General features: G+C 59.2%; 59 protein-coding genes and 4 pseudogenes. 56 read left to right on the top strand and 7 right to left on the bottom strand.

What is annotated here, in order from left to right:
- Nucleotides 1–28 precede the first annotated feature (28 nt).
- From B7D75_RS28960 to B7D75_RS29090, 28 genes are all read left to right on the top strand, one after another.
- On the top strand, nucleotides 29–673 hold the full coding sequence (locus B7D75_RS28960) for an AAA family ATPase (protein ID WP_033952083.1): 645 nt from the start codon (nucleotides 29–31) through the stop codon (nucleotides 671–673).
- Entirely contained in the window at nucleotides 666–995 is a 330-nt protein-coding gene (locus B7D75_RS28965) for a ribbon-helix-helix domain-containing protein (RefSeq protein WP_199861117.1), read from the top strand. The genes B7D75_RS28960 and B7D75_RS28965 overlap by 8 nt, the downstream gene beginning before the upstream one ends.
- Nucleotides 996–1,201: 206 nt before the next feature.
- Nucleotides 1,202–1,465, top strand: coding sequence for a hypothetical protein (locus B7D75_RS28970; RefSeq protein WP_033952081.1), 264 nt, complete (start codon nucleotides 1,202–1,204; stop codon nucleotides 1,463–1,465).
- A 1,953-nt stretch (nucleotides 1,466–3,418) separates the two neighbouring features.
- Nucleotides 3,419–4,933, top strand: coding sequence for a cell division protein ZapB (locus B7D75_RS28975; protein WP_107114694.1), 1,515 nt, complete (start codon nucleotides 3,419–3,421; stop codon nucleotides 4,931–4,933).
- 1,193 nt (nucleotides 4,934–6,126) lie between these two features.
- Nucleotides 6,127–6,513 (top strand): hypothetical protein, encoded by a 387-nt coding sequence (locus tag B7D75_RS29450; RefSeq protein WP_033949800.1) that lies wholly within the window; start codon nucleotides 6,127–6,129, stop codon nucleotides 6,511–6,513.
- A gap of 21 nt (nucleotides 6,514–6,534) precedes the next feature.
- Entirely contained in the window at nucleotides 6,535–6,762 is a 228-nt protein-coding gene (locus B7D75_RS28995; RefSeq protein WP_033949799.1) for a hypothetical protein, read from the top strand.
- 113 nt (nucleotides 6,763–6,875) lie between these two features.
- Entirely contained in the window at nucleotides 6,876–7,166 is a 291-nt protein-coding gene (locus tag B7D75_RS29000; RefSeq protein ID WP_033949796.1) for a TrfB-related DNA-binding protein, read from the top strand.
- 20 nt (nucleotides 7,167–7,186) lie between these two features.
- A complete protein-coding gene (locus B7D75_RS29005; RefSeq protein ID WP_042165496.1) occupies nucleotides 7,187–7,531 on the top strand; it encodes a hypothetical protein in 345 nt (114 codons plus the stop codon).
- Between the two features lie 233 nt (nucleotides 7,532–7,764).
- Complete coding sequence (locus B7D75_RS29010; protein ID WP_033870625.1) at nucleotides 7,765–8,022, top strand: PapB/FocB family fimbrial expression transcriptional regulator; 258 nt, start codon at nucleotides 7,765–7,767, stop codon at nucleotides 8,020–8,022.
- 76 nt (nucleotides 8,023–8,098) lie between these two features.
- Nucleotides 8,099–8,320, top strand: a complete 222-nt coding sequence (locus B7D75_RS29015) for a hypothetical protein (protein WP_058130760.1) — start codon at nucleotides 8,099–8,101, stop codon at nucleotides 8,318–8,320.
- A gap of 76 nt (nucleotides 8,321–8,396) precedes the next feature.
- The gene (locus tag B7D75_RS29455; RefSeq protein WP_073655361.1) at nucleotides 8,397–8,582 is read left to right on the top strand and encodes a hypothetical protein; all 186 of its coding nucleotides are present in this window, start codon (nucleotides 8,397–8,399) and stop codon (nucleotides 8,580–8,582) included.
- Between the two features lie 15 nt (nucleotides 8,583–8,597).
- Entirely contained in the window at nucleotides 8,598–9,080 is a 483-nt protein-coding gene (locus B7D75_RS29020) for a hypothetical protein (RefSeq protein WP_042165505.1), read from the top strand.
- 377 nt (nucleotides 9,081–9,457) lie between these two features.
- A complete protein-coding gene (locus B7D75_RS29025) occupies nucleotides 9,458–9,646 on the top strand; it encodes a hypothetical protein (protein ID WP_033949781.1) in 189 nt (62 codons plus the stop codon).
- Between the two features lie 28 nt (nucleotides 9,647–9,674).
- Nucleotides 9,675–9,869, top strand: a complete 195-nt coding sequence (locus tag B7D75_RS29460) for a hypothetical protein (RefSeq protein ID WP_033949778.1) — start codon at nucleotides 9,675–9,677, stop codon at nucleotides 9,867–9,869.
- 166 nt (nucleotides 9,870–10,035) lie between these two features.
- A complete protein-coding gene (locus tag B7D75_RS29030) occupies nucleotides 10,036–11,091 on the top strand; it encodes a DNA-binding protein (protein ID WP_162600471.1) in 1,056 nt (351 codons plus the stop codon).
- A gap of 92 nt (nucleotides 11,092–11,183) precedes the next feature.
- Nucleotides 11,184–11,393 carry a HEAT repeat domain-containing protein gene (locus tag B7D75_RS29035; RefSeq protein ID WP_107114697.1) on the top strand — a complete coding sequence of 70 codons (210 nt, stop codon included), beginning with the start codon at nucleotides 11,184–11,186 and terminating at the stop codon, nucleotides 11,391–11,393.
- A 31-nt stretch (nucleotides 11,394–11,424) separates the two neighbouring features.
- Nucleotides 11,425–11,664, top strand: coding sequence for a hypothetical protein (locus B7D75_RS29040; protein WP_033981010.1), 240 nt, complete (start codon nucleotides 11,425–11,427; stop codon nucleotides 11,662–11,664).
- 51 nt (nucleotides 11,665–11,715) lie between these two features.
- Nucleotides 11,716–11,970, top strand: coding sequence for a hypothetical protein (locus tag B7D75_RS29045; RefSeq protein ID WP_033981009.1), 255 nt, complete (start codon nucleotides 11,716–11,718; stop codon nucleotides 11,968–11,970).
- 40 nt (nucleotides 11,971–12,010) lie between these two features.
- Nucleotides 12,011–12,250, top strand: coding sequence for a hypothetical protein (locus B7D75_RS29050; RefSeq protein ID WP_033981006.1), 240 nt, complete (start codon nucleotides 12,011–12,013; stop codon nucleotides 12,248–12,250).
- Between the two features lie 257 nt (nucleotides 12,251–12,507).
- Nucleotides 12,508–12,750 (top strand): hypothetical protein, encoded by a 243-nt coding sequence (locus tag B7D75_RS29055; protein WP_003142927.1) that lies wholly within the window; start codon nucleotides 12,508–12,510, stop codon nucleotides 12,748–12,750.
- A gap of 32 nt (nucleotides 12,751–12,782) precedes the next feature.
- Nucleotides 12,783–13,316 (top strand): hypothetical protein, encoded by a 534-nt coding sequence (locus B7D75_RS29060; protein ID WP_033949763.1) that lies wholly within the window; start codon nucleotides 12,783–12,785, stop codon nucleotides 13,314–13,316.
- A gap of 101 nt (nucleotides 13,317–13,417) precedes the next feature.
- The gene (locus B7D75_RS29065; RefSeq protein ID WP_107114698.1) at nucleotides 13,418–14,092 is read left to right on the top strand and encodes an SOS response-associated peptidase; all 675 of its coding nucleotides are present in this window, start codon (nucleotides 13,418–13,420) and stop codon (nucleotides 14,090–14,092) included.
- A 109-nt stretch (nucleotides 14,093–14,201) separates the two neighbouring features.
- Nucleotides 14,202–14,366: a hypothetical protein gene (locus B7D75_RS29650; protein WP_012613788.1), complete on the top strand. Its 165-nt coding sequence runs from the start codon at nucleotides 14,202–14,204 to the stop codon at nucleotides 14,364–14,366.
- On the top strand, nucleotides 14,363–14,782 hold the full coding sequence (gene acrF3, locus B7D75_RS29070; protein ID WP_107114699.1) for an anti-CRISPR protein AcrF3: 420 nt from the start codon (nucleotides 14,363–14,365) through the stop codon (nucleotides 14,780–14,782). The genes B7D75_RS29650 and acrF3 overlap by 4 nt, the downstream gene beginning before the upstream one ends.
- A complete protein-coding gene (gene acrF / locus B7D75_RS29075; protein WP_107114700.1) occupies nucleotides 14,779–15,018 on the top strand; it encodes an anti-CRISPR protein in 240 nt (79 codons plus the stop codon). Before acrF3 ends, acrF begins: the two co-directional genes overlap by 4 nt.
- Nucleotides 15,015–15,218 (top strand): helix-turn-helix domain-containing protein, encoded by a 204-nt coding sequence (locus B7D75_RS29080; protein ID WP_044727395.1) that lies wholly within the window; start codon nucleotides 15,015–15,017, stop codon nucleotides 15,216–15,218. Before acrF ends, B7D75_RS29080 begins: the two co-directional genes overlap by 4 nt.
- Before the next feature lie 223 nt (nucleotides 15,219–15,441).
- Nucleotides 15,442–15,720: a type II toxin-antitoxin system RelE/ParE family toxin gene (locus B7D75_RS29085; protein WP_003142937.1), complete on the top strand. Its 279-nt coding sequence runs from the start codon at nucleotides 15,442–15,444 to the stop codon at nucleotides 15,718–15,720.
- A gap of 10 nt (nucleotides 15,721–15,730) precedes the next feature.
- A complete protein-coding gene (locus tag B7D75_RS29090; protein ID WP_034018021.1) occupies nucleotides 15,731–16,027 on the top strand; it encodes a HigA family addiction module antitoxin in 297 nt (98 codons plus the stop codon).
- A 60-nt stretch (nucleotides 16,028–16,087) separates the two neighbouring features.
- On the opposite strand, the gene B7D75_RS29095 is transcribed toward B7D75_RS29090, so the two are convergent.
- The 5 genes from B7D75_RS29095 to B7D75_RS29115 all read right to left on the bottom strand — a co-directional run bounded on the left by B7D75_RS29095 (nucleotide 16,088) and on the right by B7D75_RS29115 (nucleotide 18,697).
- Complete coding sequence (locus B7D75_RS29095; protein WP_033949742.1) at nucleotides 16,088–16,450, bottom strand: histone-like nucleoid-structuring protein, MvaT/MvaU family; 363 nt, start codon at nucleotides 16,448–16,450, stop codon at nucleotides 16,088–16,090.
- A gap of 4 nt (nucleotides 16,451–16,454) precedes the next feature.
- The gene (locus B7D75_RS29100; RefSeq protein WP_033949740.1) at nucleotides 16,455–16,997 is read right to left on the bottom strand and encodes a hypothetical protein; all 543 of its coding nucleotides are present in this window, start codon (nucleotides 16,995–16,997) and stop codon (nucleotides 16,455–16,457) included.
- Between the two features lie 39 nt (nucleotides 16,998–17,036).
- Nucleotides 17,037–17,447 (bottom strand): hypothetical protein, encoded by a 411-nt coding sequence (locus B7D75_RS29105; protein WP_003142942.1) that lies wholly within the window; start codon nucleotides 17,445–17,447, stop codon nucleotides 17,037–17,039.
- 44 nt (nucleotides 17,448–17,491) lie between these two features.
- The gene (locus B7D75_RS29880) at nucleotides 17,492–17,779 is read right to left on the bottom strand and encodes a hypothetical protein (protein ID WP_071577158.1); all 288 of its coding nucleotides are present in this window, start codon (nucleotides 17,777–17,779) and stop codon (nucleotides 17,492–17,494) included.
- Between the two features lie 102 nt (nucleotides 17,780–17,881).
- Entirely contained in the window at nucleotides 17,882–18,697 is an 816-nt protein-coding gene (locus tag B7D75_RS29115; protein WP_033946079.1) for a LuxR C-terminal-related transcriptional regulator, read from the bottom strand.
- A gap of 131 nt (nucleotides 18,698–18,828) precedes the next feature.
- On the opposite strand from B7D75_RS29115, the gene B7D75_RS29120 reads away from it, so the two are divergent.
- A complete protein-coding gene (locus B7D75_RS29120; protein WP_107114701.1) occupies nucleotides 18,829–19,932 on the top strand; it encodes a polyamine ABC transporter substrate-binding protein in 1,104 nt (367 codons plus the stop codon).
- A 27-nt stretch (nucleotides 19,933–19,959) separates the two neighbouring features.
- Here the strand turns inward: B7D75_RS29120 and B7D75_RS29125 are convergent, their stop codons facing one another.
- The gene (locus tag B7D75_RS29125; protein ID WP_107114702.1) at nucleotides 19,960–20,307 is read right to left on the bottom strand and encodes a helix-turn-helix domain-containing protein; all 348 of its coding nucleotides are present in this window, start codon (nucleotides 20,305–20,307) and stop codon (nucleotides 19,960–19,962) included.
- Between the two features lie 267 nt (nucleotides 20,308–20,574).
- Between B7D75_RS29125 and B7D75_RS29130 the strand changes: the two genes are divergently transcribed.
- The 22 genes and pseudogenes from B7D75_RS29130 (at nucleotide 20,575) to B7D75_RS29235 (ending at nucleotide 41,414) form a co-directional block, all read left to right on the top strand.
- Nucleotides 20,575–21,081 (top strand): transcription termination/antitermination NusG family protein, encoded by a 507-nt coding sequence (locus tag B7D75_RS29130; protein WP_031667928.1) that lies wholly within the window; start codon nucleotides 20,575–20,577, stop codon nucleotides 21,079–21,081.
- 90 nt (nucleotides 21,082–21,171) lie between these two features.
- Entirely contained in the window at nucleotides 21,172–21,384 is a 213-nt protein-coding gene (locus B7D75_RS29135; RefSeq protein ID WP_033949730.1) for a hypothetical protein, read from the top strand.
- A complete protein-coding gene (locus tag B7D75_RS29140) occupies nucleotides 21,385–22,092 on the top strand; it encodes a lytic transglycosylase domain-containing protein (protein ID WP_107114703.1) in 708 nt (235 codons plus the stop codon).
- Nucleotides 22,073–22,411, top strand: coding sequence for a type IV secretion system protein VirB2 (locus B7D75_RS29145; RefSeq protein ID WP_087937204.1), 339 nt, complete (start codon nucleotides 22,073–22,075; stop codon nucleotides 22,409–22,411). The genes B7D75_RS29140 and B7D75_RS29145 overlap by 20 nt, the downstream gene beginning before the upstream one ends.
- A gap of 10 nt (nucleotides 22,412–22,421) precedes the next feature.
- A complete protein-coding gene (locus B7D75_RS29150; RefSeq protein ID WP_107114704.1) occupies nucleotides 22,422–22,820 on the top strand; it encodes a VirB3 family type IV secretion system protein in 399 nt (132 codons plus the stop codon).
- Complete coding sequence (locus tag B7D75_RS29155) at nucleotides 22,747–25,209, top strand: VirB4 family type IV secretion system protein (RefSeq protein ID WP_407692174.1); 2,463 nt, start codon at nucleotides 22,747–22,749, stop codon at nucleotides 25,207–25,209. The genes B7D75_RS29150 and B7D75_RS29155 overlap by 74 nt, the downstream gene beginning before the upstream one ends.
- 2 nt (nucleotides 25,210–25,211) lie before the next feature.
- Complete coding sequence (locus B7D75_RS29160; RefSeq protein WP_033951589.1) at nucleotides 25,212–25,439, top strand: hypothetical protein; 228 nt, start codon at nucleotides 25,212–25,214, stop codon at nucleotides 25,437–25,439.
- A 23-nt stretch (nucleotides 25,440–25,462) separates the two neighbouring features.
- A pseudogene (gene virB5, locus B7D75_RS29165) lies at nucleotides 25,463–26,130 on the top strand (P-type DNA transfer protein VirB5).
- Between the two features lie 9 nt (nucleotides 26,131–26,139).
- Nucleotides 26,140–26,484 (top strand): hypothetical protein, encoded by a 345-nt coding sequence (locus tag B7D75_RS29465; RefSeq protein ID WP_162600472.1) that lies wholly within the window; start codon nucleotides 26,140–26,142, stop codon nucleotides 26,482–26,484.
- A gap of 2 nt (nucleotides 26,485–26,486) precedes the next feature.
- Nucleotides 26,487–27,452, top strand: coding sequence for a type IV secretion system protein (locus tag B7D75_RS29170; protein WP_023131928.1), 966 nt, complete (start codon nucleotides 26,487–26,489; stop codon nucleotides 27,450–27,452).
- Nucleotides 27,453–27,971: 519 nt separating this feature from the next.
- Complete coding sequence (locus B7D75_RS29180) at nucleotides 27,972–28,598, top strand: virB8 family protein (RefSeq protein WP_239481380.1); 627 nt, start codon at nucleotides 27,972–27,974, stop codon at nucleotides 28,596–28,598.
- Entirely contained in the window at nucleotides 28,595–29,404 is an 810-nt protein-coding gene (locus B7D75_RS29185) for a TrbG/VirB9 family P-type conjugative transfer protein (protein WP_107114705.1), read from the top strand. Before B7D75_RS29180 ends, B7D75_RS29185 begins: the two co-directional genes overlap by 4 nt.
- A 75-nt stretch (nucleotides 29,405–29,479) precedes the next feature.
- Nucleotides 29,480–30,826, top strand: coding sequence for a TrbI/VirB10 family protein (locus B7D75_RS29190; protein WP_107114706.1), 1,347 nt, complete (start codon nucleotides 29,480–29,482; stop codon nucleotides 30,824–30,826).
- A gap of 9 nt (nucleotides 30,827–30,835) precedes the next feature.
- Nucleotides 30,836–31,870 (top strand): P-type DNA transfer ATPase VirB11, encoded by a 1,035-nt coding sequence (gene virB11 / locus B7D75_RS29195; protein ID WP_033949712.1) that lies wholly within the window; start codon nucleotides 30,836–30,838, stop codon nucleotides 31,868–31,870.
- A 2-nt stretch (nucleotides 31,871–31,872) separates the two neighbouring features.
- Nucleotides 31,873–32,217: a hypothetical protein gene (locus tag B7D75_RS29200; RefSeq protein WP_033949710.1), complete on the top strand. Its 345-nt coding sequence runs from the start codon at nucleotides 31,873–31,875 to the stop codon at nucleotides 32,215–32,217.
- 66 nt (nucleotides 32,218–32,283) lie between these two features.
- Nucleotides 32,284–32,919, top strand: a complete 636-nt coding sequence (locus B7D75_RS29205; protein ID WP_107114707.1) for a DUF6012 family protein — start codon at nucleotides 32,284–32,286, stop codon at nucleotides 32,917–32,919.
- A pseudogene (locus tag B7D75_RS29210) lies at nucleotides 32,912–34,470 on the top strand (type IV secretory system conjugative DNA transfer family protein). Before B7D75_RS29205 ends, B7D75_RS29210 begins: the two are co-directional and overlap by 8 nt.
- A 66-nt stretch (nucleotides 34,471–34,536) precedes the next feature.
- A complete protein-coding gene (locus B7D75_RS29975; RefSeq protein WP_162600473.1) occupies nucleotides 34,537–36,912 on the top strand; it encodes a YadA-like family protein in 2,376 nt (791 codons plus the stop codon).
- A gap of 2 nt (nucleotides 36,913–36,914) precedes the next feature.
- Nucleotides 36,915–37,247 (top strand): TrbM/KikA/MpfK family conjugal transfer protein, encoded by a 333-nt coding sequence (locus B7D75_RS29220; RefSeq protein ID WP_107114709.1) that lies wholly within the window; start codon nucleotides 36,915–36,917, stop codon nucleotides 37,245–37,247.
- Between the two features lie 111 nt (nucleotides 37,248–37,358).
- Nucleotides 37,359–39,547: pseudogene (locus B7D75_RS29225) on the top strand (DNA topoisomerase).
- 499 nt (nucleotides 39,548–40,046) lie between these two features.
- Nucleotides 40,047–40,409, top strand: a pseudogene (gene ssb / locus B7D75_RS29230) (single-stranded DNA-binding protein); the annotation flags it as partial.
- Nucleotides 40,410–40,658: 249 nt separating this feature from the next.
- Nucleotides 40,659–41,414 (top strand): nucleotide-binding protein, encoded by a 756-nt coding sequence (locus B7D75_RS29235; RefSeq protein ID WP_033951574.1) that lies wholly within the window; start codon nucleotides 40,659–40,661, stop codon nucleotides 41,412–41,414.
- A 491-nt stretch (nucleotides 41,415–41,905) separates the two neighbouring features.
- Here the strand turns inward: B7D75_RS29235 and B7D75_RS29470 are convergent, their stop codons facing one another.
- Nucleotides 41,906–42,307, bottom strand: coding sequence for a hypothetical protein (locus B7D75_RS29470; protein ID WP_162600474.1), 402 nt, complete (start codon nucleotides 42,305–42,307; stop codon nucleotides 41,906–41,908).
- A 308-nt stretch (nucleotides 42,308–42,615) separates the two neighbouring features.
- Here B7D75_RS29470 and B7D75_RS29240 point away from each other — a divergent pair, with 308 nt between their 5' ends.
- The 5 genes from B7D75_RS29240 (at nucleotide 42,616) to B7D75_RS29265 (ending at nucleotide 46,747) form a co-directional block, all read left to right on the top strand.
- Nucleotides 42,616–42,972: a plasmid mobilization protein gene (locus B7D75_RS29240; protein WP_033949811.1), complete on the top strand. Its 357-nt coding sequence runs from the start codon at nucleotides 42,616–42,618 to the stop codon at nucleotides 42,970–42,972.
- Entirely contained in the window at nucleotides 42,956–43,936 is a 981-nt protein-coding gene (locus B7D75_RS29475) for a hypothetical protein (RefSeq protein WP_162600475.1), read from the top strand. Before B7D75_RS29240 ends, B7D75_RS29475 begins: the two co-directional genes overlap by 17 nt.
- 15 nt (nucleotides 43,937–43,951) lie before the next feature.
- On the top strand, nucleotides 43,952–44,356 hold the full coding sequence (locus B7D75_RS29250) for a hypothetical protein (protein WP_109301428.1): 405 nt from the start codon (nucleotides 43,952–43,954) through the stop codon (nucleotides 44,354–44,356).
- 361 nt (nucleotides 44,357–44,717) lie between these two features.
- Complete coding sequence (locus B7D75_RS29255) at nucleotides 44,718–45,065, top strand: hypothetical protein (protein WP_107114692.1); 348 nt, start codon at nucleotides 44,718–44,720, stop codon at nucleotides 45,063–45,065.
- Complete coding sequence (locus B7D75_RS29265; protein ID WP_162600476.1) at nucleotides 45,053–46,747, top strand: LPD7 domain-containing protein; 1,695 nt, start codon at nucleotides 45,053–45,055, stop codon at nucleotides 46,745–46,747. Before B7D75_RS29255 ends, B7D75_RS29265 begins: the two co-directional genes overlap by 13 nt.
- Nucleotides 46,748–46,804: the final 57 nt, after the last annotated feature.

Below are 46,804 nucleotides of genomic sequence, written 5' to 3' on the forward strand. Positions count from 1 at the left end.
CAACCTTACACGCTTACATGGAGGCGTCATGATCGTCATTGTCGGTGGCAACAAAGGCGGATCGGGGAAGACTACGACCGTTCTGAATCTTGCTGTGGCTCTTGCCCGCCGGGAAGGCAAAGAGGTTTGCTTGGTCGATGCGGATCCTCAGCGCTCAAGTGCAAAGTGGCACGCAGAGCGTGAGGAGTCGCAGATTCTGCCGGCGATCACTCTGGTAGAGAAGCGCGAGAACATCGCAAGCACGCTCAAAACTTTGGACGCAAAATTCGACTATGTGTTAGTTGACGTAGCGGGCCGTAACTCGATTGAACTTATCTCAGGTGCAACCGTTGCGGACGTCATCATCGCTCCCCATCAGTGCAGCCAGCTAGACCTCGACACCATGGAGGAACTCCAGGAGCAGTTTGAGCGGGTGCGAGTGCTTAATCCCGAACTTCGCGTGCTTGCCTACCACAGCATGGCGAGCACCAATCCAGCCGTCAAAGAGACGGAACGAAAGGAGTTTTTAAACTACCTGCAGGAGTTCCCATCGATCGAGAGTCTTGAGGCTGTGGGCTTCTACAGGAAGGCGTACCGGGATGCGATCTCGAATGGTCAATCGGTACTGGAGGGCGACAACGCTCAGGCCGCTGCTGAAATCGCACAACTCGCCAAGGAGGTGTTCGGTGGCTAAACCGCGTAGCCAAACTGCCGCTGCTAAGAAAGCCGGTGTTGAGCAGCCGGCTATCGCAGACAGCATGAACACCAAACCTGCTAAGCAGACCCCTGCCCCCGCCGAAATCGAGGCTCTGGCGCGAGAGCTGGCGGGGCGCCCATATGGTTCGAAGCAGCCGGCTAAGCAGAAGGCGAAGCCTGTCACCATCAGTTTGCCGCCTTCAATGATTGAGCAACTGGAGGATGCTGCGCTTAGGAATAAGCGGGAGAAAGGAGACCTCAAGACTGTGTCTGCTATCGTGCGCGACGCTCTCGAGGCCAAAGGATATATTTCTTCGTAATTCACTATTACCAATTGCCAATCCATAATTATGAATTGGCAATTGGTTCTTCCAGGCAGGCCGCAATGGCCGAGTTTTGAAGGTTGTAAGCTCTCTTTTGTCTTGCGTGGTTGATTCAAACCATGTTTCTGAGTAGCACTTATTTGCGTTTTTCTGAAAAGCCGCATAGTCTTTCGCCAATTTGCCGGCGGTAGGCAGGTGCTTTCATGCCAAAAGACATATCGGAAATGCGCATTCTCTTTGAGCGGGGATCCGTCAAAGAGGCTGTTGTCGTGCCTGCTCCTGAATCATTTGGCAGTGGCTGGGTCCTGGGCGCCGTGTACTTCAACGGTGATCTGGAACTGGTGAGCCACGCCAGAAATCACGAAAAACTCAAGATATACAAGACGTTGGAAGCCGTTCATGCAGATATGCAGCGAGTGGGTTTCCCGGAAGCGAGGTTGAAACTAGCGAAAGAAGATCACGCTTAGACGACAAAGCCCCGGTTTGGCGACCGGGGCTTTGGAAAACAACCTTCTTGGCTGGGGAGCCGGAGAAGGGGGATTGGATCGAGGAATCCATATTGGGGAACCGTCATTATGGACGGCGCCACGGACCCGTGCAAGCACGGGAAAGTGCCGGCCATCGGCTCCCCTGCTGCTTGCTGCTTCAATGGGGAGAACGGAATCAGTGGCACGACCATATGTTCAGCGAACAAATCATGGTGGCAACTTCTGTGGCCACCAGCCAGACGCACCGAGGCTGGACCTCATCCGTCCAACCACCGACAAAAACAGACCTGGAATCCTGCGGCAGCTCCAGGAACGAGTTCGCCGTTACTACAGATCCCCCACCGTCATCCCGGATCTCCGCAATGCCAACCGTAGCCGTAAAGGTCGGCAGCAACGCAGCGAGCGCCGGGAAGCCTGCCTGTTGCTCCTAACCTCGATCATCGAACACACGGATCTCGTATCGCTGCGTTGTGGCGTTCCTACGTCCGGCGGCTTCTTGTCGTTGACGCTTGACTACCTCACACAGTGGACCGGATTGCATCCCCGCCGAGCTGAGCGCGCTATGGCTGATCTGAAGCGTGCGAATCTGCTCACGGTCAGTCAGCCACGACAACTGAACGAAGATGGCTCCTGGCGTGGGCTTGCTGCTGTGAAGGCTGTTAGCAAGCATCTTTTCGCTGCGTTCGGCCTCGGCCGTCGTTTGGGCTATGAACGCGATCGAGCATCGAAACGGCTTGCGAAGAAAATCGCTGTCCGTGGGGAACACTCACTGGTTGGGCACGTAATGTCGCCCTGCTGGTCGGCGGATTAGGCAAGAAGCCAGGCCGTGCATTCCGCTCCCCGGCCGCTGCTGGGCCAACAGGGGTGTCGCATGGAATGGACTCTGCGACCTACGCATCTGCACGGATGCAACTGCTCATCGACCTGATGACTAGGCACCCGGGCATGCCTAGGGACGATCTGTACGCAGAAGCTGAGCGGATCCTCCAAGAACGATTAACCAAGTCCATTCGCGCCTAGGCCGGCCCCGGCAGGCCGCCCCTCGCCCTTACGCCGCAGCCGATCATTTTTTGATCACTCAAACCTTCCCTCCCCTCCTTTTTCTCTCCCCCCGCAGCTCTGCTACAGGCTTTTACAGCCCTCTGTCGAACATAGAAATAGTTAAGTGTCGGGACTAAGGAAATTAAGTGTCGGTCATTAACCAGATGGTTTAAAAGAGACAGAAGAAGGTGCTGCTAAGCAGCACCAATGATGCCTCGGCAAGCCGAGATACTGTTTATGCAGGGGAAACCCCTGCAAGAGCAAAGAATGCTCCCCATCGTCGCGCTAAAGCGCGAGGGGCCCCACCAGATTCCAGTCCTCTGCACACAACGCAAGAGCTAGCGCCCTTCCAGTCGCTGCAAGCCGACAAAGCCTTTACCTCACTGAAATCCGGTGCAACGGCTTTTCGCTCCTTCAGCGCGCTGCCTACGGCCGTCGCTACGCTCCGATGCTGAACAGGTGATGGGGTGGACGAGGCCTAGAATCTGCCTTCAGGGCCCCCTTCTATCTCTCTGGTGACTGAAACGATCGAGTGGAGAGGGCATGGACGGGGGTGAGCTTACGACTCATCCGCGGGATCCTAGATGCCTTCCCACGGTGGACAAATCCACAACACTAGGTCATCTGCGCCGCCGGCGCCGATGGGCATCTACTGGAAGTCCTCGAGGTTGAGGTGCCTCACCAGCTGCACTCCGGCCGTACCGGGCGGATCCATGCCACCAGGCCGGCGCCGATGGTCATCTCCTGGAGGTGATTGAGGCCGATATGCTCATCAGGGGTGGCGCTACCCACCAACACATAATTGTTAATTATGAATTCATATTTATTGACTTCAATTGCGTTTGTGCATAGCATTCTTGTGAATTCATAATTATTAATTGTGAGGTGTGTATGAACAAGCCCCGCAAGAAGAAAGGCCAGCACCTGGAGCGGGAAGAGGACCCCGAGTTCCTGGCCCTAGTCGCCGGCCTGCCGGATGATGTCGAGGCCATGCATGCACGGGCAGGCGTGGTGCGGGCCATCTACAACGATGCGGTCATCGCCGCGGACGACTCTGCGCGCCGGTGCGCCGCCCTTGAGCATGACGCGATTGTGTTCAAGCTCAATGGCTGCACGTTCTTTGGGTGTCGTGGAGACGACTCCAGGCCAGGTCGGGTACTCGATGCGATGTTCGCCGCCGAGCCTGGCCAGGTTCCCCATTGGGGGCAGGGTGGCGAATTCTTGGTTGAGGTTGATGGCGTGCGGGTGTTGGTCAAATACGACTGCGAGGGGCTGCGCTCGGCGCCCGGTTTCGATGCGACGGCTGTTGACTTCGACAAGCCGTTTATCAGTTCTACCGGCTACCGTAGTGTCTATATGACTGTCGGTGATCACCTGGGACGCAGCCTTGAGCAGGCGGTACGCGCCGAGATTTCCGCTCAGATCGAAGCCAAAGGCTTGAGGCCGATCACGAAAGAAGACTTGCGCTGGATCAAGAAGCGCCCGCAGTGGCTGGCCGAAGCGCTGGACGGCGTGACGCGTGACGGCCAACTGGTGATGTTCGGTGACTCACCCGCCCCGAGAAGGCCGCTGAGCGGCGCCGAACGGCAGAAACGCCGCCGCGAAAAACTCAAGAAGTTGCGCGAACTGGAAGGGCTCAAACCGTATAACTTGGATCTCGTCGAGCGGCGTCACCTGCTGGAGGCGTGCGATTTCTGGTTTGCCTTCCGTGGTTGTGCCCTGGATCTGTCCGAGGCGCCGAAGGTGGCGGCGTTGTATGAGCGTCTTTTCGCTGATCTACCTGAGTTTGACGCGGCTGCAATAGGGCGTAGCCAGGATGCGAAGGTGCTGAGAGATCAGTGGCAAGAAGAACTGCGCCGGCGGCTTGCCGACTTCAAGGAACAGTATGCCTTGGCCCAGCATTTCCGCGCCGAAGCCGAGCGTTTGCGTGACGGCGCGGAGTCGCCTGCCCCGCTGGTGCTGGCTGACCTGCATTACCTTTGGCAGGCGGTCGACGCCTTGGAGACTTTGCGCATTGATCAGGGGATGCTTGATAACGTCGAAATTCGCGAGCGCCTGGGGCGGGTGTTCGGCTCCACGCCCTGGTTCGCCCGGGACGGTCTTGGCCAGCTGGGTCATAGCCCCGACGTATACATTGTACTGGACTACCAGAAGAAGGAGGCTGCCCGCGCTTTTGACACGGCAGCGCAACTGCGCCGCCAGTTGGATGAGCTAAAAGCGCAGCGGGCGAAGCTGGCAGAGCGGCTTCGCGGACTGGAGCGCGAGAACGCCCAGATTGTCGCTGAACGTGGTAAGGCGTTCCGGGCGGTTGAAGTATTACAAGCCCGGTTGAAGCTTCATGGGATCGACGGTGACTATCATGAATCCGATGAGGACCGTCGGAGGGTCACAGGAATTGCCGATTAGCGATAAGACTTCATATTTACGAATTCATAATTCGTAAATATGAAATATTAACGTCTTGCTGCGTCACGTAATGCCCTCTTACAACAGCCGCTGACGTTCGGCTGCCATAACGCCCTTCAGTAGGTGAAGGGCGCAAAGTTCGCCGCCCACGGTCTCGCGCCATGACTGGTGGATACTGCTATACAGGCCATCTATCTCTGCGATGACGCGGCGGTATCTGGCGACTTCGAGAGTCAGCCGGCGCACGTCGGGGTCAGGGTAGGCTTCCCATATCCGCCGCAGCTCAGCAAGCGTGATGGGCTTGAACGGTGGTAGGGAGGAGGGCATGGCATTACCTTTGTATGTACGAATGTACAGTATTTTGGCACTGCCACACCTACTCGAATAGGGCAATTCGTCACTTCGGGGACAGATGTTTGCCGAAGACGTGTGTTGCTATCCTTCATCGCGATTAATGGCGCCCAGGATCACCAAGGGGTTCAAAGGATTACGGATTCACGCCGTGTTGGAGGGAACATGAAGAGACTCACGCTCGATGATGTGATTTGCCCTGTCTGTTGCGTGTTGCTGCCCTTGGACAACGACGGTTGCCCTGAATGTGGTCATCAGGATCAGCTGCAGGGTCGAATCCCCCGATTCGTGCCTATTCCGATCGATTGCACTACCCAGGCATGAGGGCGCTCATCGGCCGCCTGCAGGAGCAGGCTGAGGTCGCCTCCCAGGAGGTGACAGAGGAGGTGCTCAGGCGGGAATGCGTCGACCTGGTGAAGGCTGGGAATGTAGTAGCTGCCGTGCGCCGCTATCGTCACGCCACCGGTTGCGGCTTGCCTCAGGCCAGGCGACAACTCGGCCTCACCTGGCCCTCGCTGCTAGACGTTGATCCTGCGGATCCTGACTTCCTTGTCGACCGTCCAGGGGTGATTAAGTAGGCCAATTCGTCACTTCAGAGACCGCACTTGGATATCCGCGGGCGCTGAAGACCTGGCACCTTCGGTCCCCGAAGTGACGAATCGGGACTTTCTTTTAATGAACCCTGTATAAATAAATAGTTTATAAAGGGTTGATTTTCTCCGGTGCTAATCGCACACTTCTCTTGCACTTGGCGCCCGGCTCGGCCGGGCCCTTCAACCCCCTCGGAAACAGCGGCTGCAACCGCTCCGAAGGGCTCTGCGATGCGAACGGAGATATGTCCCATGAGTGAGTCAAACCTTGTGCTGAGCTGTCGTCACCTGTCGACCCTGCTGCGCTATGTCTACCCTAGCGATCGACTTACCTGTGCGCTTGAACTTCAGCAGATCCAGCAGGATGGCCAACTCCTGCGCGAAGAAAACATCCGCTCTGTGCGGTTCCGCTCCAGGGGCCTGGACTATGACGAAGGGCACTGCATCCCATTCGTCTTCGACGGCCAGGCCGAGTCGGTTTCTGCGCTGGAACTGCTGAAGCTTGCCGATACGTACCATCGGAATTCATGTGATGCACCGGGCTACTACAAGTCGCGGGCCTACGAACTGCTGTCCCGGATCCGCGAGGCGGCTATCGAGGATCTACCTGGTTTCAAGGAAGCCCCAGGCTGGGTGTAGAGCGGGGCAGGGGAGGAGGTGATGAGCTGGGTTGAGCAAGCGGCACCGATTGTCCACGAGGTCATTCGACGTGTCGGTCGATCAGACCTGAAGGCGTTGCGCCGGGAGTTCAGGAAAGCCTATCCGTTCGGTCCTCGGACGAATGCTCCTTACAAGGCCTGGCTGTCGGAGATTCGCCGGCAGCTGGGTCACCCCCTGAACCTGCCAAAGTGTGACCCGGAGGATCCGCAGATGGAGTTTGAGTTTTGACCGTGACGTGCCCGATAAAGGCGAGGCCCACAAACGCTGCAACGCTTGTGGGCCCCTGTTTTGCTCTGCGAACTGAGCGACGTCAGTATAACAGCCGTGGAGCGAATGGAACGATGCCAGAACGTTACACCCTGGAGCACTGGGAGAAGTGCCTGCCGGCGATGAAACGCCTACACCCCGACACCCTGGCGATCGCCCGGAGCGTGTACGTGGATGGCGTGAAGCCGGTCGAAGTCGCGCGGCAAACTGGACGCAGCGCGCAGAACGTCAACTCAGCGCTGAAGCGTGTAGAACCGTACTTGCAGAAAGGCGCCGCAGGCCTTGTTTTCGTCGGTGTCTGGTTACCGCCAGAGCTGGCTGAACAAGTCAAGCAAATGGCAGCACAGTATGAGCAAAACGACTGATCCCGAGGAGGTTTTCCCCCATGGATGATTCATCTTCCAAACCCTTTTTCATCACTTTGTTGGCCGGGGGCGCTCTTCTACTGGCTGGAATCGCTATAGGCGTGGTCGGCACGACAGCGGCTGTAAAAAGTGAATGGCTTGTGCTTGGCCGGTCGAGCGCTGAGAGCCAGTCCATTTCAGCTCCGAAGCTGGAGTATGAAGAGAACCAGGGGGTGGATTCGATCCTCTGCATTGACGGCCGTGCGTACAAAGTGCGCCTCGGCACTCAGGAACTCATGCACAGGCTGGAGGAGCTTCCACGTACTCAAAGCATTAGGCAATACCAGCTCAAACCCATCCCCTGCGCAGCTCTTCATAAATCGTGAGTCTGAACGATGAACGTAGGATTCTACAGCGATCGTGGCCAGCTGCTGGACGAGTCCAGGATCTCATGCAGCCGTGCGGAGTATCACCTTGAGGACCTGGCCCGCGAGGCTCAGGACTTGGCGAATGAGTGCCGTTGCTCAGTTGTGGCGTGGATCCGCAACGAAGACGGCGAACCGATGTACCGCCTCGGTATCGAGGCGGATCCACGAACAGATACAGGACACGTAGCCCCATGAAACCTGGAACCGCCAAAGACTCCTTTCTAACCCCAGGAGAAGTCGACCCGCGGCATTTTGAACTGCTCTTGGAAGGCACTTCTATCCGAGCGCAGCCGTTGATCGATGCGCTTCGCGAACACCTGGTCAATGGCGTAAAGGCCAGTGAGGCCTGGACGAAGTATGGAGTGAACATGAGCCAGTTCTCGCGGCGCCTAGCGGTGCTGCGAAAAGAAAGTCAGCGTGCAGCCGAGTTAAGTAGATTTTACCTTTAATGGTAAATTTAGGTTGTTAAGTTTTACCTTAAAAGGTAAAATATCCTCATTGAAACAAACCAATGAGGAGTTGCACATGGCCGCTTATACCGTCACCTGGACCATTGATGTTGAAGTCGATGGGGATCATAAGGACGCTGCGCAGTTCGTTGCCGACAGCTATTTCCAGGAGCACATTGCCGCAGGAGAGCAGGACAGCGCTTGCAGCTTTGTCGTCGTAGCCGAAACGGATCAGCACCAGGTCGATATCGACCTCGCCGATAGTCTTTCGGACCTTGACGGTGATGACACCGAGTGACCCTCTCGCCCAGCTTACGCTGGGCGAACCGTCCTGCGGTACGGGGCAAGCAACGGAACAATATTAGGAAAATAGGATGAACAAAGAATCGAAGCCTGTGGCGGCAGAAGCAGAGACACCGCCTCGCAAACACCCTTTCCAACAGATGCTGCCAGAACTGGCGGTCTGGTGCCTCCTCGCCTTCGGCGTCGTGGGCAGCCTGCTGCTTTGGATGCACATCATATGGGTGCACATCATTCCTCGCGCTGTAGGAGCGAACTGAAAGGAATCCGCACCGATGGCCAAGAAAGAAGAAGGTGGCGCCGAGTTCGTCGCGCGCGATTATGTGTATACAGGCCGCCGCCTGCTGAAGAGCGGCAAAATGGGTGCCGAAGTGATTGTGGTCGTCAACGGCGCCCTGGGCGAACGCATGCTGTTTGAATACCGTGCCCTGAAGGGCAAAGCGGTTGGCGGTATCTACCGGGGCGCGAGCTTTTCAGATGAACAGGTGCGCAAGCTGGGCGAAGCCACCTACCAAGGCCAATGGTCGGACGATCTGGCCCGTATCGACTGGCGTTCACGCGACGAAGCCGCCGAAGCCGAGCAGCGTACCGACAAGCTGGAGGCCGACGCCAAGCGCTTCCACGAAATCGAAGAGCTGCTGTTGCCGTTGCGCAAGCTGTACGCCAGCTATTCGCAGCGCCATGACTACGGCGGAAAGGAAGCACTAGAAGCCGCCGTGTTGCGTGCCTTGCGCCGTCGGCCGGCAAAGACTGCGTGACCGTCACGAATCGAAAGGAACCCGCCCTGCCACTCCGAGGGGCACCCACCGAACAGCCGGCACTGCCGGCGGGAGCCATGTGATGACTACTCCTTCAGCCGTGACGGGCGCCGGTCTTCGACTGACTGAGCGTGTTGACCAGGCGCTCCAACAGTATCGTTTGGGGCTGATCACCGCTCAGGAGCGACAAGCTCAGATCGATAAGGCGTTCGCCATCTATCGCGCCGGCGTGAACGCGACGACGCCCAGGGCGAGCCGCCGGCGCCGACGTAACCGCCCGTGTGTTTCCTCGCATAACGGATAGAGGTAGAAGGGAACCCGCCCCGCGTTCGAGGGCACCCACCCAAGCGCCGGCGTTGCCGGCAGGATCTGACCCCATGGAACGAGAACTGAGCTTCAATGAGTGGCTGGACGAGGGCGAGCGGCGCGAGGCGTTGCGCGACATTTACCACGAGGACCAGATAGGCCCTGGAAGTGATTTCACCGAATGGGCCAGGATCATCTACCGGATTCGTAAGGAGCCCGCCGAGCGTACCAAGTGCCCGCGCCGCTGGCCGTATGTGTGACCGTCACGCCCTGAAAGGAACTCACCCCATGACGCTGATAGACCCCCGCAAGCTGCCACCGCTCACTGCCGATTGGTACGGCATGGGTCGGGAGGCATTCATTGCTGGCCTGGCTCTGGATATGTGTCCGCGCAGCGAAGGAGAGGCTGCCTCGCGGTCCTGGGTTGAGGGCTGGCATGCGGCCGAGGGGGACAACCTCAACCTGGGTGAAGAAGGGCCGTGACGCATCACGGCGGCGCCTACCAAACCGAAGAAACCGGCTGATGGCCGGTTTTTTTGTGCCTGTTAACGGGCTGGGGCGGGGATCCCGTTCGTCGGACGGCAGTATCATAATAATAATAATTAAATTATTATTCTTATTATTGAAAATACCTCGACCAGGGGGATATATGACGGAACAAATCAGCAACGAAACGGAAATACGGGCGCGTATCTTCAAAGAAGCTGACCGTCTCTATGACGAGCTGGGCCGTGAGCGCTTCCCGCCGGTGCCGGATGTGCGCCGGGCGGCGCGGGCGGATATGAACACGGTCACGCGGGTCATGAAGGAATGGCGGCAGTTGCAGACCGCGAAGCCCGAGCTTGTGCAGGTTGAGTTGCCCCCGGCCTTGCATCAGGCCGCCTTGGGCTTGGGCGCGGCCCTCTGGACCGAGGCGCTGGAGCTGGCCAATGCCAATCTGCGCAAAGCCGAGGCAGACTGGGCGCAAGAGCGCGAGGATATGGAGAGCACCCGGGTCGAGCTTTCCCAGTTGTACGAGGAACAGCAGGGCGAGCTGGAGCGGCTTCAGCAGGAGAAGGAAGGTGTCCAGCGCCGCCTAGAGGAACAGGACGCCCTGCTGGCCGAACTGCGGCATGAGCTGGGACATGAAACCACGCGGGCGGACACGGCCGAGGCCCGTACCGAGGAAATCACCCAGCGGGTGGAGGACCTGAAGGGCGAGCTTCAGCGGGCCCGGGACGAGGCAACCGACTTGCGTAATGAGCTGTCGGCGGCTCGTCAGAGTCACCAGGCCGAACTGGAGCAGGTGAAGGCGGTGGCGGCCGAAGCGATCGACCGCGCGAAGGCGGAGTTGGCCGAGGCGAAGGGGAGGACAGACGCCCAACTGGAAGGGATTGCGGCTCGCGCCGAGGATCTCCAGCAGCGCCTGGATGCGGCACAGAAAGAGGTGTTCCGGCTTCAGGCTGCCGACGAACTGGCTCAGGAGCAGCGCAAGCGCGCCGCAGCCGAAGCGAACACCCAGGCGCAGCGTTTTACCAAGGTGCAGGCCGAGCGGGACGAGGCTCGGAAGCAGGCTCAAGACGCTGGGCTTCGAGCAGCACGCGTCGAGGGTGAGCTTGAAAGTCTGCGGGAAAGCAATGCCCAGCTGCTGGCCCACGTTGGGGCATCCGCGGCGAAGTCGCCGGCAAAAGGCAGGAGCAAGCCCAACAAGCCAGAAGGCCAGTAGATGGGTCAGTGACTGACCGGCTTGAACCGTCCGCCCCTCTATTGCACGTAGGGGCGCAACATCACGCAACACGTACAGATCGAGGAAACCGCATGGAGAAGAACGACGCAGTGGACACCCTGATTGCCGCGATGACCGATAGTCGCCTTCCGGTGCCGGTCAGGATCGGTGCCGCGCGAGGCCTGGCGCATATTGGCAGTGCCCAGGTGCGTGCCGAACTGGTGAAGGTGATGACGAACCAACTATCCCCTATGGATCTGCGGGCCGCCGCTGCTGAAGCGCTGGGGCAGGCCTCGGCCTGATAACGCCTACCGATCGAAAGGAACCCACCCCATGACGCTGATAACCCCCCGCAAGCTGCCGCCGCTGACTGACGAGCAGGTGCGCGCCGGCGCGCGGCCTGGCGAAACCTGGGCCGAGGCGCGGCGCCGATTGGAGGCGCTGAACGTGGCGTGCCCGGCGCCCCAGGTGGATGAACACCCAGGAGCTGACTACACGCTGGCGGGTCCGGTTGACGAGTGCGAGGGGCTGGATGGCAGGCCCATCGAATGGGAGCCCGGGGAGCTGGGGTAGCCCGGTTTGCCCAACGGATAGAAAGGAACCTGCCCAAACATGAGTACGACCATGACCCAACTGGAACAAGCCCTGATCGCCCAGGCCCGCGCGGCCCAGGCGCGGACGGCCCGATATCTGTGGCAAACCACGGCCGGCCAGACTCCCGACGATGACCGGGAAGAATTCCTGATGCAGCACGGGGCCCTGACCGCTCTGCTGTCCCTGGCGCATGAGAAGGCCAGCGGCCTGACGCCGGAGGCGGTGGAGCAGCTGTGTCAGATCGAGGCGGCCGATGCGCAGGCCAACCGGGCCACGCGCGGCTGACTGCGCATTGCGCATAACGGATAGAAAGGAACCCGCCCCTATGTGCCCGAGTGATATCCCGCAAGCCGCCCCGGCCGCCCGGCCTAGGAACCCAGCGATTGGCTGCGCCCGGCACTTCGTCTGCGCCGGCTGCGGCAAGACCGCCAAGACGACCAAGGCGCGGCCGTCGAAGGTGCTGTGCTGGCGGTGCCGCGACAATTTCGCGCGCGCAGCCCGCGAGCAGGAGGCGGCCGAAGCACTGGCCGCCCAGGCGCCGGTGAAGCCCGCGAACTTCTCATAACGGGCAGATTGTTAAATCACCCCCCTCGCTAAGCCAGGTCCTGGTCGCCAGATGCTTAACCCCCGGCGACCACACCCCCTTACACTGGCCTACCAGAACCCCCTACACTGGCGGCCGCGCGAACCTACCCCCGTTCACCCCCTGGAGTTCCCCATGACCGACCTCGAGGATTCCCCCCACGACGGCCAGCGGCTCGACGCGATCCGCCGCGCCCTCGGCCTGGCCGCCGGCGTCACGCCGAAGGAGGTACGTCGCTGATGCGCGAGTCGATCACCGAAGACGCCCTGCAGGCGCTGATCGCCGCCGGCGGCGCCCGCGATACCCTGGTCACCCGCGGCCCGGGCGGGGAGGGCTGGCAGCTGCTGGTGCGCTACGCCGGCGGTGGCCACCACTACCCGTTACGCTCACGCCGCGAACCGCTGCGCGTGTTCGCCTCGCTCACCCAGCTGGAGCGCTACGCCACCAAGATCGGCCTGCGCGAATTCCGCGTCGAGCTGTAGTCCTACCCCGCAACCCAAGGAGATCGCCCCCAATGGACGGCTACGAACACCCCACCCGCAACGCCACCCCGCACCAGGTCTACCGCCTGTCCTGGCTGGCCTACGTCGGCCCGGTCCTGCTGTTCCTGGTCCTGTGCGCCGGCGCGCTGGCCCTCGGCTGGTGGACGCTGCACAAGGCGCCGAGCGAACAGGCCTACCAGCTCGGCCTGGCGGCCAGTGCCGGCGTCCTGCTCATCGCCCTGGCACTGTTCGTCTACAAGCTCCTCTACCTGCGCAGCGTCCACCTCTACACCGACGACGTGGGCGTCTGGCTCTACCAGGGCATCCTGCCCTGGCGCCGTGGCTACCGCGGGGTAAAGTGGCGCGACATCGAGGACGCGATGTACTTCACCGGCTTCATCAGCTGGGCCCTGCGCTCCTACACCGTGCGCATCGGCCACCGCTTCACCAAGACCAGCGAGATCCTGGTCAGCCACCTGGCCCGGGGCAACAAGGCGGTCGAGCACATCAACCAGCTGCACCAGGCCCTGCTACGCGCCGAGCCGGCAGTCGACGAGCGGACGTGACGGTCACGCCGGCGAGCCACGCAAGCACAAGCCCCGCATGAGCGGGGCTTTTTGTTCATCATCTACCCTTACCCAGTGCCCATCTACCACCGGAGTGAGCGATGTGTGGCAGGCTTTCGCAGTACACAGGGCTTCATGAGTTCGTCGACGCACTGTCGATGCCCAACGCGCTGGTCAACCTCGTCGGCGAGCAGCCCGAGCGCTACAACGTCGCGCCATCGACGGCCGTGACGACGCTACGGCTCGAAGGCGATGCCCTGGTCGCCCAGGCCATTCGCTGGGGCTGGAGGCCGTTCTGGGCCCGTGATCGCGCGGCGCCGATCAACGCCAGGGTCGAGAAAGTGGCGCATGGACGCTTCTTCAGCGCCGCGTGGCGCCATCGCGCGCTTTGCCCCGTTTCAGGCTGGTTCGAGTGGGTGGCCGAGGGCGGGCCGCGGAAACAGCCGTATCACATCCAGCACGCCGACGGCTCACCGATCCTCTGCGCCGCCATCGGCCAGTTCCCGGGCCTCGATGATGAGCCGGCCGAACAGCATGGATTCGTGATCATCACCGCGGACTCTGCCGGCGGCATGGTCGATATTCACGACCGGAGACCGGTCGTGCTCCCACCCGACCTGGCCCGCGAGTGGCTTGACCCGGCGACGCCGCCAGAGCGCGCGGAACAAATCGTGCTGCACCAGGGCGAACCAGCCGAGGCGTTCACCTGGTACGCGGTCAGCCGCGACGTCGGCAACGTGCGCAACCAGGGCGCCTACCTGATCGAGCCTGCGTAGTAGAAAACCCGACAAAAGGAACAATGTTCCTATTTACATAGAGGAACATTGTTCCTATTATGTGAGCCATGCCGGCCACAACGGCGAGGCGCCAAGAAGGATCGAAGCCATGAGCACCCAACATACCTACGAAGAAATCGCTGAAGACTTCCGTCTCTGGGGCGAGTACATGGACCCCAACGCAGAAATGACCGAAGAGGAATTCCAGGCCCTCTCCACCGATGAGAAGGTCGCTATGCAGGTCGAAGCATTTGGCATGGAAGGTGAGCAATGAGCAGCACCATTTCAGATCGCATCGTCGCCCGCTCGGTTATTGATGCGGCTCGATTCATCCAGTCCTGGGAGGATGCGGACCCCGACAACCTGACTGAAAGCCAGGTTCTAGCCGCTTCTGGTTTCGCCGCCAGGCTCCATGAGGGGCTCCAGGCTACCGTCCTGCAACGGCTGGTGGACGAGTTCAATCATGAAGAGTATCGCGAGTTCAAGGCGTGGGAAGAGGCGCTGCTCAACGCAGATGGGCGGGTCGCGAGCAGCCCGTTTGCCGATTGGGGATGGTGGTATCGCATCGCCAACGTGATGCTGGCCACTGCCTCGCAGAACGTAGGTGTCACCTGGGGAAGCCGCGTCCATGGGCGTTTAATGGCTATTTTTCAGGACAAGTTCAAGCAGCGGTATGAGGAACAGGCATGAGCCGACCAACAGTCGTTACTGTGACGGAGACCTCCAGGAATCCGGGAAGCTACGAGGTCAACGTAGAGCGGGATGGCAAAATGGTCGCCGGCCGGACCCGCGCGGGAAGCGATCCCGGCGCAGCTGCGGCGAAGGCCATGCAAATGGCCATGGAGTGGGGGAATCCGAACTACGTCATTCTCGGTAGCAACAAGGTTCTTGCGTTCATACCGGAACAACTGCGGGTGAAAATGTGAAACCTGATGCCTCTAAACACAATCCAGACCCGCGCTACCTGCGCGGGCTGTACGAGCGAGCCGGCCTGAAGCAGGAAGAAGCTGCCAGGCGGATCGGAATCACCGCCCGCGCGCTGAGGAATTACGTCAGCGAAACCGCCGGCAGAGAGGCGCCGTATCCCGTTCAGTTCGCGCTTGAGTGCCTGGCCAGCGAGAGCTAGCCAGCAGGTAGCGCAGGCAGGGCGCTCCCCGCGCCCCGGGCGCCTCGCTCACCCAGCTCAAGCGCTATGCCACCAAGATTGGCCTACGCCTATCTATGCCCCAGGGTAGGGCCGCCACCGTGTCGGCGGGCATTACTTCCAGGAGTGCAGCATCGGGGGCATTGTAAACAGTCTATTAACGAGTTATGCTTAACTCCCGTTAACAGGTTGTTTACACTTAACGATGATTATCTCCTTCCGACACAAGGGTCTGGAAGTCTTCTTCAAGACGGGCAAGACCAAAGGGATCCAGGCGGCACACGCCCCGCGCCTACGCCGCCAACTGCTCGCCCTGAGCGAAGCGAACAATCCCGGCGACATGAATCAGGTCGGCTGGAGACTCCACTCCCTGAAGGGGGATCTTGCCGGGTACTGGTCCGTCCGCGTTTCCGGCAATTGGCGGCTGACATTCCGCTTCGTTGGCGAGGATGTTGAGCTGGTCGACTACCAGGACTACCACTGAGGGTCTACATATGGGTATGCACAACCCGCCGCATCCTGCGGAAATCCTGCGCGAGGACGTGCTCCCCGAGCTGGATATCACTATCACGGACTTCGCCAAGGCCCTGGGCTATTCGCGGGTCCAACTGTCGAAGGTGCTCAATGGGCACGCCTCGATCACGTCGGACCTGGCTGTGCGCCTTGAGCGTGCCGGCATCGGCCAGGCCCGCCACTGGTTGGCCATGCAGGCGGCCTATGAGCTATGGCATGCAGAGCAGCGCGCTCAGCCGAAGGTGCCGCGTCTGTACGATGCCCACATTGCGGCGTGACCGTCACGCCGGCATAAAAAAGCCCCGCTTCGGCGGGGCTTTTCCGTTGGGGCCGGTCTATCAGGCCTGCAACCAGGCATTGACGGTATCGGCGCCGTACTGCTCTTTCCAGGCCTTCAGCACCCGGTGATTGCCGCCCTTGGTTTCCACCACCTCGCCGGTTTCCGGGTTGCGGTAGACCTTCACCGACCGCGGCCGGCGGATCGAGGAGGCCTGGCCGGCAGGCCGGTTCGCGACGGCGCTGGGATCGAGGATCTCGATGATGTTGCGCAGGCTCATGCCGTACTTCTTCATGAGCTTTTCCAGTTCATCGCGGAACTCCAGCTCCTTTTTCAGGCTGCTGTCGGCCTTGAGCTTCTCCAGCAGCTGCATTTGTTCCTGGAGTTTGCGTTCCGCTTCCCGGAAGGCGGCGAGCTTGGACATTGTTCTATTCCTTTGTTGGGATTTTATAGCCCACTCGGTTCAGTAGTTCCCGCGCACTATCGACCGAGAGAGGTTCACGGTTCTGGTCATCCAGTTCAGTGTAAAAACGGGCACAGCCCCCCAGGACATGGCCGCTCCAGTAGGAATAGGTCTTTTCGCCCGTAATCCATTGCAGGATGCGTCCGGTTGTCGTGTCGCTAGGAGTGCAATTGTAGGGGTTTCCTTTGGCGATGTAATCGTCGAAGTCAAGGTGGATCGGCAGTTTCATGCCTTCAAGCGTGGTAGACAAGTCGAGGATGACGTAAAAATTGATATAGTCCAGCCGTATCCCTCGTAGGTCATTCTCTAGAATTCGATTGAGAACAATGTTTCGACCTTCGTCCGTATTATACAGACTTGTACCCATGTAATCGTTCTGTCTGTCGGACTGTACGACGACTATATTGGCGACTGGAAAAGACTTTTCAGGGCTAAGAAAAATTCCGTATTGCGCAGACGATGGCGCACTACTCACGCCAGGGAAGTAGATATTTTTAAGTTGTCCCATGTGTTCCTCCTAAAGTCAGGAAACGTCTGTACGAATGGATCACCCCATGAAAGCGAAGACCTGGATTATTTCCTGCGGAGCCCTGCCGGTCATCACTAGGAATTTCCGCCACACCCCGTAAGGGATGGTTCTCGCACCGCTTTTATACTCCCGGATACGTCGGTCACTGGTCAGGCCAAGCAGCGCCGCCAACTTGGCGTCGGTATTGTAATCAGAAAAGTGTGCCTGGAAGTGACGGAAGTAGGCGCAGATAACATCCGGGTGCGGGGCTTCCCAGCCTTCATGCTCGCGCAACAGGTGCGCCCGGCTGTAGGCCTGTTCGTCGACCTCAGACTGCGACGGGAGGCGCGGAGCGTCGAGGTTGGCCCTCAGTTGTTTGATTCCATCCTGCGTGGCCTGCTCGAAGATGGCGCGCTGCTGCTCAGATATGCTCGGTAACTCGATTCTCATGCTTTGCTCCGCTAGTTGAGAGTAGGGGGCCTTTCGGCCCCGTCTCACCGTGGTGACAGCTCGATCTGGCGAACGTCTGAAACACGGATGTTGACTAGGCTCAGCGTTCCGGTTGCTATCGTCTTCCAGTAACCGACCTGGTGGATATGGACCAGGGCGTAAAAGAGATAGTCGGGGAGGAGTATGTCTATTCGGTTTACCCGGATTCCGATATGTTCTGGATTGAACTCTCGAACCGGCTCACCGCATCGCTCCGCTGAGCCCCGCCGAACTAACCAGAAATGCGCCTCGGGGTAGTTCGTTCGGATTGTCGCAACATCTGAAAGTCTCATCTCGTTCCCCGGTGGCAACGACTAGCCCCCTCGGGGTGAGTGGCTTTCTGCGTGCCACCAACAAGACTTATATTAGGCGCATTGCGCCTATATGTAAATGTTTTATGTTTGAGAAACTATGTTTCCGACAGACGGCATATCTTTCAGGAGCAAGGCAAATAGTTCGGAGTGAGAACTTACGTTCAACTTGGCGTAGACGTGACGCCGGTGAACTTTGGTTGTCGATACGGATATTGCGAGCTTGTCAGCTATTTCCTTATTTGACTTACCCTCTAGCATCAGATTCAAGACCTGGGATTCACGCCCTGTCAGTGGTGCGACAAGAGCGTTCAGCACAGAGCTGTCGACTCTGAGCGATGGGCTACTGTCGTCTTGTAGGCTTTCCTCGAAGTGGAGCCGCTTGCTCATGAGGGAAAGCACCCAAGGGCGAATGATCTCAAGAAACGCAATGTTCTCGGCGGTATACTTCGCCTCGCTTCCCAGCGACAGGCAAAGCGTGCGGCGCTCATCAATAGGGATGTTATATTGCATTTCATCGCATACCACATGCGTCTCGAAGTACTCTATGTAGTATCGACTCTTATTAAATGCGGGCGTCACGATATCTCGAAGATAGATCGTCCGAGGGCCGGGTGCAGAGCGTGAGGCGGCATAGAACGGATCGATGCGATAGTAACCGGTTATGTATTTGCCAATTAAATGGTTGGGCTTCCTTTCGTCTTTTTCCTCTTCTTCCTCCTCGGCGTAGAAAAGTATCACTGGTGTGGAGTCACTAAATACCAGAGAAACCCAGTTATCGACCTGCACGAACTCCCGTACCGTTTCCACCAGTACCAACCAAAAGTCTGGCTGGTCCAGGTGGTCGAGCAGGTTCCCAAGCGAGCGCTGCCAAGCTATGTCCTTCAAGCTGATTTCCATTTCACTACTCCCAGGGGACTAGGTAATCCGGTCAATAGAAATGACCTTCCAGTGAGAATAATATCGGCAGTGAATGAGGGAAAAATCTAGCGATACCTATTAATTCTAGCAGTTTAACTAATGGGGTATTTATGAAAGGGATTGCTGCACTTGCCTTGTCTATCGCCTTCACCGCCGGCTCTGCCGGCGTGTCGGCTGATCAACGTCAGGAGAGGAGTGTTCACTTCTATAACTGGATCGATTTCATCGCCCCAGGCGTGACCGGCGATTTTCAGAAAGAGACGGGCGTGAAAGTCATTTCCGGCACTTTCGATAGTGGTGAGTTCGCACAAGGCAAGCTCTTGGCCGGGCGGTCCGGTTACGATGTAGTGGTGATCACGTCCAACCTGCTGCCCAACCTGATCAAGGCGGGGGTGCTCCAGGAGCTGGAGCACCAGGACTTGAAAGAGTGGTCCAACCTGGACCCCCAGGTGATGAAGAACCTCAGTGCCACGGATCCCGGGAACCGATACGCGGTTCCCTACCTGTGGGGCACCACGGGCATAGCCTACGATGCAGAAAAGGTGCGCCAGTACCTGGGCGCTGATGCGCCGACCAACTCATGGGATCTGATTTTCAAGGAAGAGAACATTTCGAAGCTCTCGAAGTGTGGGGTGGCGATGCTCGACTCTTCCACTGAGATTCTTTCTATCGCATTGAACTACCTTGGGCTCCCCTACAACAGCCAGAATCCTGCCGACTATGAGAAAGCACAAGCACTGATTCTGAAAGTGCGTCCTTATATTCGATACTTCGACTCGTCTAAGCTGACAGCCGACCTCACCAACGGAAATATTTGTGTTTCTGTGGGGTGGCAGGGTACGGCCTATCTTGCAAGAAACGCCAATAAGAGCGGAAAAGTCCACCGGGAGATTGGATATAGCATTCCTAAAGAGGGCTCCCTTGTTTGGATAGAGAATATGGTGCTACTCAAAGATGCGCCGCATCCCGAAGAGGGAAGGAAGTTTATAAACTTCATGATCAAGCCTGACGTGATAGCGAAGTCTTCGAGCTATATCGGCTATCCAAATGGGAACAGGGAGTCCTTCCAGTACGTGGAAAAAACAGTCAGGGAAGATCCCGCTGTGTATTTCGACGATGAAACCATGAAGCGGCTGTTCCCCCTGGAAACTCTGCCACTGAAGGCCGAGCGGGTCAGAACGCGGGTGTGGAACCGGATCAAGAGCGGGCTGTAGAGCATCCAGATCGGCCGCTTGGCTGGCCTAGGATTTTTTCCTGTCCAAGAGGAAAGAGTCGGCCAGGCGGTTGAGCTGTTCCAGGGCAGTGGTGGATTCGATTTTGAGCGCTTTCTCGGCCAGATCCCGGCGGAGGGCGATGAGGCGCTCCCTGTCGAGGTCCTGGTCAACGGGAAGCAGTTCGCCTGGGGTTACGTTCAGGGCGCGGGCGATCTTGAGGAGCTGCTCCACGCTCGGGGTGTTGATGCCGCGCTCATATCGGCTGATTAGGACCGTCTCACAGTCGATTCTGTAGGCAAGGTCCGCCTGAGTGAGGGAGCGAGCCTTTCTGAGCGCTTGAAGACGGGCACCGATGGACTTTCGGAGGTTGTCCATGATCTCTCCAGAAAATCCAAGGTTTTCATGTGGTTGTCTCCTCATAAAAGCACAATGTTATCTATTAGGTAAAAAGTGTTTACTTTTGAGGAAAATTCTCTACCATTCCCACTAGCAAAACTCTCTTGCATCGAGAGTTCGAGCGAATGTAACCTTTAGAAACACTGTATGCATGTACAGTGTTTCGGCTCCAGAATGCCGTACCAGATTCGACCCCCAGACGGGTCGGGTTTTGGAGGAGCGTGCCCGAAAAGGGAGGATTTTAGAGTGCGCAATTGGTACCTGATGACCCATAACCGCAATGCGCTGGAGTGGGTTACGAGCAAGGTGGAGGCTCTGGATGTTGAGCTGTACGCACCGACGCGAACGGAGCTTCGTCGCAGGGTAGATCGCCCCTCCCAACGAAAGACGACGCGACAGCTCTTCCCCGGCTATCTGTTCCTTCGCTTCGACCCTGAAGTGGTCCACACAACGACGATCACGGATATAGCCGGTGTGCAAGGGTTCGTTCGGTTTGGTGGTGCGCCTTATGTGATTTCGGACTCAGTGATTGAAACATTGAAGGAAACACTGCTGCTTCGCACAGATAAGGGGCTCGATGTAGTCGAGTACAGAAATCTGCCATCCGAGTTCGAAAAGTCGCTCCGACTAATTGTGCTGATGCAAGATGATGAGCGCCGTAAGGTTGCTTTTTATGCGTTGCTTCAGCAGCAAGATTTGTGGCGACGCTTGGAAAGTAAGAAGCAGTCACGCCTTTGTAGTGCAATCGCCTAGCTCTCATCGGCGTTTCCAATAAACCCATCGCAGAACCGGTCGTTAGGCATAACAGCCTTTCGGCTGGTTTTGCTATTTCAAGGAGAGTCTATGGCAATTCCAAAAGTGAGAACCGGAAAGAAGACGGTAAACGTCTATGTTGGCAATGAGCGATTTGAAACGCTTCTGCAACTCGCAATCGATGTAAGCCAGGAAAGTCGGGTGCAGATCACCCCCTCGCAATTTGTGCAATGGATGATCGATCGACTCTCGAAGCAGGCTGCGCAAGAAATGCTGCAAGAGCTGATTAAAAAGGAGATTTAAATGCTTACTACCAGTGCCTTCATGGCGCTGGCCCTGCAATGTGCTCCTGCTGTCCATCCCTCCACGCTGTATCCCGTCGTTAAAGCCGAATCCGCCCTCAATCCTTACGCCATCGGTGTGAAGGACGGTGCTTTGTCGCGTCAGCCGCAAAGCCTTGCGGAGGCCTTGGCGGCGGTGAAAAAGCTGGTGGAAGAGGGCAAGAGCTTCGCTGTGGGGCTGGGCCAGGTCCATCGGCAGCATTTCGATGCCAGCGATCCCCGGCAGGTGGCCGAAATGTTCGAGCCTTGCCACAACCTGAAACGCTCTGCTGAGGAACTGCGCCGCTGCTATGGCCAGGCACGACCGGTCAGCAGCTCAGACCAGGAAGCCATCCGCAAGGCCTACAGCTGCTACTACAGCGGCAACTTCACCACCGGCTTCCGGCCCGAGCCCGAATTTGGCGGAACGAGCCATGTTCAGCGGGTTCTGGCCAACGCGGATCTACCAGCGTACGTCCCGGCGCTTCAGGCACAGCCCTCAGCTGCGCCAACCCATCCGGCCGGGACGGCAAATGTTCCCGTCGCCCCCCAGCCGACTTACCAGAGCTGGGATGTGCTTCGGCAGTACCCCCGTTATGACCCGCCGGCGGCAAGTCAGCCGCAGGCACAACCACAACCCCTGGAAGACCAGGATCGAGAGGTAAAGAGCGATGCAAAAACTGAAGAGTAAGGCCCGCGAGATGTTGCAGCGGCTGGCGGTATTCCTGGCCGTCTACACGCCATACATGGCGATGGCCGACGAGTGGGATCAGAAGCTGGTGCAGCTGGGCAGAAATATCCGCCTGGGGATGTTCGCCGTGGGTGGCAGCATCGCCCTGATCTGCCTGCTGTGGGTCGGCATTGGCTGGATGTCATCCAGGGCCGCGGGCGACCACAGCACTACGTTCATGGACTACGTGAAGCAGGTTGGTGTGCTGGGCGTAGTGGGTGGGGTTCTGCTCCTCGGGGCGTGGGCCTGGGCGTTCTTTGGCGGCGGCACGATTGCGTGAGGGCTGGCCGATGAACGATGAGGAACTGCTGTTCCCAAGTTACAACGCCATGAGCCGCCCGGCGACGTTCCTGGGCGTGCCGATCCTGCCTTTCGTAGGAATTGCGGTCGCGTTGTTGGTGGTCGGCACAGTCGGTTTTCTGCTGTTTCCGTGGTGGGGGGCGTTGCTGTTGGCCTCGCCCCTGTTCCTGGCCCTGGTCGGCTTTTCCGTGGTGAGTTCATTCGACGCCCGCTACATGCGCCGAATCGTCTACGCCATGCGTCGTTTTTCCTTGAACCTGAGATACGGCCGCGGGGTGTGCCTGACGCCGATCAATCCCCTTTGGAGTGTGTTCTATGGCAAGCGTTTCGCACAACGTCGTCATGCCGGCGGAAGCTTTGGCGCCGCTGATGAAGTACCACGTGCATGAGCACATGGTGACCCTGACGGGAAACCGTCTGCTGAGCTTGATCCGGCTCAAGGGCGTTTCTCACGAAACCCGTGACAAGGCCGACCTGGACCAACTGTTCCACCGGCTCAACCGCTACTTCTTCACGCTCGGGAAGAAGGAAGGCAAAAACTTGATGCTCCAGACGTACGTCACCAAGAGCCAGTTAGAGCTGGACGGTGAGTACCAGCTCGATCTACCGGTGCTGCAGGAGTTCGTCGACGCCTACGTGCGTCCGTTCAAACAGGGTAGCTACCGGGAGGTGAGCTACCACCTGGCGGTGATCTTGAAGTACCGCGATCTGGACGACGGGATCCGGCGCATGCAGGACCTGTTGATCACCTCGATCAGTATGCTCAAGCGCTTCGAACCCGTTCTGCTGGGAGTGGAGGAGACGGAGACAGGGGCGTTCTACTCGCAGATCGGGCGCTTCTACAGCCTGCTGTTCAATGGCCGTGAGCAAGCGGTCCGGTTGTCCGATACGCGCCTGGGCGAGGCGATCATCGATAGCGTGACCAGCTTCGGCGCCTATGACTTCGTCGAGAACCGCCCGAACCACGGTGGCCGGCGGTTCGCTACTACCTACGACCTGCGCGACTACCCCAGCGAGGGCAGCCGGCCGGGGATGTGGGACGAGGCGATTGAGCAGCCGCTGGACTTCACCCTGGTACAGGCGTTCATGTTCGAGGAGCGCAACGAAATCAAGCGCAACTTCAAGAAACAGATAGCGGACCTGGCCTCGGTAGAGGGCGAGTCGAAGCAGACCGACGAGCTGGATGATGCGGCGAGCGAAATCGCGCAGGGCATCAAGAGCTTTGGGCGCTACCACGCTTCGCTGATCGTCTACGGCGATACGCCGGACGAAGCGATCACGAACGGCTCGAAGATGGAGTCGTTATTCAGCGCGAAGGACGCGACGTTCGTACGGTCGACCCTGAGCAACGTGTACACCTGGTACACCCAGTTCCCCGGGGTGACGCAGGCCATGTACCCGATGATGAAATCCACCGAGAACCTGGCCTGCGGGTTTTCCCTGCATGCCACTCCCAGCGGCAAGGCACGCGGCAACCCGATTGGCGACGGCTCCGCCTTGGTGCCGATGCGCACGCTCAGCGACGGGATGTTCCTGCTCAACGCCCACGACAGCCCGCCAGGCCAGAACAACCTGGGCGAGAAATTGCCCGGGCACCTCGCGGTGACCGGCATGACGGGCGCTGGCAAGACCACTCTGGAGGCGGTCTTGTTGACCTTCTTCAGCCGATGGAAGCCGATGCTGTTCGGCATCGACTACAACCACTCGCTGGAGAACCTGCTACGGGCCCTAGGCACGCAGTACTTCGCTATCGATCCGGGAACGTCGACCGGGTTGAACCCGTTCCAGCTCCAGGACACGCCGCAGTTGCGGCAATTCCTGCTCGATGTGGTGATCACCTGTGCCGGTGGGATGAAGAAGGAAGACGGTAGCGGCGGGCTGGTGGATGAGGTCGAGGAACGGGAGATCCAGGCATCGATCGATGCGGTGATGGCCCACTCGACGGTTGAACACCGAGGTATGTCCCTGTTGCTCCAGAACATCACCCCCAGGGGTGGAAACTGCCTGCACACGCGTCTGTCGCGTTGGTGTCGACTGCGCGCCGATGGCGGTCGGGAAGGGAGCTGCGCATGGGTGCTGGACTCGCCGCGGAACCTGTTCGATCCCACTGCCTACCAACGCCTTGCGTTCGACTGCACGCACATCCTGAAAAAGGAGTATGTCAGCAGGCACCCGGCTGAAATGGAGGTGCTCTTGAAGACCTTGTTCTTCATGAAGCGGCTGATGCACCAGACCCAGCCGGGCAGCCTCTTGCTGAACTTCGTCGCGGAGTACTGGGCGCCGCTTTCCTTCGAGAGCACGGCGGAGCTGATCAAGGAGGTGCTGAAGGCGGGCAGGCTGCGGGGAGAGATCCTGATGATGGATACCCAGTCGCCGGAAGATGCGTTAGCAACGCCGTATGCGCCGGCAGTCGTGCAGCAGGTGGTGACCTCGATCTGGTTGGCCAACGACAAGGCCACGGCCGAGAGCTACGCGAAGTTCGGTATCGAGGGACGGCTGTTCGAGGCGGTCGCCGAGCAGGACCCGTACGACCGCCAGGCAGTGGTTGTACAGGGGCCCCGGTCGGTGCGTCTGAAGATGGACCTTTCCACGCATACCGAGGTGAGGGACGAGCTGAAGTACTGGCTGCCGCTGCTGTCCACGACGACGGAGAACGCGGCCGTGGCCGCTCGGATCCGTGCCGAGCTGGGAACAGACGATCCCGCAGTGTGGGTGAAGCCGTTCCTGGACGAGATGCAGCGGCAGTCCCTGGTGACTGAAGGCGAGGGAGGAGGGTAGCGATGGCTAGCTACTTCGAGTACCCCGCTGAAGAGCAGGGCCGCCCGGTTCCGGTTCTGTTGAGCCTGCGTGAACTCAAGGCCTTGGAACTCGCTCTGGACGGTGACCCTATCGTCGAGTCCAGTCCCTGGAAAGAAGTGCTGACGGCGGCAACGCAACGGCTCATAGACGCGCTGATTGATCGGCGCATTGAGCTGGACCGGACGGTGAAGAGCCGTCTGGACTTCTGAAACATATCTGCAGGAAAAAGACGATGAAAAAGACCTTACTGGCGGCGGCGCTGGCCGCTGTGACGGTAACGGCTGCGCCGTTGATACAGGCCAGCGGTATCCCGACCTTGGATGCGGCCACGGTTTTGCAGCTGGGGATGAATGCCAAACAGCAGGCTGAAGAGGCGTTGAAGGCCCTCAACGAGGCTAAGCGCGGGATCGAGCAAGCCAGGCAGCAGTATGAACATTACAAGTCGCTCATCAACGGCAACGACAAGTTGGGCAGCTTTCTCAACGACCCGACGCTGAACCAGGTACTGCCCTGGGCGACTGGGCCGATGTGTACAGCAGCGCTCGCGATATGGCTAGTTTGCGGAACCGCTACGGTCTGGTATCAAGCGACGGCCGGGTGCAGGCCCAGTTCGACAAGCTACTGGCTGTAACCGATGCCCTGGAACGCAACTACAAGGCCAGCAACCAGCGGGTGGAGAACGCCGCCCGGTTGCGGGAGCAGTTGGACCAGGTGCAGACGCCACAGCAGAAACAGGACCTGGAACTGCGCTACCAGCAAGAGTTCCTGGAGCTACAGAACCAGCAGATGCGCCTGGCGAATATGAAAGTGCTCACGGAGCAGAAAGAACGCATCGAGAGCGACAAACGAGCACAAGAGGTCATGGACTACCTAAATGGTAAAGGGCCTTTTCCAAAGTGAGGGTTGACGATGAATATCAAATTGAAAGCACAAGCAGTGGTGGTTTCGGTATTGGCCACCGCACTGGTGGGCTGTTTTGAGCCAAACGGTAAGAACTTCGAAGGAGCATGGGTTAACTCCAAAAAAAACGATGTGGTGAAACCTACTCTTCTGGATATTACCTGTGAAAAGGGTTTTTGTGAGGTTTCAAAAACAATCTGGTTCTTCCCCACGGCAAGTTATGCGGATCCATCGATTTCGCATGCGAAGTTGGAGAATGATAATTTGCTTGTGTGGGATGGTTTTCAGGGTAGCGCCAAATTGGAAGGTGGAAAACTGATCTGGAATTCTGATGTTTATGTTCGGAGAGAATAGCTATGGATGAGTCTGGCGAACTTAAGATTGAGGTAGCAGACAGTCTATATACATTCATTGACTCTGCTTTACAGAGCATGATCCTGACCGGCATGGCAAAAGTCATGCTGGTCATGGGTGGGATCTTCGGAACTTTTTGGCTTGTTCACTTGATGCTTCGAGCGATTCGGTGGCTCTGGACAGGGCTAGATGTACCGTTCCAGGAAGTTTCCATGGAACTGATCAAGATCGCTTTTTTGATTTCGATTGCGTTCAGTGTCGGCTGGTATTGGAACTGGATTGTTCCAGTAGTTCAGGGGCTTCCTCTTTGGATGGCGCAAAACTTATCAGGAGGGGAGGGTAGGTTTACAAACCAAGTTGACCAACTGATTAGCGGCTTCTTCAGCTCAGTCATGAAACTGGTTGGGGCGTTTGAGTTCAGTCCTATTAGTGATTTCTCAAAAACCCTATTTGCCCTGTTGACCATTATATATATGCTGCTTGGTGGCATACCATTCTTGCTTGTGGCAGTTGGCACCTTGGTGACTTTAAAAGTCAGTACCACGGTGATCTTAGTAGTGGGTCCGCTGTTCATCGCCTTCGCCATACTTCCACAGACACGGCAATACTTCTATGGTTGGGTTGGTGTGCTGGGCGGTTTCATGCTTGCCCAAGTTCTGTTCTCGGTGGTTCTTGGCTTGGAAATGAGGTTCATCAACGAGCACGTTATCCGTAACGGCAATATGCCCAGCGACCTTAAGGGGGCTATTTCCATCTTGATTTACTTCGCGGCGTTTACAGCCATTGCACTGGAGATCCCGAACTACGCGGCCACCATCATGGCAGGGGCACCGACCTCAGCGGGTGGAGGGCTTGGTGGTCTAGTCAAACGTGGACTGGGTCTGCACCCGGCGATGCGGATGGCTAAAGGAGTAGCAGGGGCTGGGCGCAGACTTCTGTCGAGGGCCCGAGGAAACAGGATCAGCTGATAACCAAGGTGCTGGCGGTCAATCTGAATTCAATGCCAGCTCCAACCGCGTACTTCCTTCAAACCGGCGTTCTGCCGGGTGATTTCTGAGCCGGATCGGCTCACTCAGACACACAGAAAACAGGTGAATGACATGACCAAGCTCATTTGGGGCGGGCTGCTTTGTGCTGCCTGCCTGTCGGGGTGCAGCTCGCCCCCTGAACTTTCCCAGCCAACGGGATCGTGGGTGGACCTGAATCCACCGGCGGTGAAGGCAAAAGCACAGACAAGCAAGCCCGCGACTACCCCGCCGGCGGCACGGGTTTCGACACTGGAAGGCTCGGGAGGTCGAGATGTTAAAGGGTCGCAGTAAGCAACGTTTCAAGGCGCTGGCCGAGCGCGAACAACAGTTGGAGTCTCAGCCGTTGGTGGGGAAGCCTCACGCGAAGCGAGCCTGGCTCTGAAGGCGTACACAGACGCGGCACGCTGGTTCGAAAGCTCGGTGGCCAAGCAGGAGCGGAGCAAGGCGAGGACCTGGCGGGTGATCGCAATCGTGTTCGGCCTGCTCGCCTTCATGGCAGTGGGCGCGGTGCTGGGGTTGACGCCGCTGAAGACAGTGGAAGCTTTCCTGGTACGGGTCGACAACAACACCGGGTTCACCGACGTTGTGCCGGTGATGAAAGACCGCACTGGCGGCGGCGATGAGCAGGACACACAAGATGAGTTCTGGCTGGCTACCTATGTGCGTTTCCGCGAGAGCTACAGCTTCGCCGGCGCCGACGTGAACTACGGCATGGTCCGGCTGCTGTCGTACTCGGGAGCATTCGCCGAGTACCGGAACTTCCAGTTGTCGAGTAAGGGGTACACCCAGGTGCTGGGGGATAACCGGCAGCTGCGCGTGGACATCAACAATATCGTGTTCCTGGATGCCGATGGTTCGCTGCCCGGCAGCACGAAGAAGTTCCGAACCGCCCAGGTTCGCTTCACCAAGACCGTCCTCGATCGCAACGGTGTGCCGGTCCTCGGCATGGCTCCGGTGACATGGCTGGGCACGATCAGTTTCGACTACGGCAACGCGCCGAAGACCCGCAAACAGCGCTGGCTGAACCCCCTGGGCTTTGGCGTGGCGGCATATTCGGTGGCACAAGAAGTTGGAGGTTCGCAATGAAGCAGCTGAAGCCGCTGTGTGCGGCGATCCTCGGGGCGTGGGTCAGCTTTGCCGGGGTGCCGGCCGGCGCAGAGGTCATGGGTGGTGGGTCTCCTTTCGACGCGCGTATCCAGACCGCGCTGTACTCGCCGGAAAACGTCTACCGAGTGCAGTCGGTAGTGGGACGGTCCTCGCTCATCCAGCTCGGGCAGGGCGAGACCGTCAACGGTGACACTGGTCTGATCGTCAGTGGAGATCCTGGCGCCTGGACCATCGGTGTGAACCAGGCGGGCAATCTGGTGGCGATCAAGCCTATGTCTGACCAGGACCCGGACACCAACCTGATCATCAACACCAACCGCCGCGTGTACGTCTTGGAACTGCGCCTGGCCCAGCGCGTGGCGGACATGACGTACCTGCTGCGCTTTCGCTACCCGGAACCACCGAAGAAGCCCACCGCCCGCCGCAACCTCAACGCTGACCCTTGCGCGGGCACGTTCCAGAACCGTCGCTACCAGAAGCGCGGCGACATGGAGCTGTCGCCTTCGGAAGCCTGGGACAACGGCATGCTGACGTGCTTCCGCTTCAGCACGGCCATGCCACGGCCGGTGGTCTATCGCGTCCTGCCGGACGGAACCGAAACCCTGGCGAACTGGCACCAGGTACACAACATCGTCGTCGTCCACGGGATCAGCGACGAATACCGCTTCCGACTGAACCGGCAGGTACTGGCTGTGCGGACGCGGCACCAGGGTGGCGGCTTCTACAACTACGACGGCACCACTACGGGTGAGGTGCGGGAGGTAAAGAATGCAACTGCGCAATAAGGGAGTCATCGCGTTCACTGCGGCCATTGTGCTGTCCGGTCTCGAAGGAAGAAGCGGAAGGGAAGGAGGACGAGAATGACCTCGAACACTGAACCGCTCGACCCGAAAGACCACCAGGCCGACGACCAGCTGCAGGGGGCTGATGCAGCGGCAGAAGCGTCGACTCAGGCGCGCGGGGCGTTTGACCTGCGCAAGGGCAAGATCAAGCGTGAGGGACGGAGCGGTCTCTACGTGGGGATCGGAGTGCTCGTTCTTGTAGTGGTGGCGATCATCGTTGCCGGCTGGATGTGGGTTATCTCGGAAATGCGTTCGGACACCAGCGATATCGACGAGAGCCAGGTCAAGGCGGATGCGACGCTGGAAGTGCAAGAACAGGACGATGCCACGATGCAGCGGATCAAGGAGCAGAAGCTCCGCGAAATGGAAGAGGCGCAACGGAGGGCCGCCGCGGAGGCTGAAGCTGCAAGGACACCGGCGGCGGAGGCACCGGCAGAGCACGTTGAGCGCGGTATCGCCTCTGCTACTCCGGCTGGTTCGACGACCACGGCCAGCAATCAAGATGTACCGCCGAGCCCTCTGGAACGGAAGCTCGCGGGTGGGGTTGTGGTGCAAGCCCAGGTTGCCAGTGGCTCGGCCTACAACGCCTCCTCGACCGCCGGATCCAACTCAGGTGCAGGACGACCAGCAGAGGGCGCCGGCACGCCGCCGACAGCCTTGGATCTGATGGGACAAGGGCAAGCCGACTCAGGAAGCGGTGGCGTGGCTTTGGATACGGATACGAACAGTGGACGGGCACGCCTGGACCAACTGGGCGGTACTACCTTCGTGCCGAGCAAAGCTGTCCTGGCTCCGCCGGGCAAGTACCTGGTGCGGCACAACACGTACACCAGTTGCGTGCTGTACACAGAGATCGTCACGGACAACCCGAGCCTGATCGAATGTCGACTCACAGAGCCGTTGTATTCGGCGGATGGGTCCACGGTGATCGCTGAAGCCGGGGACCGGCTGACCGGAGAGCAGCGCACCGAGGTTAGGCCCGGCCAAACCCGGGTGTTCACTGCCTGGACCGAGCTGGAAACCGCCTCTGGAGTACGCGCACGACTGGACAGCTTGGGGGCTGGGCCGATGGGGGCCAGCGGCACCGAGGCCTACATCGACAAGCACCTGGCCGACCGCTTCATGGGCGCGGTGATGTTGTCGGTGTTCAAGGATGGCATGCAGATCCTGGTCAACCGCTCGCAGAAGAACAACTCCGATGGCTACACGGTGAACAACACCGAAAGCAGCGTCGAGAACATGGCGGATCGGGCGCTGGAGAACAGCATCAATATTCCGCCAACGGCCTACATCCTGCCGGGCACGGTCATGACCGTAGTGGTTGCCCGCGATATCGACTTTTCCACGGTCTTCGAGAACCGATAAGGAGGCTTCATGAGTGCTGAAGAGAAAACGGGGTATGGACTCGATGCTTCGACCCTAGCGCGCGATTTCCTGAACAAGGCCGGCATCAGTGAGCGACTGGACAGGCCTGGCGTCAGTGAAGTGGCGATCAACCGTCCCGGCGAGATCTGGACCGAGGGTGTAGACGGGTGGCAACGCGAAGATGCGCCGTGGCTGACGTTTGACCTCTGCCGGCAGGTCGCGAACGCCTTGGCGGCCTACAGCCACCGCCACCTTTCGGCGGAGACGCCTATCCACACCGTCGAGCTACCGAACGGCGAGCGCTGCCAGATCGTGATGCCTCCTGCATGCGAGAAGGGCACGATATCGCTCACGGTGCGCAAGCCATCACTCGACCGATTCAGCCTGCAGGACTACATCGACAGCGGCCGGTTCGACCAGGCGCAGTCGGTGGCGACTTCGACTGTCGAGCTTGCGGACTGGCAACGGGAGTTGAAGGAACTGCACGCGGCCGGGGCCTGGAGCGAGTTCTTTGCCCTGGCGATACAGCACCGGCTGAACATCATCATCTTCGGCGGCCCCGGGTCGGGAAAGACCACCCTCGGCAAAGCCCTGGTGGACCTGTTCCCCCGTGACCGGCGGTTGATCACCATCGAGGAGATCAACGAGATGAAGTTGCCGTTCCACGCCAACCACGTCCACCTGCTGTACGGGGCGACGGTGACGGCCAAGGAGCTGGTGGCGAGCTGTCTGCGGATGAAGCCCGACCACTTGTTCCTGGCCGAGCTGACGGGCGATGAAGCCTGGCACTTCATGGAGATCCTCAACACCGGCAACCCCGGCACGGTAACCACGGCGCACGCCAACGACAGCGTGTCGGGCTATGCCCGGGTCGGTGGCCTGGTGAAGCAGTCCGCGGTCGGCCAGGGCCTGGACATGGCCTACATCGAACGCCAGGTACGGATCAGCTTCGACGTCGTGGTCTACATGGAACGGACCCACATCCTTGAAGTGCATTACGAGCCGGAGGCCAAACTGGCCCTGCTCAACCAAGGGAGGGCCTGATCGTGTGGTGGAAGGTAGTGCTGCTGGTCCTGGTCCTGATGCTGCTGTTCTTCATCGGCGGGCTGTATGCCGGTGGTGCACTGTTCCTCTGGCTGACCGATGCGAACCCGGGAGATGTGGGGCTCACGACGTTATTCGTGGCTTCGAAGATGCCCCTGTCCGATCCTCGACTGCTCTATGTGCCGTGGTCCTGGTGCGTAACGGCAGCGCTGACGTTCCTGCCGGTAGGGGTCACGTTGCTGGCCTTCATGAGCCGCTTTTCAACGAAACAGTCGTTGCACGGCGACGCGCGGTTCGCCAACGAACGCGAGCTGCGCCTGTTCGAGTACCGCGGCGAGTACCAGTAGGCGCCTGCAGGCGCTTCACAACTTCGTCTTTTCCCGCTTGCCGGGATCCTCCTTCGGAGAAAAATCATGCTGATTCACATCGCTCCTAGGCTCTTAGTGCCTAGGTCCTTCCCTTTTGCCTGCGGTTTAGTGGACGTGCAGGTGAAAGAGTTCGGTCTACTGCTTGCCGGTGGGCACGACGTAGTGGCCCGCCAGCCATTTCCCAATAAGCGCTACTACGTGGCTTGCCGGAACAAAGGCCGTAAGGCAACGAACGGGTTGCTGATCGACGTGCCGGGCCAGGTGCCGTACTTCACTGTGATCACCCGCTGGAAGATCGCCGGCGAGATTGTTGTGCAGCATCGGGTGGAATACGTCGTGCTCGATGATGAGTTAGATGCGGTCACGGACTACCCCGTGTTGTGGAACGGGTTGTGCTTCGAGATGGGTGACTTCCCGAACCGTGTCACCGACGTGCTGTTGCAGCAAGCAAAGGAGCGAGATTGTCCTCTTGGGTTGTCTTACCCTCGGGCGACCTTCGATCCACCGTCGTTCGACGACAGGACTCGCAGGCCTGTGTCTCCGGTCGAAATGTGCGAGCAGTTCCGCATGCCGACTATCGAACCCGGTCGGCTGCTGCCTCGAGATAACGATATCCAGAGCCGCTTACCGTCGCGGGAGTTGGCTTTCGTCGTGAGGGCGGAGGAGGTCAACTATGGCTAGCGCGGCCGGGGTGCCGGAGTACAGTCCTTCCCGGCCGCAGCGGCGAATCACTCAGTATCCCCCGCTGTTGCTGGGCAAGCATCCGCGCAAAGACGCGTTCCTTGCGACCTACGGGCAGACGTTCGTCATGCTTGCCGCTCCCCCGGGAGCGGCAAGGGTGTGGGGATCGTCATTCCGAACTTGCTCAGCTACCCGGATTCGGTCGTGGTTAACGATCCGAAGTTCGAGAACTGGGATACGACTGCGGGCTTCCGCGCAGCGATGGGGCAGAAGGTGTTCCGATTCTCACCGGAACGTCTGGAGACCCACCGTTGGAACCCGCTGTCGGGCCTGCGCCGGGATCCGCTGTACCGGTTGGGGGACATTCGCAGCCTGGCCAGCGTGCTGTTCGTGTCGGACAACCCGAAAAACCAAGAGTGGTACAACAAGGCCGCGAACGTGTTCGGCGCCCTGGTGCTGTACCTGATGGAAACGCCAGATCTGCCGTGCACGCTGCCGCAGCTCTACGAGCTGGCTTCGTTGGGGACCGGCCTGGGGCAGTGGGCGCAGCAGGTCATCACCGATCGATCCGGCGGGGAAAACGCGCTTTCAGAGGAATGCCGGCGCGAGCTGTACAGCGTCTATGTCGCCTCGCAGAACAAGACCTCGGGTTGGTCGGTTACGAGTGACATCCTGCGCGACGTGCTGGCCATCTACGGTGAGAAGACGGTTGCATGGGCGCTGTCGGGTGATGACATTGATTTCTCCAGGCCCAGGCAGGAGAAGACGAGCGTCTACTTCTGCGTGACGAGTAACGCGCTGAAGAAATTCGCGCCGCTGATGAACCTGTTCTTCTCGCAGGCGATCAACGAGAACTCAAAGGTGTTACCCGAGCAGGGCGGGCACTGTGCCGATGGCTCGCTGCGCTTGAAGCACCAGTTGCTGTTCTTGATCGATGAAATCGCCGTGATGGGGCGGATGGAGGTCATGGAAACAGCGCCGGCGCTGATGCGTGGTGCAGGTCTGCGCTTCCTGATCATCTTCCAGAGCAAAGACCAGCTCCGGGCCGAACGTACATACGGCCGCGAGGGGGGCGACGGGATCATGAAGGCCTTCCACGCCGAGATCGTCTATACGCCGAACGATATCGAACTCGCTACCGAGTACAGCAAGCGGCTGGGCAACACCACTGTTCGAGTCGCGAATGATTCAGTGAACTACGGCGACAAGCGCACCAGAGGGCGCAGCTACAGCGAGCAAGCCCGCCCGCTCATGCTGCCGCAGGAAGTCAACGAGCTGCCGTATGACGAGGAACTGATCTTCATCGGGGCGACGAAGGAACACCCGTCGCTGAGCATTCGGGCCCGGAAAATTTTCTGGTACGAAGAGCCGGTGTTCCAGGAACGGGCCAACATGCCCCCGCCAGCGCTGCCGACAGCAGACTTGGAGAAACTCAAGAGCATCACCGTTCCGGTCCGGATCGAGGAGAAGACAGCCGCAGTGGTGGCACCGCATGACGCACAGATAAAAGCGGAACAACAGAAACGAACTTCCAAAAGCGCGCAGCAGTAAGCGCACACCATCGCAGTTCGCAAGGGCTGTATCAGCAACACACTTATTTGAAAGGAAAAACTAACTATGTGCAGGCGCGTTAATCGTGCGGCGGCACTCTATTGCCGTTCGAAAAAACACTTCATCACGGGCGTTGCCCTGATGGTTACCGCAACAGGCGTGGCTCACGCTGCGAATACGGTTGACTCCAGGTTCACGAACACGGTTATCACCGGCGACGGTAACAGCGTAACCGGCAACCGCGATACCCATTTCTCCGGGGCAACTTCGGCCAATGACCAAGTGATTGTTGGTAACCACAACACACTCAACAACACTATGTCCTCGGAGATCATCGGCAACTACAACACGGTGACCAACAGCGATATCGCAGTTAAGGGCGAGAGCAACAAAGTCTCTAACGCATATGGCCAGCTGGTCGGGGACTCGAACACGATCGATGCGGCGAACGGGACAACAACGGTTATTGGCTCCAGCAACAACGTCACTGGGCAGAGCAACACTGCCGTTGGCAACGGGAACACGATGACGGGCCGGGGATCCGTCGCGATTGGTGACGCTACCACTACGACCTCGAGCAACAGCATTACTCTCGGTACCGGATCACAGAACAACCGGGACAACACCGTTTCTGTCGGCGCCGCCGGCGCCGAACGACAGATCACCAACGTTGCCGGAGGATCCGCGCGGACCGATGCATCGAATCTCGGCCAGGTCCAGGACGGTGACGCCGCGACCCTGGCCGCAGCCAAGGGCTACACCGACACCCAGGTGAGCGCAGAGGCGCAGAAGCGGGCAGACGAGGATAACCGGGTTCTCGGCACGGCCACGAACCACACGAACCAGGCTGTGGCCAACGAAGCGCAAACACGCGGTCAAGAGGACGCTCGGGTCCTCGGCGAAGCGATCGATCATGCCAATCAGCAAGTGGCGGCCGAGGCTCAGGCCCGCCACGCCGGTGATGCTCAGACCCTTGCCGATGCGAACAAGCACACCGACGATGCGATCAAGACTGAGGCGAAGGCTCGCGCCGATGCCGACGCGGCCGAGGCGAAAGCCCGGGCAGACGGCGATGCGGCAACCCTCGCCGCGTCGAAGGACTACACCGGTCAGCGGGTGGACGCCGAGGCGAAGGCCCGCGCCGATGCTGATGCGGCCGAGGCGAAAGCCCGGGCAGACGGCGATGCGGCAACCCTCGCCGCGTCGAAGGACTACACCGGCCAGCGGGTGGACGCCGAGGCGAAAGCTCGTGCCGATGCCGATGCGGCCGAGGCGAAAGCCCGGGCAGACGGCGATGCGGCAACCCTCGCCGCGTCGAAGGACTACACCGGCCAGCGGGTGGACGCCGAGGCGAAAGCTCGTGCCGATGCCGATGCGGCCGAGGCGAAAGCCCGGGCAGACGGCGATGCGGCAACTCTCGCCGCGTCGAAGGACTACACCGGTCAGCGGGTGGACGCCGAGGCGAAGGCTCGCGCCGATGCTGATGCGGCCGAGGCGAAAGCCCGGGCAGACGGCGATGCGGCAACCCTCGCCGCGTCGAAGGACTACACCGGTCAGCGGGTGGACGCCGAGGCGAAGGCTCGCGCCGATGCTGATGCGGCCGAGGCGAAAGCCCGGGCAGACGGCGATGCGGCAACCCTCGCCGCGTCGAAGGACTACACCGGCCAGCGGGTGGACGCCGAGGCGAAAGCTCGTGCCGATGCCGATGCGGCCGAGGCCAAGGCCCGGGAGGACGGCGATGCGGCAACCCTGGCCAGCGCCAAGAGCCATACGGAGGATTACTCGGTTGCTCGAGGAGCGGAAGCAGGGGACGGCTCGGTCGCTGTAGGCAAAGGATCGAACGCGACCGCTGCAGGATCCGTTGCGCTTGGTGCGGGGTCGGTTGCCGATCGGGCTAACACCGTTTCTGTCGGCACCGCCGGCGGCGAACGGCAGATCACTAACGTTCGTGCCGGCACAGCCGCCACCGACGCCGTGAATCTCTCGCAGATGCAGGCCGCTGACTTGCAGACGCTCAACAGCGCAAACCACTACACAGACAGCCGGGAAGTGGCAATCCGGCAGGACATGTACGCCGGTGACGTGAACACGCTGAACAGTGCGAATCACTACACCGACCAGCGCATCGATGCACTCGACAACTCGTTCAACGATGCACTCGCCGGCGCCTACAACTATGTCCGCAAAGAGAACCAGCAGATGCGGCAGGAGTACCGCGCGATCGGCGCGCTGGCCATGGCCACCGCGGCGATAGGCATCGGGCCAAAAGATCTCGGCCGCTCGCAGTTCGGTTTCGGCATGGGGACGGTGCAGAGCGCGTCGGCGATGGCCATCGGCTTGAACCACTACGTGAACGACTCGACCGTGGTCACGTTCCGAGGCGCTATCGGGACCAGCAAAGCGGTGTCGGGCGCGTCGTTCGGCGTCGTGAAAGGATGGTGATCATGAAAAAGTTACTGGTAACGCTGGCCTTCGCGGGAGCAGTGGGACTCTCCTCGGGAGCCCAGGCGATGAGCGCCTGCGAAGTGGCGTTGTGCATGTACGGCAAGACGACCGGCAACAGTGGGGGCAGTGAGTGTCGGGCGGCGGAGAAGAAGTTCTTCAGCATCCAGGTCAGGAAGAAGGGCAAGTTCAAACCGAACCCGACGTTCGAGAAGCGCAAGCAGTACCTGAACGGTTGTTCCGAGGCTGACCCCGATGCAGCTGCTCGCGCACTCGGCGCTGACCCGGCCGCGAAGTCGAAGATCCTCAACAAGTACGGCCGCGTCCCCGGCTGATTCGTTCTACGTCATCTCCCCTGGACCGCTTCACCGGTAGCCCTCGCGGCGTACCGCAGGGCCGGCTGCGCGTTGTTCGGCCAGGGGCAGGATGGAGACTAAGGAGGTTATATGCGGTTGTTCATAGCGGAGAAACCCCAGCTGGGCCAGGTGATCGCCGAAGCGCTAGGCGGCGGTCAACGTCGAGGCGGCAGTATCCAGTGTGGTCAGGACGTGGTGACCTGGTGCGTTGGGCACCTACTCGAACTGGCCCCGCCGGAAGTGCACAACCCGGCGTACGCGAAGTGGAATGCGGAGGATTTGCCGCTGAAGCTGCGGCCGGTGAAATATCAGCCAATTCCTGGAACAGCTGACCAGTTGGATGTGGTCGGCCAGCTGATCGCCCAGGCCGATGAGATCGTGCATGCCGGTGATCCGGATGAAGAGGGGCAGTTGCTGGTGGACGAGGTGTTGGCCTATTTCGGGAACAGTCGTCCAGTGAAACGGGTGCTGATCAATGATTTGAACGCAGCATCAGCGCGCAAAGCCCTGGGCAGCCTGCGCGACAATGGTGAGTTCCGGGGGCTGTCGTTGCGAGGCCAGGCGCGGAGCATCGCAGACCAGCTTTACGGCTTCAACATGACGCGGGCGTACAGCCTGGCAGTGCAGGCGCGGGGGGCCGAGGAGTGTTGTCGGTTGGGCGGGTACAGACGCCGATCCTGGGCCTGATCGTGAGTCGATATCTCGCACACACGGCTCACAAGGGCTCTTTCTACTACAACGTATCGGCAGCGCTGGACTTTAAGGGTCGGATCCGGGGGCGCCTGCTGGTCGCGGATGACGCGCCGACTGACGAAAAGGGGCGGATCCTCGAAGAGAGTTATGCCAACAGCATCGCGAGCGCGTGTAGCGGCCAGCCGGGCCTAGTCGTGTCGGTCGTGCAGGAAGAGAAATCGCAGGTCGCACCGTTGCCATTTTCGCTGCTGGACCTGCAGGCGCAGATGAGCCGTGAACATGGGATCAATGCGGAAAAGACCTTGGCGATCACCCAAGTGCTGCGCGAGAAGCACAAGGCGATCACGTACAACCGCTCGGACTGCAACTACTTGTCCACCGAGCAGCATGCCGAGGCGCCGGGAACGCTGGCGGCGCTATCGCAAGCATTACCGGAGCTGCGGACGACCTTCGAGCAGCTTGACCCAGGACGTAAGGGACGGGCTTTCAACGATTCGAAGGTGTCGGCGCATACCGCGATCATCCCGACCGCGGTAGTGGTGGACATGAAGGCGCTGAGCGCCGACGAGCAAGCGGTCTACCTGGCGATCGTCAGGCAGTACCTGGTGCAGTTCATGAGCGAGAAGCGGTATTTGGCCGTGAAGGCGCTGTTTGATGTGCAGGGTCATGTGTTTGAGGCCAGCGCGACCAAGACTACAGCGCCGGGCTGGACCCAGTTGCTGCGCGAGGTAGCCGATGAGGCGAGCCAGGCCGGCGAAGAGGATGAGGGCGAGGTGGAGGCTACGCAGTTCGAGGAGCTGTCGGCTCTCGCTGGTGGGGAGCAAGGCCATTGCCTGGATGTATCGGTTTCCAGGGCGAAGACCAAGCCGTTACCGCTGTATACCGAGGCGACCTTGCTGAAAGACCTGAAGCAGGTGGCCAAATACGTGCAGGATCCTCGCATCAAGGCGCTGCTGCTGGACCGCGACGATGGCAAGGCTGGAGAGCGCGGCGGCATCGGCACCCCGGCCACCCGGGCGGCTATGCTGGGCAAGCTGCAGGAGCGCGGTTTCTACACGATCGAGAAGAAGAAGCTGGTTCCGACGGCCCTCGGAGTGGCCTTCATCCAGGCGCTACCGCGGATCGCAACGACCCCCGACATGACGGCGCTGTGGCATGAGCAGCAGGTGATGATCGAGCGTGGCGAGCTGTCCGTCGATGCCTTCCTGGACGAGCTGGAGGCCTTCATCGGTGAGCAGATCAGCACGATCGATCTCGGCGACATGCCCATTGCCGGACGTGCTGGGGTCGAGCCGTTGGCGGCGCGCTGCCCCATGTGCGGTGGCGAGCTGGCAAGGACGGCAAAGGTGGTGGGGTGCAAGGGGTGCGAGTTTCGCATGTACCCGAGCATCGCTGGGAAAGAGCTGACCACCGGTCACCTCGAAAGCCTACTCAGCAAGGGCAAGACCAGCTTGATCAAAGGCTTCAGGAACAAAGAGGGCAAGGCCTTCGACGCCGCCCTGCGCCTCGATGGCCAAGGAAAGGTTGTGTTCGATTTTCCGAAGACCAGCAAGGCCAGCAAGACCAACGGGAAGCGTTACGCGTAACGCTCTGCCCTCCCCCCTCAAGAAACATCAGCAACCGCGTCAGGTGCCGCGCCCCCGGCTCGGCGGGTCGGCTTCATCGACCCGCTGAACGGAGGCACGGGCGCAGCGAACACTTGACGCCCACTGGAAAGAAACAGCCTTCGACCGGGAGCAAGGGCAGCTTCATCGCCCATGCTCCCGAGTCCTCGACGGCGAGAGCGGGTAGTAGGGCAGAGCCCTACGACTTTGGGACTTCATCCATGAAACAGGACGGTATCAAGGGGTGCCCGGTATGCCACCAACGACCAACCGTCAGGACTCTGCCTGGCGGTGCAGGAGATCTCACGCACTCGATTGAATGCCGGGTGCAGGAGTGTCGCATGGCAATGGTGAGCGGCCATTCCCTCGAAGAAGTTGTGGCCGAGTGGAACAACGACGACAGCTGGGCGCGATTGGGGGCTGATGCAGGACAGACCCATGCGCGCCCTTTCTATCGATTTGAACGAGAGAGGTAATACAGATGGCACGTGGAGTTAACAAAGTGATCCTGGTTGGCAACGTCGGTGGTGACCCGGAGACCCGCTACATGCCCAACGGCAATGCGGTGACCAACATCACCCTGGCCACCAGCGAGAGCTGGAAGGACAAGCAGACCGGCCAGCAACAGGAGCGCACCGAATGGCACCGCGTGGTGTTCTTCGGCCGCCTGGCGGAGATCGCCGGCGAGTACCTGCGCAAGGGTTCCCAGGTCTACGTCGAAGGCAGCCTGCGCACCCGCAAGTGGCAGGGCCAGGACGGTCAGGACCGCTACACCACCGAGATCGTGGTCGACATCAACGGCAACATGCAGCTGCTTGGCGGTAGGCCTGGCGGGAGTGCAGGCGACAGCGCGGACGACAACGTTACGGGTAACGCTGCTGCGCCGGCGGAGGCTCCCGCTGGCGGCAAAGGAAAGGGGAAAGGCAAGGCGTCTGGAGGGACTTACGACAAGGGCAAAGGAAAGACTTCCCCTCCCCGCAGCCTGCTGATGACGACCCCGACGACGTTCCGTTCTAGGGAGCACCTTAGCGAAAACTGAATGACTTCAACTGTGCGGCGGCTAAGGTCGCCGTTATTTATAGTGGATTATCCAATGAAAAATACTTCTCATCTTGTTCTTCAAGGTAAAGGCGGCGTCGGCAAGTCTTTTAGCGCTAGCGCTTTGGCGCAGTACTTTATCGAGCGCGGATATACCGTGGCATGTGCTGATACTGATCCGGTGAACAGTTCGTTTTACCAATTCGCGGCGCTTAATGTCAGCTTGCTAAAAATCATGGAAGGCGGTGTGATTTCTCAAAAACTCTTTGATCCGCTGTTTGAAGAGCTTTTGTCCACGGAAGATGTTTGCATCGTTGATAACGGTGCATCTACTTTCATTCCGATGCTCAAGTTCATCAGTGACAACTGTATGTTGTCGGCGCTTCAGGGCGCAGGTAAGCAGCTATATATCCACACTGTTATTACGGCTGGCCAAGCGAAGGATGATACTTTCAATGGCCTGGAACGTCTCATTGAAATGATACGCGCCGAGCAAAGTAACACTAAAGTGGTGGTCTGGCAGAATGAGTTTTGGGGGGTTCCCGTTTTTGATGGGAAGCCACTTGATAAGACAGAGCTGATCTTGGGTAATTCAGATATAATCCAAGGAATATGCCCTGTCATTGACAGGAACAGCGACGCCTTCACGGCAGACATTCGTAATGTTCTAGAGGCACATTTGACGTTACAGGAGGTTAAGCAGTCCGAGGACTTCGGAGTTATTGCGAAGAGCCGAATTTGCCGAGTGTATAACGATATTTTCACCGAGTTGGACAAAGTATTCGGCAGGGAGGTGATCGATGATGAGTGAGAACGCCAGACGGATGTGCTGGACGAGGTTCGCAAGCGGGCCCTAGCTGAACTGAATATAAAGGTGTCCCGAGAGGACCCAGTATTCAGCGTAGTGTTTGCTACTGAAGCAGTGCTTGAACGGATGACAGAGCCGCTGGTGCTCGCGGTGAAGCAGATACCTGGTGAAATGGGATCAGCATTGAGAAAATCGCGAGTGCTGTCGAAGATGCCGAGCAGACTGTTGAGCGATTGGTTGAGAGGGGAAAACCGCCCTTGCTGAAGTGCGAGATACCGAGGCCAAGAAACTGGTGAAAGTGGTTCGGGAAAGCCTGGAGGGAGCAAAGGCGTCAGCCACACCAGGTTCTCTATCGTGATGGCCCTGTGTTTCTTCTTTGCTTCAACCACATTGGGGATTGGTGGGTACTCATACTTCGCGGTGAAAGATGCGATGAAGGACGCCAACTACTGGTACACCCAATATAAGGCATCCAGGAAGTGAAGATAGCGCCTCTAGGAGGCGCTATTCCTTTTTACCGTAGAGCTTTTCTTTGTCGGGTACCGAGTCCCATTCAAAAGTGTTTCTTCGGATTGGTGCATTAGGGTCAACCTTTCCCTGGCCGAACCGGAACCCTGTACTCGCGGGGAAGCCTTGCGAGAGGCTTCTTTCGGCAAAACGTCGGTAGCTGAGCTTCTCCGGCGCTTACGAAGGCGGTGTAGGGCGTTCTCGAAGCTGCCGAAACTCATGGTGAAACCATCATCGAGCAAGGCCTTATAAACGGCCTTCCTGCTGACACCAGCTTTCAAGGCCCGCTCAACATCGTTGAAAACCTCGCTCAGGCGGGCCGTTTGAGATCGGTGCTCGGTGGAGGAAGAGAGATCGCGCAAGGTTTCCTGCAGGCTCGATCGGATCATGGTGTGATGCTCCCTTGCTATGGAACTGCTATGGACACGCCCTCTTCACGCTGCTGAAAGGCGTGAATTCGCTATGGAATCGAATGATATCGCTACGTAGGTGCTATGCAAATGCTTCATTTAAGCTCTGTTAGTGATATGGGAGCGCAACGCTTTCAAATAAAGAGAGGCACGTGACCGATTGTTTACAGGGGCAAGCCCCTTCCAACAATCGACGTGCCAAAGGGACACCCCTTTGAAACCCGCGCAGCGTAACGCTGCGAAGCAAGCGGCCAGTCGGTCGAGTCAGTCATCGTCGGAGTCATCACATGTCGGACAAGAAGGCGGCCCGTAGCCAGGTCGTGGCTTTTCGCGTGCCGGACGAAAAGTTCGCCCCCTATGAACAGAAGCTCAAGGAACTGGGCATCAGCAAGTCCGATTTCTTTAGGAAGCTGCTCTTAGAGAGGCTGGATCAAGTCACTATCGTTGCTCCATCCAAGGACAATGCTAAGTTACTCTTTCTGTATAACAAGGCGAGCAACAACCTTAACCAATTAGCACATCGGGTTCACCTGGCCTACAAGTCTGAAATTGTCTCCGAAAGATTATACCTCAAACTCATGAATTCCCTTGCGGCAATTCATGCCCTACTTTTATCGGGGGTGGACGATGCTGATTCGGGTTAGCGGTTATAACAACGGAGTCAAGGAGTATTTAGAGGAAGGGAATAAGGCTGGGCGCGATTATTCGCGCGAAGAACTGGATGAGCGCGTAATTCTTAGTGGAGACCTGGATTTAACCCAGCGGATATACCAGTCCATTGAAGATGAAGGGCAAGAGCGCTATGTGACTTTCACCCTGTCTTTTGCGGAGGACGACATTCCGCGGGAAACACTACAGGCGATAACTGAAGAGTTTGAATCGTTCTTAATGGTTGCGTACAGAAAGGAGGAATACAACTTTTACGCCGAGGCTCATCTGCCTAGGCTAAAGGAAATAAAGAACAAGGCGACGGGCGAAATGGAAGTTCGGAAGCCTCATATTCATGTCGTCATTCCACGGCGTAATTTACTTTCTGACAGGGAAATGAACCCAAGAGGAATGTACGATTCACATGTTGCTTATTTCGAGGCATTTCAAGAGTACATAAACCAGAAGTATCAACTTACCTCACCGCGGGATCGCATACGCATTGATCCAACGGATGCTTCGAGTATCTTGTCTAGGTACAAAGGCGATGACTTTCGCGGCAAGAACAGAGATTTCAAAGAAAAACTGGTTTCACTGATCGTTGAGCGGGATGTGCGCACTCGCGAGCAGTTCCATAACCTGGTGGCTGAGTTCGGGGAAACTCGCGTGCGCAATGAAGGAAAGGAGAATGAGTACCTTGCTGTAAAGCTACCCGGTGACGCTAAGTTCACCAATCTGAAGGACACTATTTTTCACGACAGCTTCATCGTCCATCGTGAACTGAAGAAGCCGCCGTTGGAGAGACATGTAATTAACGAGCGCCTGCGAGCCTGGCCGGAGCGAGCCAAAGAAATCAAGTACGTAAGCAAGGCCACCCTTCATTTAGAAAACTCTACAACCAAGCTTCACCTGCGCAACGTCACGACCTACTGGCGCAGCGTGAATCACAGTTCTATTTAAAACATGGAGAACAGTATGGCTTACATACTTCCGAGCGAGCGGGAAGTCATCAGCGAAGTCCTGTTGAAGCTGGAAGAGAAGGCACTTCCAGATCTGCCGCTGGCCTGCAAGACCTGTCCGGCCGCGATGTGGCAGATCACAGGGAGGGATACGGCGAAGGTGACCGCTCGCTGCTACTGCCGCGCGATGCATACGTTCACCTGGGACAGCAAGAACCAGGAGGAGATCCTGGACTGCGACATGCTGTACGCCACGGAAGAGCAGGAGGAAGGACTGGAGGAAGAGGAGGATCGCAGCGACGATCTGCCCCCGTTCCTTCGCGGACTGAGGAACAGCCCCAGGGCGAGATCGAACGCCTGCAGGACGAGGACTGACGTTCCCCTTTCCTCCTCCCGTTTCCACCGGCGGGCCAGAGCGTGACACGTCGATGCTCGCGTTGCAGCAGCGCTCGGCCGAACTCTCGACTGGCGTGGGGGCAGGCTCCACGGTTACGGCGAGTTCTGCTCGCCGGCGACCAGCTGGTGGACGGCCTAGCCGACCCGGCCGACCCAGCCGAGACAGAAAGAACTTCGAGTGGAAGCCCGGTCCTGGCCTGGCTTTGAGGTTCCCCTCCCCTCCCCCCTACGTCAATCCGCTGCGCAGCGCCTCAATCAAGGCGCTGGAGCAGCGCGCGAGCCGCTTGTTCGGAAGTGCGGGCGTGGAGGCGGCCCCGCTACCTATGGCAGTCCGGCGAGCTGGAGGCAAACGAACCTGGAGGGCTGAAGGAAAGGCGGCTTCGACTGTGGCGGGGTATTTCCTACGCCGCCACGAAGAGAACCAGATCGGACCTGCGCAGCGCCGGGCGCTGTGGCGGGTCGACCAGCAGTTTCATGAAACCCGCCGCGCCCTTTTTGCCGACGAACGTTTCAGCCGCCAGGAGAAACAGCAGCTCCTGGCGGTGTTGGCGTTCGAGCGTATGAAGGCGCGTCAGCGGATCGAGGAGTCGACGTTGGCTCAACCACCAGAAGAGGACCGCAGTATGGGTAGTAAAGAGATTCGCGCGTTGCTGAGCGCGAACGACGACGCGCCGGAGAACTCCATCAGCGGGGGCGTAGTTCAGCCCCGGCAAGGGAGCGCATGCAGCGCCTGATGGAGCGGATGAAGCAAGATGTGAGCACCGAGAAACAGCGGGAGCGAGCGAGGGAGCTTAGCGCTGCCGACCTCTACACCAAGCGGGCGAGGTTCAGCCAGAACGTGCATTACCTCGACAAGCAGTCCGACAAGACGTTGTTCGTCGACACCGGCAAGGCGATCACGTTGAGGCGCGAAGCGATGAGCGAATCCGCGGTGAAAGTCGCCCTGGAGCTGGCCAAGGAACGCTTCGGCAGCACCTTGACGATCAAGGGTAGCGAAGAGTTCAAGCGCCTGGTCGTCGAGACGGTTGCGAAGAACGGGTTGGACGTGCACTTCACCGACAAGGGTATGAACCAGCTGCTGTCTGAACGCCGCGCCGAGATCGAGGCCGAACGGGAGGGGGCGACTATCACCGCTGCGGACCTGGACCAGCCGGAGCCTGTTGGGCCAGAGCAGACTTCAGCCTCGGCCGAAGCTGAAGTGGACGACCCCAGCCTGATCAAGGGTGTACTGCTGGACCATGGGGACGCCCCCTACAAGCACGATCCGAAGCAGAACATGAGCTACTACGTGCGGCTGATGACGGCGACCGGCGAGAAGATGTATTGGGGCGTCGGCTTGAAGGACGCGATGGAGGCACAAGACTTCAGGCTGGGACAGGCGATTCGCCTGAAGGACATGGGCACTGTCCCGGTGTTGGTGCGTACCCGGGACGAGCGCACGGGGCTGGAGCTGGAGCGCGAGGTGCAGCGGCGCGGTTGGGCGGCGGAGCCGGTGGTGCGTTCGGCACCAGAGGTGGCCGCAGAGGCGGGCCAGGTCGAGCGGGAGCCCGGGCAGGTGGTCACGCCGGAAGCCGCACATGCCGTGGATGCTGAGGAAGGCTCTGCGATCCTGGCGCGCGAGGCGCGCTGGGAGCGAAACAGTGGGCTATCGATGTCCGAGGTGGGCACGGCTCCGGCGATGCTGGGCATGCGCGCAGAGGAGCATGCGGTGCAGGTGCTCTTTGGCGAGGATGGAAGCGAGGCCGGCCGCGAGCGGGTGGCATCCTTGATGGAGCATGAGGCTTACCGGGCAACCTTCCAACAGGTGGTACGTGACCGTACCGAGCGCCTGAACCCGGTGTTGCGCGAAGAGCTGCTGGTCTCGCCTGGCTACGCACTGGCCCGGTCGCTCATAGAGCAGGCGGAGCAGCGCTATGGTGCAGTCCCGGACGCTGTGCAGGAAGCACAGAAGGCTCAGCTGGAGGACCAAGAGCGGCAGCGCCAGGAAACCGACTGGATCGATGTGGATGCTGCGATCGCAGCGATCGAAGCCCAGGACCGAGCGTTCGAAGCACAGATGGCCAGCGAAGCGCCCTCCCCTACGCCTGTTACCCGTGACGAAGAGCGGCAATCAGCGCTCACGCCGAAGGAACGCGCAGCAGAGCAGCAGGCGAGCCCGGAGGTTCTACCGGACCTGCAGGCGAAGCACGACAAGAACATCGCCAGGCGCGCGAACGAGCGCGAGTTCAAGCAGTGGTCCAAGGAGCAGTTGGCCGCTGACCCAGAACGTTTCGAGCAGTTGTCTTCGAAGGAGAAACGGGCGGAGTTCAGAGAGTGGAAGGCAGGAGAGGCCGAGCGCGATCAGGATCTGTCCGCAAGTGCTCCTGCCGAGGTGGAGGTGCTGGAGATCGAGGAGACTGGTCCCGAGCCTGACTGACGCAAGCTTGCTCCAGAGGTGTTGACACAAGGTTGGTAATTCATAATTATGAATTAC

The sequence above is a fragment of the Pseudomonas paraeruginosa genome (assembly GCF_003025345.2).
GTDB lineage: Bacteria > Pseudomonadota > Gammaproteobacteria > Pseudomonadales > Pseudomonadaceae > Pseudomonas > Pseudomonas paraeruginosa.

Excerpts from the sequence above, each read along its gene's own strand:
- B7D75_RS28960 (WP_033952083.1), top strand. The coding sequence starts at position 29 with ATGATCGTCATTGTCGGTGGCAACAAAGGCGGATCGGGGAAGACTACG.
- B7D75_RS28970 (WP_033952081.1), top strand. The coding sequence starts at position 1,202 with ATGCCAAAAGACATATCGGAAATGCGCATTCTCTTTGAGCGGGGATCC.
- B7D75_RS28975 (WP_107114694.1), top strand. The coding sequence starts at position 3,419 with ATGAACAAGCCCCGCAAGAAGAAAGGCCAGCACCTGGAGCGGGAAGAG.
- B7D75_RS29450 (WP_033949800.1), top strand. The coding sequence starts at position 6,127 with ATGAGTGAGTCAAACCTTGTGCTGAGCTGTCGTCACCTGTCGACCCTG.
- B7D75_RS28995 (WP_033949799.1), top strand. The coding sequence starts at position 6,535 with ATGAGCTGGGTTGAGCAAGCGGCACCGATTGTCCACGAGGTCATTCGA.
- B7D75_RS29000 (WP_033949796.1), top strand. The coding sequence starts at position 6,876 with ATGCCAGAACGTTACACCCTGGAGCACTGGGAGAAGTGCCTGCCGGCG.
- B7D75_RS29005 (WP_042165496.1), top strand. The coding sequence starts at position 7,187 with ATGGATGATTCATCTTCCAAACCCTTTTTCATCACTTTGTTGGCCGGG.
- B7D75_RS29010 (WP_033870625.1), top strand. The coding sequence starts at position 7,765 with ATGAAACCTGGAACCGCCAAAGACTCCTTTCTAACCCCAGGAGAAGTC.
- B7D75_RS29015 (WP_058130760.1), top strand. The coding sequence starts at position 8,099 with ATGGCCGCTTATACCGTCACCTGGACCATTGATGTTGAAGTCGATGGG.
- B7D75_RS29455 (WP_073655361.1), top strand. The coding sequence starts at position 8,397 with ATGAACAAAGAATCGAAGCCTGTGGCGGCAGAAGCAGAGACACCGCCT.
- B7D75_RS29020 (WP_042165505.1), top strand. The coding sequence starts at position 8,598 with ATGGCCAAGAAAGAAGAAGGTGGCGCCGAGTTCGTCGCGCGCGATTAT.
- B7D75_RS29025 (WP_033949781.1), top strand. The coding sequence starts at position 9,458 with ATGGAACGAGAACTGAGCTTCAATGAGTGGCTGGACGAGGGCGAGCGG.
- B7D75_RS29460 (WP_033949778.1), top strand. The coding sequence starts at position 9,675 with ATGACGCTGATAGACCCCCGCAAGCTGCCACCGCTCACTGCCGATTGG.
- B7D75_RS29030 (WP_162600471.1), top strand. The coding sequence starts at position 10,036 with ATGACGGAACAAATCAGCAACGAAACGGAAATACGGGCGCGTATCTTC.
- B7D75_RS29035 (WP_107114697.1), top strand. The coding sequence starts at position 11,184 with ATGGAGAAGAACGACGCAGTGGACACCCTGATTGCCGCGATGACCGAT.
- B7D75_RS29040 (WP_033981010.1), top strand. The coding sequence starts at position 11,425 with ATGACGCTGATAACCCCCCGCAAGCTGCCGCCGCTGACTGACGAGCAG.
- B7D75_RS29045 (WP_033981009.1), top strand. The coding sequence starts at position 11,716 with ATGACCCAACTGGAACAAGCCCTGATCGCCCAGGCCCGCGCGGCCCAG.
- B7D75_RS29050 (WP_033981006.1), top strand. The coding sequence starts at position 12,011 with ATGTGCCCGAGTGATATCCCGCAAGCCGCCCCGGCCGCCCGGCCTAGG.
- B7D75_RS29055 (WP_003142927.1), top strand. The coding sequence starts at position 12,508 with ATGCGCGAGTCGATCACCGAAGACGCCCTGCAGGCGCTGATCGCCGCC.
- B7D75_RS29060 (WP_033949763.1), top strand. The coding sequence starts at position 12,783 with ATGGACGGCTACGAACACCCCACCCGCAACGCCACCCCGCACCAGGTC.
- B7D75_RS29065 (WP_107114698.1), top strand. The coding sequence starts at position 13,418 with ATGTGTGGCAGGCTTTCGCAGTACACAGGGCTTCATGAGTTCGTCGAC.
- B7D75_RS29650 (WP_012613788.1), top strand. The coding sequence starts at position 14,202 with ATGAGCACCCAACATACCTACGAAGAAATCGCTGAAGACTTCCGTCTC.
- acrF3 (WP_107114699.1), top strand. The coding sequence starts at position 14,363 with ATGAGCAGCACCATTTCAGATCGCATCGTCGCCCGCTCGGTTATTGAT.
- acrF (WP_107114700.1), top strand. The coding sequence starts at position 14,779 with ATGAGCCGACCAACAGTCGTTACTGTGACGGAGACCTCCAGGAATCCG.
- B7D75_RS29085 (WP_003142937.1), top strand. The coding sequence starts at position 15,442 with ATGATTATCTCCTTCCGACACAAGGGTCTGGAAGTCTTCTTCAAGACG.
- B7D75_RS29090 (WP_034018021.1), top strand. The coding sequence starts at position 15,731 with ATGGGTATGCACAACCCGCCGCATCCTGCGGAAATCCTGCGCGAGGAC.
- B7D75_RS29095 (WP_033949742.1), bottom strand. The coding sequence starts at position 16,450 with ATGTCCAAGCTCGCCGCCTTCCGGGAAGCGGAACGCAAACTCCAGGAA.
- B7D75_RS29100 (WP_033949740.1), bottom strand. The coding sequence starts at position 16,997 with ATGGGACAACTTAAAAATATCTACTTCCCTGGCGTGAGTAGTGCGCCA.
- B7D75_RS29105 (WP_003142942.1), bottom strand. The coding sequence starts at position 17,447 with ATGAGAATCGAGTTACCGAGCATATCTGAGCAGCAGCGCGCCATCTTC.
- B7D75_RS29880 (WP_071577158.1), bottom strand. The coding sequence starts at position 17,779 with ATGAGACTTTCAGATGTTGCGACAATCCGAACGAACTACCCCGAGGCG.
- B7D75_RS29115 (WP_033946079.1), bottom strand. The coding sequence starts at position 18,697 with ATGGAAATCAGCTTGAAGGACATAGCTTGGCAGCGCTCGCTTGGGAAC.
- B7D75_RS29120 (WP_107114701.1), top strand. The coding sequence starts at position 18,829 with ATGAAAGGGATTGCTGCACTTGCCTTGTCTATCGCCTTCACCGCCGGC.
- B7D75_RS29125 (WP_107114702.1), bottom strand. The coding sequence starts at position 20,307 with ATGGACAACCTCCGAAAGTCCATCGGTGCCCGTCTTCAAGCGCTCAGA.
- B7D75_RS29135 (WP_033949730.1), top strand. The coding sequence starts at position 21,172 with ATGGCAATTCCAAAAGTGAGAACCGGAAAGAAGACGGTAAACGTCTAT.
- B7D75_RS29140 (WP_107114703.1), top strand. The coding sequence starts at position 21,385 with ATGCTTACTACCAGTGCCTTCATGGCGCTGGCCCTGCAATGTGCTCCT.
- B7D75_RS29145 (WP_087937204.1), top strand. The coding sequence starts at position 22,073 with ATGCAAAAACTGAAGAGTAAGGCCCGCGAGATGTTGCAGCGGCTGGCG.
- B7D75_RS29150 (WP_107114704.1), top strand. The coding sequence starts at position 22,422 with ATGAACGATGAGGAACTGCTGTTCCCAAGTTACAACGCCATGAGCCGC.
- B7D75_RS29155 (WP_407692174.1), top strand. The coding sequence starts at position 22,747 with ATGGCAAGCGTTTCGCACAACGTCGTCATGCCGGCGGAAGCTTTGGCG.
- B7D75_RS29160 (WP_033951589.1), top strand. The coding sequence starts at position 25,212 with ATGGCTAGCTACTTCGAGTACCCCGCTGAAGAGCAGGGCCGCCCGGTT.
- B7D75_RS29465 (WP_162600472.1), top strand. The coding sequence starts at position 26,140 with ATGAATATCAAATTGAAAGCACAAGCAGTGGTGGTTTCGGTATTGGCC.
- B7D75_RS29170 (WP_023131928.1), top strand. The coding sequence starts at position 26,487 with ATGGATGAGTCTGGCGAACTTAAGATTGAGGTAGCAGACAGTCTATAT.
- B7D75_RS29185 (WP_107114705.1), top strand. The coding sequence starts at position 28,595 with ATGAAGCAGCTGAAGCCGCTGTGTGCGGCGATCCTCGGGGCGTGGGTC.
- B7D75_RS29190 (WP_107114706.1), top strand. The coding sequence starts at position 29,480 with ATGACCTCGAACACTGAACCGCTCGACCCGAAAGACCACCAGGCCGAC.
- virB11 (WP_033949712.1), top strand. The coding sequence starts at position 30,836 with ATGAGTGCTGAAGAGAAAACGGGGTATGGACTCGATGCTTCGACCCTA.
- B7D75_RS29205 (WP_107114707.1), top strand. The coding sequence starts at position 32,284 with ATGCTGATTCACATCGCTCCTAGGCTCTTAGTGCCTAGGTCCTTCCCT.
- B7D75_RS29975 (WP_162600473.1), top strand. The coding sequence starts at position 34,537 with ATGTGCAGGCGCGTTAATCGTGCGGCGGCACTCTATTGCCGTTCGAAA.
- B7D75_RS29220 (WP_107114709.1), top strand. The coding sequence starts at position 36,915 with ATGAAAAAGTTACTGGTAACGCTGGCCTTCGCGGGAGCAGTGGGACTC.
- B7D75_RS29235 (WP_033951574.1), top strand. The coding sequence starts at position 40,659 with ATGAAAAATACTTCTCATCTTGTTCTTCAAGGTAAAGGCGGCGTCGGC.
- B7D75_RS29470 (WP_162600474.1), bottom strand. The coding sequence starts at position 42,307 with ATGATCCGATCGAGCCTGCAGGAAACCTTGCGCGATCTCTCTTCCTCC.
- B7D75_RS29240 (WP_033949811.1), top strand. The coding sequence starts at position 42,616 with ATGTCGGACAAGAAGGCGGCCCGTAGCCAGGTCGTGGCTTTTCGCGTG.
- B7D75_RS29475 (WP_162600475.1), top strand. The coding sequence starts at position 42,956 with ATGCTGATTCGGGTTAGCGGTTATAACAACGGAGTCAAGGAGTATTTA.
- B7D75_RS29250 (WP_109301428.1), top strand. The coding sequence starts at position 43,952 with ATGGCTTACATACTTCCGAGCGAGCGGGAAGTCATCAGCGAAGTCCTG.
- B7D75_RS29265 (WP_162600476.1), top strand. The coding sequence starts at position 45,053 with ATGCAGCGCCTGATGGAGCGGATGAAGCAAGATGTGAGCACCGAGAAA.